Annotated in this window: 52 protein-coding genes (1 of these 52 running past the window's edge); 25 read left to right on the plus strand and 27 right to left on the minus strand. The window is 33.2% G+C overall.

The window, feature by feature from the left end; genetic code table 11:
* Window positions 1–143: 143 nt before the first annotated feature.
* Window positions 144–506 carry a PUR family DNA/RNA-binding protein gene (locus FS85_RS0108600; protein WP_010135793.1) on the minus strand — a complete coding sequence of 121 codons (363 nt, stop codon included), beginning with the start codon at window positions 504–506 and terminating at the stop codon, window positions 144–146.
* A gap of 55 nt (window positions 507–561) precedes the next feature.
* On the minus strand, window positions 562–2,319 hold the full coding sequence (locus FS85_RS0108605; RefSeq protein WP_010135794.1) for an ABC transporter ATP-binding protein: 1,758 nt from the start codon (window positions 2,317–2,319) through the stop codon (window positions 562–564).
* Between the two features lie 164 nt (window positions 2,320–2,483).
* Here FS85_RS0108605 and nusB point away from each other — a divergent pair, with 164 nt between their 5' ends.
* From nusB to cmk, 6 genes are all read left to right on the plus strand, one after another.
* Window positions 2,484–3,422, plus strand: coding sequence for a transcription antitermination factor NusB (nusB, locus tag FS85_RS0108610; RefSeq protein ID WP_010135795.1), 939 nt, complete (start codon window positions 2,484–2,486; stop codon window positions 3,420–3,422).
* A 71-nt stretch (window positions 3,423–3,493) separates the two neighbouring features.
* Window positions 3,494–3,799, plus strand: coding sequence for a preprotein translocase subunit YajC (yajC, locus tag FS85_RS0108615; protein WP_010135796.1), 306 nt, complete (start codon window positions 3,494–3,496; stop codon window positions 3,797–3,799).
* A gap of 108 nt (window positions 3,800–3,907) precedes the next feature.
* Window positions 3,908–4,858, plus strand: coding sequence for a YbbR-like domain-containing protein (locus FS85_RS0108620; protein ID WP_010135797.1), 951 nt, complete (start codon window positions 3,908–3,910; stop codon window positions 4,856–4,858).
* Window positions 4,858–5,442, plus strand: coding sequence for a dephospho-CoA kinase (coaE, locus tag FS85_RS0108625; protein ID WP_010135799.1), 585 nt, complete (start codon window positions 4,858–4,860; stop codon window positions 5,440–5,442). The genes FS85_RS0108620 and coaE overlap by 1 nt, the downstream gene beginning before the upstream one ends.
* Before the next feature lie 79 nt (window positions 5,443–5,521).
* Window positions 5,522–6,529 carry a type IX secretion system protein PorQ gene (porQ, locus tag FS85_RS0108630; protein WP_010135801.1) on the plus strand — a complete coding sequence of 336 codons (1,008 nt, stop codon included), beginning with the start codon at window positions 5,522–5,524 and terminating at the stop codon, window positions 6,527–6,529.
* A 3-nt stretch (window positions 6,530–6,532) separates the two neighbouring features.
* Window positions 6,533–7,225 (plus strand): (d)CMP kinase, encoded by a 693-nt coding sequence (gene cmk / locus FS85_RS0108635; protein ID WP_010135802.1) that lies wholly within the window; start codon window positions 6,533–6,535, stop codon window positions 7,223–7,225.
* On the opposite strand, the gene FS85_RS0108640 is transcribed toward cmk, so the two are convergent.
* Window positions 7,222–7,851, minus strand: a complete 630-nt coding sequence (locus tag FS85_RS0108640; protein WP_010135804.1) for a 7-carboxy-7-deazaguanine synthase QueE — start codon at window positions 7,849–7,851, stop codon at window positions 7,222–7,224. The two genes, cmk and FS85_RS0108640, sit on opposite strands and share 4 nt — an antisense overlap.
* A gap of 121 nt (window positions 7,852–7,972) precedes the next feature.
* On the opposite strand from FS85_RS0108640, the gene FS85_RS15375 reads away from it, so the two are divergent.
* The 8 genes from FS85_RS15375 to FS85_RS0108680 all read left to right on the plus strand — a co-directional run bounded on the left by FS85_RS15375 (window position 7,973) and on the right by FS85_RS0108680 (window position 20,168).
* Window positions 7,973–8,536: a hypothetical protein gene (locus tag FS85_RS15375; protein WP_010135805.1), complete on the plus strand. Its 564-nt coding sequence runs from the start codon at window positions 7,973–7,975 to the stop codon at window positions 8,534–8,536.
* Window positions 8,537–8,701: 165 nt separating this feature from the next.
* Entirely contained in the window at window positions 8,702–9,478 is a 777-nt protein-coding gene (locus FS85_RS0108650; protein WP_237706954.1) for a LytR/AlgR family response regulator transcription factor, read from the plus strand.
* A gap of 1 nt (window position 9,479) precedes the next feature.
* Window positions 9,480–11,057, plus strand: a complete 1,578-nt coding sequence (locus tag FS85_RS0108655) for a sensor histidine kinase (RefSeq protein ID WP_010135807.1) — start codon at window positions 9,480–9,482, stop codon at window positions 11,055–11,057.
* A gap of 91 nt (window positions 11,058–11,148) precedes the next feature.
* Window positions 11,149–13,707, plus strand: coding sequence for a zinc-dependent metalloprotease (locus tag FS85_RS0108660; RefSeq protein WP_010135810.1), 2,559 nt, complete (start codon window positions 11,149–11,151; stop codon window positions 13,705–13,707).
* Window positions 13,708–13,710: 3 nt separating this feature from the next.
* On the plus strand, window positions 13,711–17,004 hold the full coding sequence (locus tag FS85_RS0108665) for a SusC/RagA family TonB-linked outer membrane protein (protein ID WP_010135811.1): 3,294 nt from the start codon (window positions 13,711–13,713) through the stop codon (window positions 17,002–17,004).
* A gap of 12 nt (window positions 17,005–17,016) precedes the next feature.
* Window positions 17,017–18,330 carry a RagB/SusD family nutrient uptake outer membrane protein gene (locus FS85_RS0108670; protein ID WP_010135812.1) on the plus strand — a complete coding sequence of 438 codons (1,314 nt, stop codon included), beginning with the start codon at window positions 17,017–17,019 and terminating at the stop codon, window positions 18,328–18,330.
* An 82-nt stretch (window positions 18,331–18,412) separates the two neighbouring features.
* The gene (locus FS85_RS0108675) at window positions 18,413–19,438 is read left to right on the plus strand and encodes a hypothetical protein (protein ID WP_010135813.1); all 1,026 of its coding nucleotides are present in this window, start codon (window positions 18,413–18,415) and stop codon (window positions 19,436–19,438) included.
* Between the two features lie 76 nt (window positions 19,439–19,514).
* Window positions 19,515–20,168 carry a M48 family metalloprotease gene (locus FS85_RS0108680; protein ID WP_010135815.1) on the plus strand — a complete coding sequence of 218 codons (654 nt, stop codon included), beginning with the start codon at window positions 19,515–19,517 and terminating at the stop codon, window positions 20,166–20,168.
* 123 nt (window positions 20,169–20,291) lie between these two features.
* Here the strand turns inward: FS85_RS0108680 and FS85_RS0108685 are convergent, their stop codons facing one another.
* The 4 genes from FS85_RS0108685 to FS85_RS0108700 form a co-directional block, all read right to left on the minus strand.
* On the minus strand, window positions 20,292–22,088 hold the full coding sequence (locus FS85_RS0108685; RefSeq protein ID WP_010135816.1) for an acyl-CoA dehydrogenase family protein: 1,797 nt from the start codon (window positions 22,086–22,088) through the stop codon (window positions 20,292–20,294).
* Window positions 22,089–22,110: 22 nt separating this feature from the next.
* Complete coding sequence (locus FS85_RS0108690) at window positions 22,111–23,295, minus strand: acetyl-CoA C-acyltransferase (RefSeq protein ID WP_010135817.1); 1,185 nt, start codon at window positions 23,293–23,295, stop codon at window positions 22,111–22,113.
* A 100-nt stretch (window positions 23,296–23,395) separates the two neighbouring features.
* Window positions 23,396–25,798 carry a 3-hydroxyacyl-CoA dehydrogenase/enoyl-CoA hydratase family protein gene (locus tag FS85_RS0108695; protein ID WP_010135819.1) on the minus strand — a complete coding sequence of 801 codons (2,403 nt, stop codon included), beginning with the start codon at window positions 25,796–25,798 and terminating at the stop codon, window positions 23,396–23,398.
* 2 nt (window positions 25,799–25,800) lie between these two features.
* On the minus strand, window positions 25,801–26,244 hold the full coding sequence (locus FS85_RS0108700) for a MarR family winged helix-turn-helix transcriptional regulator (protein ID WP_029489358.1): 444 nt from the start codon (window positions 26,242–26,244) through the stop codon (window positions 25,801–25,803).
* Window positions 26,245–26,458: 214 nt separating this feature from the next.
* On the opposite strand from FS85_RS0108700, the gene FS85_RS0108705 reads away from it, so the two are divergent.
* The 4 genes from FS85_RS0108705 to FS85_RS0108720 are packed head-to-tail and all read left to right on the plus strand — an operon-like array spanning window position 26,459 to window position 30,284.
* Window positions 26,459–27,382 (plus strand): ABC transporter ATP-binding protein, encoded by a 924-nt coding sequence (locus FS85_RS0108705; protein WP_010135821.1) that lies wholly within the window; start codon window positions 26,459–26,461, stop codon window positions 27,380–27,382.
* Window positions 27,375–28,619, plus strand: coding sequence for an ABC transporter permease (locus FS85_RS0108710; RefSeq protein WP_010135824.1), 1,245 nt, complete (start codon window positions 27,375–27,377; stop codon window positions 28,617–28,619). The genes FS85_RS0108705 and FS85_RS0108710 overlap by 8 nt, the downstream gene beginning before the upstream one ends.
* Before the next feature lie 8 nt (window positions 28,620–28,627).
* A complete protein-coding gene (locus FS85_RS0108715; RefSeq protein WP_010135825.1) occupies window positions 28,628–29,791 on the plus strand; it encodes a sigma-54-dependent transcriptional regulator in 1,164 nt (387 codons plus the stop codon).
* Between the two features lie 22 nt (window positions 29,792–29,813).
* Window positions 29,814–30,284 carry a hypothetical protein gene (locus tag FS85_RS0108720; RefSeq protein WP_010135826.1) on the plus strand — a complete coding sequence of 157 codons (471 nt, stop codon included), beginning with the start codon at window positions 29,814–29,816 and terminating at the stop codon, window positions 30,282–30,284.
* A gap of 97 nt (window positions 30,285–30,381) precedes the next feature.
* Here FS85_RS0108720 and FS85_RS0108725 read toward each other — a convergent pair whose 3' ends face one another.
* The 5 genes from FS85_RS0108725 to FS85_RS0108745 form a co-directional block, all read right to left on the minus strand.
* Window positions 30,382–30,834, minus strand: a complete 453-nt coding sequence (locus FS85_RS0108725) for a protease complex subunit PrcB family protein (protein ID WP_010135827.1) — start codon at window positions 30,832–30,834, stop codon at window positions 30,382–30,384.
* A 1,043-nt stretch (window positions 30,835–31,877) separates the two neighbouring features.
* Window positions 31,878–32,336 (minus strand): IS200/IS605 family transposase, encoded by a 459-nt coding sequence (gene tnpA, locus FS85_RS0108730; RefSeq protein ID WP_010135828.1) that lies wholly within the window; start codon window positions 32,334–32,336, stop codon window positions 31,878–31,880.
* A gap of 271 nt (window positions 32,337–32,607) precedes the next feature.
* Window positions 32,608–33,315 (minus strand): 2'-5' RNA ligase family protein, encoded by a 708-nt coding sequence (locus tag FS85_RS0108735; RefSeq protein WP_010135830.1) that lies wholly within the window; start codon window positions 33,313–33,315, stop codon window positions 32,608–32,610.
* Window positions 33,315–33,911 carry a sugar O-acetyltransferase gene (locus tag FS85_RS0108740; protein WP_010135831.1) on the minus strand — a complete coding sequence of 199 codons (597 nt, stop codon included), beginning with the start codon at window positions 33,909–33,911 and terminating at the stop codon, window positions 33,315–33,317. Before FS85_RS0108740 ends, FS85_RS0108735 begins: the two co-directional genes overlap by 1 nt.
* A 62-nt stretch (window positions 33,912–33,973) precedes the next feature.
* Window positions 33,974–34,552 (minus strand): Crp/Fnr family transcriptional regulator, encoded by a 579-nt coding sequence (locus FS85_RS0108745; protein ID WP_010135832.1) that lies wholly within the window; start codon window positions 34,550–34,552, stop codon window positions 33,974–33,976.
* Window positions 34,553–35,072: 520 nt separating this feature from the next.
* Between FS85_RS0108745 and FS85_RS15380 the strand changes: the two genes are divergently transcribed.
* On the plus strand, window positions 35,073–35,330 hold the full coding sequence (locus FS85_RS15380; RefSeq protein WP_010135833.1) for a helix-turn-helix domain-containing protein: 258 nt from the start codon (window positions 35,073–35,075) through the stop codon (window positions 35,328–35,330).
* A gap of 84 nt (window positions 35,331–35,414) precedes the next feature.
* Here FS85_RS15380 and FS85_RS15385 read toward each other — a convergent pair whose 3' ends face one another.
* The 3 genes from FS85_RS15385 to FS85_RS0108765 all read right to left on the minus strand — a co-directional run bounded on the left by FS85_RS15385 (window position 35,415) and on the right by FS85_RS0108765 (window position 38,320).
* Window positions 35,415–36,056: a DUF6266 family protein gene (locus FS85_RS15385; RefSeq protein WP_010135835.1), complete on the minus strand. Its 642-nt coding sequence runs from the start codon at window positions 36,054–36,056 to the stop codon at window positions 35,415–35,417.
* A 405-nt stretch (window positions 36,057–36,461) separates the two neighbouring features.
* Window positions 36,462–37,622, minus strand: coding sequence for an iron-containing alcohol dehydrogenase (locus FS85_RS0108760; RefSeq protein ID WP_010135836.1), 1,161 nt, complete (start codon window positions 37,620–37,622; stop codon window positions 36,462–36,464).
* Window positions 37,623–37,687: 65 nt separating this feature from the next.
* Complete coding sequence (locus FS85_RS0108765; protein ID WP_010135837.1) at window positions 37,688–38,320, minus strand: nitroreductase family protein; 633 nt, start codon at window positions 38,318–38,320, stop codon at window positions 37,688–37,690.
* Between the two features lie 202 nt (window positions 38,321–38,522).
* Here FS85_RS0108765 and FS85_RS0108770 point away from each other — a divergent pair, with 202 nt between their 5' ends.
* The 4 genes from FS85_RS0108770 (at window position 38,523) to FS85_RS15390 (ending at window position 41,396) form a co-directional block, all read left to right on the plus strand.
* Window positions 38,523–39,539: an LLM class flavin-dependent oxidoreductase gene (locus FS85_RS0108770; protein WP_010135838.1), complete on the plus strand. Its 1,017-nt coding sequence runs from the start codon at window positions 38,523–38,525 to the stop codon at window positions 39,537–39,539.
* Window positions 39,540–39,578: 39 nt separating this feature from the next.
* Window positions 39,579–40,460: a carbohydrate kinase family protein gene (locus FS85_RS0108775; protein ID WP_010135839.1), complete on the plus strand. Its 882-nt coding sequence runs from the start codon at window positions 39,579–39,581 to the stop codon at window positions 40,458–40,460.
* Between the two features lie 139 nt (window positions 40,461–40,599).
* Complete coding sequence (locus FS85_RS0108780) at window positions 40,600–40,770, plus strand: adenylosuccinate synthetase (protein ID WP_010135840.1); 171 nt, start codon at window positions 40,600–40,602, stop codon at window positions 40,768–40,770.
* A 308-nt stretch (window positions 40,771–41,078) separates the two neighbouring features.
* A complete protein-coding gene (locus FS85_RS15390) occupies window positions 41,079–41,396 on the plus strand; it encodes an EF-hand domain-containing protein (RefSeq protein WP_010135841.1) in 318 nt (105 codons plus the stop codon).
* A 441-nt stretch (window positions 41,397–41,837) separates the two neighbouring features.
* On the opposite strand, the gene FS85_RS0108790 is transcribed toward FS85_RS15390, so the two are convergent.
* The 6 genes from FS85_RS0108790 to FS85_RS0108815 all read right to left on the minus strand — a co-directional run bounded on the left by FS85_RS0108790 (window position 41,838) and on the right by FS85_RS0108815 (window position 48,407).
* The gene (locus FS85_RS0108790) at window positions 41,838–42,530 is read right to left on the minus strand and encodes an OmpA family protein (protein ID WP_010135842.1); all 693 of its coding nucleotides are present in this window, start codon (window positions 42,528–42,530) and stop codon (window positions 41,838–41,840) included.
* Window positions 42,531–42,714: 184 nt separating this feature from the next.
* On the minus strand, window positions 42,715–44,232 hold the full coding sequence (locus FS85_RS0108795) for a DEAD/DEAH box helicase (protein ID WP_033194659.1): 1,518 nt from the start codon (window positions 44,230–44,232) through the stop codon (window positions 42,715–42,717).
* 130 nt (window positions 44,233–44,362) lie between these two features.
* Window positions 44,363–45,487 carry an MBL fold metallo-hydrolase gene (locus FS85_RS0108800; protein WP_237706955.1) on the minus strand — a complete coding sequence of 375 codons (1,125 nt, stop codon included), beginning with the start codon at window positions 45,485–45,487 and terminating at the stop codon, window positions 44,363–44,365.
* Between the two features lie 2 nt (window positions 45,488–45,489).
* A complete protein-coding gene (locus FS85_RS0108805; RefSeq protein ID WP_010135845.1) occupies window positions 45,490–46,680 on the minus strand; it encodes a hypothetical protein in 1,191 nt (396 codons plus the stop codon).
* 78 nt (window positions 46,681–46,758) lie between these two features.
* Window positions 46,759–47,238, minus strand: coding sequence for an Lrp/AsnC family transcriptional regulator (locus FS85_RS0108810; protein WP_010135847.1), 480 nt, complete (start codon window positions 47,236–47,238; stop codon window positions 46,759–46,761).
* A gap of 110 nt (window positions 47,239–47,348) precedes the next feature.
* Window positions 47,349–48,407, minus strand: coding sequence for a M14 family zinc carboxypeptidase (locus tag FS85_RS0108815; protein ID WP_010135848.1), 1,059 nt, complete (start codon window positions 48,405–48,407; stop codon window positions 47,349–47,351).
* A gap of 295 nt (window positions 48,408–48,702) precedes the next feature.
* Here FS85_RS0108815 and FS85_RS0108820 point away from each other — a divergent pair, with 295 nt between their 5' ends.
* Window positions 48,703–49,164, plus strand: coding sequence for a helix-turn-helix transcriptional regulator (locus FS85_RS0108820; protein WP_010135849.1), 462 nt, complete (start codon window positions 48,703–48,705; stop codon window positions 49,162–49,164).
* Window positions 49,165–49,178: 14 nt separating this feature from the next.
* Here FS85_RS0108820 and FS85_RS0108825 read toward each other — a convergent pair whose 3' ends face one another.
* From FS85_RS0108825 to guaB, 4 genes are all read right to left on the minus strand, one after another.
* Entirely contained in the window at window positions 49,179–51,653 is a 2,475-nt protein-coding gene (locus tag FS85_RS0108825; protein WP_010135850.1) for a M1 family metallopeptidase, read from the minus strand.
* Between the two features lie 3 nt (window positions 51,654–51,656).
* Window positions 51,657–52,190 carry an adenine phosphoribosyltransferase gene (locus FS85_RS0108830; RefSeq protein WP_010135851.1) on the minus strand — a complete coding sequence of 178 codons (534 nt, stop codon included), beginning with the start codon at window positions 52,188–52,190 and terminating at the stop codon, window positions 51,657–51,659.
* On the minus strand, window positions 52,183–53,361 hold the full coding sequence (locus FS85_RS0108835) for a putative sugar nucleotidyl transferase (protein WP_010135852.1): 1,179 nt from the start codon (window positions 53,359–53,361) through the stop codon (window positions 52,183–52,185). The genes FS85_RS0108830 and FS85_RS0108835 overlap by 8 nt, the downstream gene beginning before the upstream one ends.
* A gap of 107 nt (window positions 53,362–53,468) precedes the next feature.
* Entirely contained in the window at window positions 53,469–54,932 is a 1,464-nt protein-coding gene (gene guaB, locus FS85_RS0108840; RefSeq protein ID WP_010135853.1) for an IMP dehydrogenase, read from the minus strand.
* Window positions 54,933–55,084: 152 nt separating this feature from the next.
* Between guaB and FS85_RS0108845 the strand changes: the two genes are divergently transcribed.
* Complete coding sequence (locus FS85_RS0108845) at window positions 55,085–55,915, plus strand: universal stress protein (RefSeq protein WP_010135854.1); 831 nt, start codon at window positions 55,085–55,087, stop codon at window positions 55,913–55,915.
* A 41-nt stretch (window positions 55,916–55,956) separates the two neighbouring features.
* Here the strand turns inward: FS85_RS0108845 and FS85_RS0108850 are convergent, their stop codons facing one another.
* Both FS85_RS0108850 and feoB read right to left on the minus strand, forming a co-directional pair.
* Window positions 55,957–57,237: a dicarboxylate/amino acid:cation symporter gene (locus FS85_RS0108850; protein ID WP_010135855.1), complete on the minus strand. Its 1,281-nt coding sequence runs from the start codon at window positions 57,235–57,237 to the stop codon at window positions 55,957–55,959.
* Between the two features lie 180 nt (window positions 57,238–57,417).
* Window positions 57,418–57,671: the end of a ferrous iron transport protein B gene (gene feoB, locus FS85_RS0108855; RefSeq protein ID WP_010135856.1), read on the minus strand. It continues 1,711 nt past the right edge of the window; 254 of the gene's 1,965 nt are visible here — the last part of the coding sequence; the start codon falls outside the window, past its right edge; it ends in the stop codon at window positions 57,418–57,420.

Raw genomic sequence — 57,671 nt, forward strand, 5'->3', positions numbered from 1 at the left:
TTTTTTGTTGGTTGTAAGATGACTAAAAATGTTGGCTTTATAATAAAAATTCATGCCGATGTGGTTTGCCAACAAATCTGTAACTAAGAAACTAAATAGATAAAAAAAACTCAACTAAAATATATTCAGTTGAGTTTTATGGTTTAAATATCATCAAAACTAATTTCAGTATAATCTGAAGTTTTTTCTTTGTTGTCTGCAGCTACTTCTTCTTTTTTAAAGTCCTTCTGATGTCTTTCACTAATTACTTCTTCACCTTTTTCATTGATTATAAAATCAGTGGCTTCTCTTAAAAGTTCAGTAAATTCAGTAAAGTCTTCTTTGTAAAGATAGATCTTGTGTTTTTGATAATGAAACGTACCATCGTCATGCGTAAATTTTTTACTCTCTGTAATTGTCAAGTAATAATCACCCGCTTTGGTGCCTCTAACGTCAAAAAAATAAGTTCTTCTTCCGGCTCTTAGGATTTGAGAAAAAATTTCTTCTTGCCCTTCTCTTTCTTTCATTTTTAATTGATTGTAGTTGTTAACCAAATATATAAAATTATTCTATTTAGATAAATTATTCTATTTCTTTTTCTTCTAATTGTTGACGGTAAATTTCTTGGTAAATTCCTTGCTGGTTAACTAATTCAGAGTGAGTTCCTTGTTGTGCAATTTCTCCATTATCCAGCACAATAATTTTATCGGCATGTTTGGCTGCACTAATTCTATGACTTACAATTAAAGTGGTGTTTGTTGCACTTAGCGACTTTAAATTGCTTAAAATTTGTTCTTCGGTTTCGGTATCTACGGCAGACAAACAATCATCAAAAATATAGATTTGAGGCTCTTTTATAATTGCTCTTGCAATAGACACTCTTTGTTTTTGTCCTCCAGAAAGTGTTACCCCACGTTCTCCTAAAATAGTTTTGTACTGTTTTTTAAATTCTACAATGTTTTTGTGTACTACGGCTTTTTTAGCTGCTTCTATAATTTCAGCTTCTGTTGCATTTTCTTTTCCAAAACGAATATTATTTTCAATCGTATCAGAAAATAAAAAAGGATCTTGTGGTACAAACCCTATATGATTTCTTAAGTTGTATAAGTCAAGTTCTTGTATGGGTTTTTCGTCTATATAAACTGTTCCGCTAGATGTATCATACAATCGAGCTACTAAATCTAAAACACTAGATTTTCCAGAGCCTGTTTTTCCTAAAATAGCCAAAGTTTCTCCGGGTTTTACTTCAAAACTGATGTTTTTTAAGGCCGTAATATGGGTGTCATCATAAACAAAAGAGACGTTTTCAAAACGAATGCCTCCTTTAACGGGAGATAAATCTGTACTGGTATTCTGGATTTCGGGCTCTTGTTGCAAAAACTCATTGATTCTTTTTTGAGAAGCTGCTGCTTGTTGAATAGTGGATGTTACCCAACCCACCACAGCAACCGGCCATGTTAGCATATTGGTGTACATAAAAAATTCGGCAATTACTCCTATAGATATATAACCGTTTATGTATCGCATACCTCCAACGTACAATACAATGATATTGGAAACTCCAATCAACAAAATCATTAAAGGAAAAAACAAAGCTTGAACTTTAAACAACGAAACGTTCTTTTCTTTGTTTTTATCGGCATAATCTAAAAAATCTTTTTTGGTGATGGCTTCAATCGCATACGATTTAATTACATTAATTCCCGAAAAAACTTCTTGTGTAAAAGTGGTCAATTCCGACAATTGTTGTTGTACAATAGTACTCTTAATATTGATGTTTTTACTAAGTATAAAGATAGAAACAGACAATACAGGAAAAGGAATTAAAGTATATAAAGTTAATTTTACATCTATTTCTAACATTTTATAAATAGCCACCGAAAACAGCACCAACATATTTATAGTGTACATTATAGCAGGTCCTACATACATTCTAACCTTGCTAACATCTTCACTAATTCGGTTCATTAAATCTCCTGTTCTGTTTTTTTTGTAAAAATTAAGAGACAGCCTTTGGTATTGTTGATAAATTTCATTTTTTAGATCAAATTCAACCAATCTAGAAGTCACAATAATGGTTTGTCTCATTAAAAACGTAAAAAAACCAGAAAGAATAGCCAGCCCTACAATAAGGATAATATTCTGCCACAAGTCCTGTTTTACATAGTCTATATCGGTTACAATTCCTTTAGAATAATCGTTGGCTACGTTTAAAGAATTCTTTACTACTTCAGGAATTTTTGCAGCCAAATATCTTGATGCTACAGAAATTAAAATTCCTAATAACAAACGATAACGGTACTTAAAGAAATATTGATTTATGTATTGTAAATCTTTCATAGGAAAGCAAAGTAGATTTTTGAGTTTACGAAGATACTAGAATTTTCGATTCTGTTACGGTCAAATAAGATGCCATATTGCGATAATTTTAGTCAATTATTTTTTAAGTTACTTTAATTATGTACTACCTTTGTGGTCGAAAAAAATATAAGTTCTTTCTAAATATGATTAATAGAAGACATATTCGTGTAAAGGTAATGCAATCCGTTTATGCGATGACTCATGCCCAAAGTGACAACCTTGTCAAAGAAGAAAAATTTTTAAGATCCAGTATAGATAAAATGTACGACTTGTACGTGCTTTCTTTGGATATGATTGTTAGAGTTAATCAACTTGCCGAAAACACCTTAGAAGCTTCTAAAAAAAAGTTTTTAGCTACAAAAGAAGAATTAAATCCCAATCGAAAATTTATTAATAACAAAGCAGTTCAATTACTTAAAGAAAGTACTTCTTTGCAAAATTACTTAGAAGAAACAAAATTAAATAACTGGTACTTAGACAGCTCTTATGTAAATAATATGTATAAAAAATTGCTAGAAAGCGATTTGTACAAAAATTACATGGCCGAAGAAGAAACTTCTTTTAAAAAAGACAAACAATTTCTGATTCACTTTTTTGAGGAATTTATTGCTCCCGACGAAAAAATTGCTGAATACTACGAGGGAGAAAATATTAGTTGGGTAGACGACATTCCTTTTGTAAATACATGGATTGTAAAAACCTTGCAAGAACTAAAAGCGGAAAAACCTTTTGTACTTGGAAAAATGTATAAAAACGCAGACGATGAAGCTTTTGTTTCTGATTTGTTTAAAAAAGTGGTTTTAAACTTATCCAAATTAGAAGAAGAAGTTGCCGACAAAACTCCCAACTGGGAACTAGATCGTATTGCTGATGTAGACATGATTTTGATTAAAATGGCTATTTGTGAATTTTTAAAATTCCCTTCCATCCCTGTAAAAGCAACTATTAATGAGTATTTAGAAATTGCTAAAGACTATTCTACCGAGAAAAGTAGCGTGTTTATCAATGGAGTTTTAGACAAAACATGGAAAGATTTTGATAAAAATGGAAGGTTAAAAAAAATAGGAAGAGGAATGCTTTGATAAGAGAAGCTTAAAATCAAAAAACCTTATATATTTACAAGCTTAAAATATAGACATTAAATAAAATAGAAATGATCGCATTACAAGAAAGTCCAATGAGCCCAATGTTTTTAATCGTGATGGTTATATTCGTAGTATTTTTTATGATTATACCACAGGTTAGAAGAAGTAAAAATGAAAAGAAATTTAAACAATCTTTAAGCAAAGGAGCAAAAGTTGTTACCACAGGAGGAATCCACGGAAAATTAGTAGAAATTAACGAAGGTACTGTAATGATTGAAACCAACGCAGGAAAATTGTTGTTAGAAAAATCTGCTTTGAACATGGAATTGACTCAAAAATACAACGCTCCAGAAAAAACTGCGGATAAAAAATAAAATTTGTGTCCACTTATAAATTAAACGCTTTTGATATCCTCAAAAGCGTTTTCTTTTTACATAGGTTTCTATCTAAGTTTTAGCCATACATTTTGTAAATTAGCTTTTATGAGAATAACCAAAAATCAGCTTACGGAATTTTTAAATAAAAAAAAGAATGTTGTCTTTTTAATCTTCGTAGTAGCCACCTTTGTTTTTTGGTTCCTAAATAGACTGTCTAAAGATTATACACAAGAAATCTATTATAATATCAACTACAAAGAATTACCCAATCGTTTTATTTTTCAAGAAACACCTCCAAAAACACTTTCTGTGGTGATAGAATCTAGTGGTTTTTATCTTTTTACCTCTGCTTTTAAAAACAGAACCTTAGATATTTCTTTAAAAAACATCAAAAAGAAAGCAGCCTATCGTTATTTTTTACTGGAAAGTGAATTGTACAAGCAAGCCAAAGAAAGATTGAATGGAAAGGCTCGTGTTCTAGGAGTTTCTGAAGATAGTTTGTTTGTTCAATTAGGAAAAAAAGGATTCAAAAAAGTTCCTGTAAAAGCTTCTATAGACTTAACTTACAAAGCAGGTTACAAATCATTTTCTGCCGCTACATTAATTCCAGACTCTATTACGGTTTCAGGACCAGAAATGTTGGTAAACAATATAAACCAATTAAAACTACAACCTTTAATAAAAGAAGGAGTGATGGAAACTATTGTACAAAATGTTGCTGTAATCAAGGATCAAAATCCGAAAATTAACTATTCACACTCGCAAGTTAAAGTTAAGGTAGAAGTAGAAAAAATTACAGAAAAAACACTCGAAATTCCAGTAAAAATCATCAATCCACCCAAAGGAGAAGTTGTAATCTATCCCAAAAAAATAAAAGTTAGTTGTCAGATGAAATTGTCACAGTTTCATGAAATTACAACCAATGATTTTCAAATTGTATGCGACTATAAGAAACGTATCAATAACTATATGAATGCCAGCTTAAGCCGAATACCAGACAATGTATCTTCGGTAAAACTAGGTACAGAACGTGTTGAATATTTAATTTTAAAATAATGTTGATAGGTTTAACGGGAGGAATTGGTAGTGGTAAAAGTACGGTAATTTCGTTCTTTCAAGAACTAGGTGTGCCATGTTATATTGCTGATATTGAAGCAAAAAAAATAATGGTTTCTTCGGATATTGTGATCTCTAAAATCAAAAAGTTATTAGGTGAAGAAGCATATATTGATGGAAACTTGAACAGAAACTATATTTCAAAACAGGTTTTTAAGAACAAAGCTCTATTACAGAAACTAAATTCTATTGTTCACCCTGAAGTACATCAAGACTTGAAAAAATTTGCAGCACTACAAACTTGTCCTTATTTCTTGTACGAGAGTGCTATTTTGTTTGAAAATAACAATCAACATTTGTGTGATAAAGTAATTGTAGTTACAGCAGATAAAGAAGAACGTATACAAAGAGTTATGGATAGAGACCAGGTAGATAGAGCAGCTGTTCTAGCTAGAATGCAACACCAATGGGAGGATGAAATAAAAATAAAAAAAGCAGATTTTGTAATTGTTAATCAGGATAAAAAGGCGTGTAAAGAGCAAGTTTTAGCTTTGCATCAACAATTATTGGCAATGTCTGATTAGAATTAATTACAGTAAAAATCAATAATCTTATTTGTATTCAGACGGAAGCGTTTATATTTGTCGTATCGTTTGTAAATATATGAGGTTTAAAATTGTATTTATTTTGGTGCTTGTTTTCCAAAACCTGACTGCTCAGGTAGGTGGAGAAACCCTTTATCCGTTTTTAAACATTGCTACGTCTCCTAAACAAGTAGCTTTAGGGGGTGTTACTTTAACCAGCACCAACGATGTTTCTCAACTATTATGGAACCCTTCGATGGTAGCTAATGAACTTGATGGTGACCTTGCTGTAAATTACACCAATTATATTGCTGATATCAATGTAGGTTCTTTGGTTTATGCAAAATCAATAAACCCAAAATATGGAATGGCTTTTTTGGGTGTGCAATATTTAGATTATGGTGATTTTAACAGAACAGAAGCTAGCGGACCTGAAATTCTTAGTACTTTTACCTCTAGAGATTTGGCTTTTAGTTTGGGATATGGATATCGACTTGATTTAATTTCTATTGGAGCAGCTGTAAAATACGTGTCTTCTAAAATTGAATCTTATACATCATCGGCTTTGGTTTTTGATTTAGGAATTACTTTCTATGATCCAAATTCTTCTTTTATAGCTTCTTTATCGTTTCGTAATTCAGGAAATCAACTAAGTCCTTATCTAGACAAAAAGGAAGACATTCAACACAATATTATTTTTGCAACAGAATATAGTCTAGAACATGTTCCGCTTAGATTTTATGTAGCTTTAGATGAATTAAACAATTGGCAACTTAGTGAAGCCAATCCATCTAGAGAAAAAGTAAACTTAAATGGAGAAAGCACCCCTGAGCAAATTAGCCCTATAGAGAATGCTTTACGCCATTTGTCTATTGGTGCGGAACTTTGGCCAGAAAAAATGTTTAGCTTACGTATAGGATACAACCACAGAAGAGCAGAAGAATATCAGCTACAAGAGGTACGAACAGGAGCAGGATTGTCTTATGGCTTTGGATTAAACACCAAATGGGTGAAAATTGATTACGCTTTTGCTAAATTCCAAGAAGGGGCAAAATACAGTACGTTTGGGCTTACATTACACCTATAAAAAATGAGCAAAAAAAAGATCATTATTGCTATCGATGGATTTTCGTCTACAGGAAAAAGCACTGTAGCCAAAGAACTTGCAAAATATTTAGGATACATTTATGTAGATACGGGAGCAATGTATAGAGCTGTAACTTTGTATGCATTGCAGCATCAAATTGCCAAAGATCAAAAAGTAAATTCCAAAGAATTGAAGGAACAATTAGGTCAAGTTCATATTCAATTTCGTTACAACAACAGTTTGGGCTATTCCGAAGTATATTTAAACGGAAGTATGGTAGAGCATAAGATTAGGGGCATGGAAGTTTCGTCTTATGTAAGCAAAGTAGCTGCTATTTCAGAAGTACGAAAAAAAATGGTAGCACTACAGCAAAATATGGGTAAAGAAAAAGGTGTGGTAATGGATGGACGAGATATTGGTACCGTTGTTTTTCCGGAAGCAGAATTGAAATTGTTTATGACAGCATCCGCAGAAACCAGAGCAAAAAGAAGATACGACGAAATGCTTGCTAAAGGAGTCACCGACTTAACTTATCAAGAAGTTTATGACAACGTTGTACAACGTGATGAAATAGATACTCAAAGAAAAGACTCTCCGCTAGTAAAAGCATCAGACGCTATAGAAATAGACAATTCCCAAATGAGTAGAGAAGAACAGTTTGAATACATTCTGTCTTTAGTACAAAAAAAAATCTAAGGAATATTTAAATATTTATGCGTTTGTAAAGAAATTTTCCATTGAGGATTTTCCATTACATATGCTACAATTAATGGAGTCATTTTCTCTTTTTTACTCCATTCAGGCTGTAAATACAAAGTGCATTTATCAGAAACTTTGGCAGCTTCTGCTTCGGCAAGAGCAAAATCACTTTTATTGTGAATAATCATTTTTAACTCATCTGCTTCTGGATATATTTCATCCAAAGGCATCTTCGTTTTTTTGGGTGATAAACAGATCCAATTCCATTGACCACTTAGCGGATAAGCTCCCGAAGTCTCTATATGCGTTTTTAATCCTTGTGCCTGCAAAGCAGTGGTGATGTATTGCATATCCCACATCAATGGTTCTCCTCCTGTAATTACAATTGTCTTTGCGTATTTTTTTGCATTGTTAACAATTGTATCGGCATGGGTAGGGAGATGCAAATCAGCATTCCAACTTTCTTTAACATCACACCAATGGCAACCAACATCACAACCACCAACACGTATAAAATACGCAGCAGTTCCTGTATGATTTCCTTCTCCTTGTATGGTGTAGAATTCTTCCATTAAAGGCAACATAATCCCTTTGTCTACAAGTTCTTTGGTTTTAATGTCCATAAAGTTTTGATTTGGAGTGCAAAGATACAAGAAAATAAAGAATATAAATTGTTTAGGACACAAAGCTTATCAAGCTTTGGTTTTCGTCAGTTTTACGTACATTTGAGGCAAACTTTGAGATATGAAAAAACACATTTTATCTATTATTATAACAGCAACCTTGTTTGCTTGTACTCCACAAAAAGACACAACCATTGGGCTAAACAAAGTTGGAAGCATCAATCAAAACACTCGCATTTCTGATATTCAAGAATTATTTAAAAAAGATTCTATTGTTTCTAGATATAGTGAAGGTGCTTTAGGAGATGACTCTAATTTTTTAGATCAAAACGATAGCCACCTAATTTATAACAAAACCGACAGAACTTTAATGCTGTCTATTGCACCCGTAAATTCATTGGACTCTATTTCCAAAATTAGAAGTGTAACCATACATAACGATCAGTACAAAACTGAGGCGGGAGTAGGAGTGAGTTCTACTTTTAAAGATTTAAACATTCACCATAATATAGAAAAATTAGAAGCTACTTTTCACTCTATCACCGTTTTTGTAAAAGATATTAATGCGACTTTTACCTTAGACAAAAGCAAAGCGGGAGTAAAAACATTTACTTTAGGGCCTGTAGATAAAGCTCAAATCCCTGAAGATACTCCTTTTACTTCCATGACAATTTGGCTAGAATAAACAACCAATGCACCATATAAGCAAACGTCAATATTTACAACTATTAACAAATATTGACGTTTTTTTATGTTTGTATGACAGCGTTTTATAGTTTTTTTACTTTTAAATAACACTACTAATTTTATAAGTTATTTTAACGAACTTTGTCTTTTCAATTTTTTGTAAATGATGAATGTAGTAATTATTGAAGATGAAGATTTAGCAGCTGAATCTCTTATAAAAATGCTCGAAAAGATTCCCCCTAAAATCAACGTTAAAAAAAGACTAGAAAGTGTTGAAGAAGCGATAGCATGGTTTGAAACTAACACTTGTGACTTAATTTTAAGTGACATCCACTTAGGGGATGGAGAAAGTTTTGAGATTTTTGAAAGCCTACAATTAAACATTCCCATTATTTTTACGACAGCTTTTGATCAGTATGCTATACAATCTTTTCAGTTTTATGCTGTAGATTATTTGTTAAAACCTTACGATAAAGACAAGCTTAGCAATGCTATTAAAAAATACACACATTACAATTCTCAGAACAAATCTGTAGAAAACACTTCTTTGCAACAATTGTTAGAAGCCCTAAAAAAGACTCCCGAAAAAACAGAAAATCAAAATCGTTTTTTGGTAAGCAGAGGTGAAAAATTACTTTCTATTACTAGTGATGAAGTAGCTTATTTTATGGCCGAAAACAAATCTCTGTTTTTATTTACGACTAACGGAGACAGCTTTTTATACGATGATACGCTCTCTAATTTAGAGCCCAAATTGTCTACTAAAAAATTCTTTAAAATCAATAGAAAGTATATTGTAAGCCATCAAGCTATTGAAACGATTGTTAAATACAGTCAAAATCGTCTAAAAATAGAATTGCAACCTTCTTCTAACACTAAAGATTTAATTTTGGTTAGTGCCAATTACATTAATGCTTTTAAAGACTGGCTAAACCATTAATATGTTTTCTAATAATTTTTTTACCCGTTTTAAAGAGCACAAGCAATATTTATATGTTAGTGTATTGATAATTGCCATTTTTTTTATTGGTAGTTCTTTAATTACCTCTAAAATTACTACAGTTACCGAGAATTTAATTGAAGATTTGTTACAAGGAAATCTAAATTCTAAAGAAAATATTGTTGATTTTGAGTTCAATCAACTCAATGGTTACTTAACCCAAGCAAAACAAATTTTAGAAAACAAAGAATATTCTTGGCAAGTTAAAAACGAACGTTTGTCTTTTATTGCAGAGCAAGCCAACCATAACTTAGCCATTCGTAAAAGTTTTTTGTACAACCAAATTTCTTCTTTAGAGGGAACAGAAATTCCACCTTCATTACAGTCAGAATTATCACGTTTTAGTGCTTTAACGCTTGTTATTAAAGATACGGTCTTGCAACAGGAGCAAATTCACAGAAAAATCATTGCTCAAAAAGGAGAGAATAACGACTATTTGATTTTTGCATACGATATAGATTTGATTTCGTTTTGGAGTTATTTTTCAGAAAGATATAGAGGTGATGGAGGGTATACCGTGGTTACCAATGCTAACGGAATTTGTCTTTTGCATCCAGAACCTATGTATTTAGGAAAAAAATTAACACATTACTTTAATGGTACTTCTATTTCAGACATCGTCAATCAAAAAAAAGGTGTAGCTCCAATTAAAAACAAAGCTCAATCTCGTTTTTTAGGCTTAGAGGTTTTGCGATATTACAACAAGGTAACCCTAGGAACAGAAGAGTTGATTGTGGTGGTAAGTTTTCCGGTAGAAATCCATTTAAAGGAAACCACACAAAACATACAAGATTATTTTTCGTGGATTAGTTTTTTGGCTTTCCTGACTTTTATGCTGATTTTAATTGTATCTAGATTGCAACTAAAAAAAGAATACGTAGAAAACCTAAGAGTTGTTGAAGAAAAAGAGCAATTGGTATATGCCAATGAAAAATATCAGAAAGAAAATGCAGTATTGCAACTCAATCAATTAAAGAAAAAAATGCACCCTCATTTTTTATTCAACAGTCTTAACTCTTTACATGTTTTAATTGATGTTAATCCTGATTTATCACAACAATTTGTGCTAAAATTAGCTGAAGTATATCGCTATTTGCTAGAAGAACGTGTAGGGAATTTAATTAGTGTAAAGAAAGAAATTACTTTTTTAGAACAATATGTTTTTTTGCAAGAAATTCGTTTTAAAAACAGTTTAAATGTTTCTATAACAAACAAGTGCAGTGATAAAATTTTACAAAAACAAATCCCTTTTTTATCTTTAGAAACATTGGTGGAAAACGCTATCAAACACAATGAAATTACCAAACAAAATCCTTTATATATAGAGGTAATTATCACCACCAAAGGCATAGAAGTTCTAAACAATTATACCCCAAGAAACAAAAAAGAACAAACCAGTTATCATATAGGACTTACTTATCTAGAAAACACCTACCTATATTATCAAATAGCTTCTTTTGAAACAGAGATTGCTAACGGAAAATTTAAGTGTTTTTTACCTTTTATAAACGTAAAATAGAAGTTCACTCCCTTTTTTTTAGACTTCACTCCAATTGATTTTACTAAAATATTGATTTGATGGAATTTTGAAGCAACAACAGGATGAATGTATGAAAAGAGCTTCTCAAAATTTAATGAAATATTCTCAATACGGTCTATTAACAGTTCTTGTATTTGTTGGATGTATCGGTTTTTCTCAAGACAAAAAACATGAAACAGACAAAGATTCTAGTAAAAAAGACAGTCTTGCAGATACCAGTTCTAAAGATTTAGATTACCAAAAATTTATAAAAGAAGGAACTCTAAAAAAAGGAATGTTTAATGTTTTTAAGCTAAAAAAAGACTATTATTTTGAAATTCCTGACTCGCTGCTTACTAGAGATTTACTAGTGGTAAACAAAATATCTAGTGTTCCGTATGCATTAAATGGACATGGTTTAAACAAAGGAATGACTTTTGAAACCAAGTTAGTTCGTTTTTACAAAGACACTGTTTTAAACAAAGTTTGGGTAAAAACAATCAACCCAAGAGTTTCTTCTCCAGAAAAGGATGCCATCACGTTGTCGGTTAAGGATAATTTTAGAGAATCTATTATTGAAGAGTTTGATATTGAAACTCAAAACACAGACTCTACCTCAGTTTTAATCAAAGTCAATAAGATTTTTAACGGTAAAGAAAAAAGTTTTAGTGATGTGCTGACTAATATAGGACTAGGAGGAAGTATTAAAACCAACTTGTCTATACTAGAAAACATTAAGTCTTTTCCCAAAAACATTGTTGTAAAATCTTTATTTACCACTTCTGTAAAAGAAGGAAAAAGTGCAGCTTTACCATTATCTATTGGGGTTACCACCAATATTGTTTTGCTACCAAAAGAAGTTATGCAGCCTAGGTTTGCAGACAAAAGAGTTGGTTTTTTTAGCATTCCATTTCATTACTATAACGATGCTCAACACGAAGTAGAAACTAGGCAATTGATCACTCGATGGAAATTAGAACCCAAAAATGAAGACATCGAAAAATATAAAAAAGGGATGTTGGTAACTCCTAAACAGCCTATTGTTTATTATTTAGACCCTGCAACTCCAAAAAAATGGAGACCTTATATAGAACAAGGTGTGTACGACTGGAATATTGCTTTTGAAAAAGCAGGTTTTAAAAATGCCATACAAGTTAAATATCCCAACGCTAACGATACAGATTTTGATGCGGACGATGTTCGTTATTCTGTAATTACCTACGCGGCTTCCGAAAAACAAAATGCCATGGGACCATCAATTGTAGATCCTAGAAGTGGTCAAATATTAGAATCGGATATTTTATGGTGGCACAATTTAATGAAAGGACTACACTCTTGGATTCGTGTACAAACAGGGCCAATTGATCCTAGAGCAAGAGCCAATAAATTTTCTGATGAATTGATGGGAGAGGCTATTCAATTTGTTTCTTCTCATGAAGTAGGACACACCTTTGGACTAAAGCACAATATGGCTGCTTCTTACAGCTATCCTGTAGATTCTTTACGTTCCAAAACTTTTACTAGTAAAATGGGAGGAACAGCACCTTCAATTATGGATTATGCTCGTTTTAACTACGTTGCTCAACCTGAAGATAACGTAGTAGACATTACTCCAAAAATAGGAGTTTATGATACCTATGCTATTGATTGGGGATACCATTGGCTAGACGTAAAAAATCCACATGATGAGTTACCAATACTAAACAAGTGGATCCGCAAACACGAAAACGACCCTATGTACTTTTACGGACCACAACAACCAGGTGGTGCTATTGTAGACCCTAGAGCTCAAAGTGAAGATTTGGGAGACAATGCAGTAAAAGCATCTAGCTATGGTTTAAAAAACTTAAAACGAATTATCCCCGAAATACTAAACTGGACAGCCGAAGAAGGGCAAGATTATTACAAAGCATCCAAATTGTATAAAGCTGTAATAGATCAGTGGAGTTTGTACAACGGACATGTTATGGCAAATATTGGTGGGGTATACATCAACAATACTATTTGTGGTGATGGAAAAGATACTTACACCCCTGTATCTACCCAAAGACAAAAAGAAGCCTTAGATTATTTGATAAAAAATGCTGTTTTACCTCAGAAATGGTTGTTTACCCCAGAATTAATTAATGATGTTTTTGCAGTAAGAGATGCACCCGATGGAGAACGTTATTATTCGCCTGTATCTATGCTTAGAGCTTACCAAACCAATATTATATACGCCTTGGTAAAAACGGATCGATTGATGCGTATTACAGAAAACACTGTTTTGATAAAAGGGGACGAGCAACCATTTACTGAACAATATGTTTTTGACGAACTGTACAAAGCTATTTTTAGCAAAACTAAAAAAGGAAAATCTTTGGATTTGTTTGATAGAATCACTCAAAAAAATTACATCGATGTATTGACTGTAGACAGAAACCAACTGCTAGAAAAAACACATACGAAAAGTTTTCACGATCACAACGACCAATTTAAGAACATTCATTTTTCTTATCTCCCAAGAGTTGCCGATATCGGAACTAGTAAAAGGGCTGCTTTGGTAAAAGTGTTAGAATTGTTAGAAAAGAAAAAGAAAAAAGGTGACAATATAACACAAGCACATTATCAGGATTTAATTGCACGAATCCAATACAATTTGAAAAACTAAACCATGAAACATTTACTATACTTACTGGTTTTTATTCCCTCTTTACTTTTTTCACAACAGTCAAAAGTAATTACAGGAACCGTAGTAGATCATGAAACCAAAACTCCTATTATAGGAGCATCAGTATACATTTCATCTGCTATTATAGGAAATCAAACTGCAACAGAAGGTGTGCTTTCTGGAGCAATGCTGGGTACAACCACAAATTTTGATGGAGAATTTTCTTTAAAAATTGAAGACAAAATCACCTCTATTTTAATCTCTTACATAGGGTATGAAACAGAAAAGATTGCCATTAATCAACAAACAAAAAAATTAAACATACAACTAAAACAAAGTTCTGAGGCTTTGGAAGAGATTGTCCTAACAGGATATCAAAAAATAGAAAAAAGAAAAATGACTTCGTCTTATGCTAAAATTGAAGTCGATGACATAGAGCAGGCAGGAGTAGCTTCTGTAGACCAAATGTTGGCTGGACAATTATCGGGGGTTTCAGTTCAACCTACTACAGGAGCACCAGGGGCTCCTGCTAAAATTGTTATTCGTGGTACAGCTACTTTAAACGGTTCTTCGGACCCTTTGTGGGTTTTGGATGGAATTCCGCTAGAAGGAAACGACATACCACAAGATTTTAGAGACAAAGACAATATAGACAACTTACAATCTTATCCTATCGCTGGGTTAAATCCTGAAGATATAGAAAGTATTACGGTATTAAAAGATGCTTCCGCTACTTCTATTTACGGTGCAAGAGCTGCCAACGGAGTTATTGTTATTACAAGTAAAAATGGTAAAAAAGGAAAAATGAATGTTCGTGTAAACGCCAATACATTTATTACACAAAAACCAGATTACGACAAGTTGAATTTAATGAATTCTTCTGAAAAAGTTGATTTCGAATTGCTTTTGGCAAGTAGAAATGATTTAAGATACCAAAGAGATCGTGGTGCAGTAGCTAGAATTCTAAACAATAGCGGAGCTTATAGTGATTTTGTAAACAACGGTTTTGATGCATTGGATACTGAAACACAAAATGCCATTAACCAGTTAAAAAACACCCAAACAGACTGGGGAGACCAACTGTACCAAATGGCTATTAACCAACAGTATGGAGTGAGTATTTCTGGCGGAAACGATCAGAATAATTACTATTTTTCTACAGGGCTTTTTGATGAAAAAGGAACCACTATAGGTACAGGTCAAAAGCGCTATAACATTACTCTAAAAGATCGTTTTAATTTTAATGATAAACTTGAAATTGGTGTGGCTTTGTTTGGAAACCAAAACAAAACACATTCTTACATTACAGGGGCAGATGCATACACTAATCCTTCTAACTACGCTAGAAACACCAACCCATATTTGGCCTTAAGAGATAGCAATGGAAATTATGTATACGATCCAGATTTGGTAGAGCGTTCTGATTTAAACCTAAACTACAACGTACTAGAAGAAAGAGAAAACACTTCTTACGAATTGATTTCTAATTCACTTAAAGCCATTTTAGATGGACAATACCAATTTTCAAAATCATTTTTCATCAACACACAATTAGGTTTACAATTAGATTTTGACCGATCTGAAAAAATAAGTGAAGAAGATAGTTATTTTACTAGAAAATACGAGCAAAGGTCTAGATACAGCTCTTCTGATGGAGAAGCATATTACATGCCCAAAGGTGGAATTATTCAGAACTGGAACACTGATGTTTTTCAATACAACTGGAAAACAACTGCAAACTATCAAACTAAAATCAACAAAAAACACGAGGTAGATTTGTTGTTGGGAACTGAGTTTAGAAGAAACAAAAGAACTCAAATTCACTCTAAAGGTTTTGGCTTTAATCCTAACACACTTACCACCATAGCCATTACAGACTCAAGGGCACTAACCAACTCGTTGTTTGACACCTATCAGAAAACATTTGCAGAAAATGCATATGCTTCTTTTTTTGGAACAGCTTCGTATACCTACAACAAAAAATACACATTATTTAGCAGCCTTAGGTACGATGGTTCCAATCTTTTTGGTGTAAACCCAAAATACAGATATTTACCTATCTGGTCGGTAGCAGGATCGTGGAATGTGTACAATGAAGATTTTATGTTTGATGTAGATGCCGTAAGCGATTTAAAAGTAAGGGCTTCGTACGGAATTCAAGGAAATATAGACAAATCTACCTCTCCGTTTGTTATAGGAGAGTACTACACCGAAACACTTTTACCTGGAGTAACAGAAGAAAGTATTAGAGCTCTTAATGCTCCTAATGGAGATTTAAGATGGGAAAAAACAGTTTCTTCTAACCTTGGTTTTGATGTAGGTTTGTTTAAAAACAGAGTTTATATTACGGGAGACTACTACTATAGAAAAAGTACAGACCTTATTGGTTTAAGGGCTGTTCCATTAGAAAGTGGTTTTAACTTTATCAATACCAATTGGGCAACGGTAACCAATAGAGGGTACGAGTTGTTAATCAACACAACAAACATTCAAAACAAAAACTTTAGGTGGACTTCTAGTTTTAACATTTCTCACAACAAAGGAGTAGTCGATGAAATTGAAATTAGAGAAGAAGACTTTAAACCTTCTTTAAAGGGCTACAGTCCCAATGCCATTTTTGCTATTAAAACAGCAGGTTTAGACAGCAATGGATTGCCTTTGTTTTGGAAAGATGGAAAAAAGGTTTCTGCAGTAGACTTTTTTAATTTAGAAGAAGGAACCAACGGAAGTCAGTTAACTAGAGAAGAACACAGAAACTTATATAGCTATGTAGGTGATGGTGTACCTAAATTTACAGGAGGTTTTCAAAATAACTTTACTTACAAGCAGTTTGGATTACGTATTCTAAGTAACTTTAACATCAAACAAACTGTAAAAGCAGCTCCTAGTTATCATTTAACTCAAGTACAACCTGGAAACAACTACAACACAGATGTTTTAAAAGCTGGAACAGGAAATTTTCCTGCTTTGATTGGTTTCAACTCTCCAGGATTTGATACCGATTTGGTTTACAATTGGTTTCACTCATCAGATGACGGAAACACGTATAACGACCTAGATATTTGGGTAAAAGACATCTCTTACATACGTATTAGCAGCATTAAGTTAAGTTATGCAATTCCAAATCAATTGCTAAAAAAGTGGAATGTCTCAGGGTTAAACTTTTTTGTAGAAGGTAGAAACCTCCTAGTTTTTGGTACCGATTACGACGGTTTTTTTGATCCAGAAACTTATGGAAGCCTGTATGCACAACCCATTCCTAAAATGATTTCAACAGGATTACAATTATCATTCTAATACCAAAGGATTATGAAACATATATTTTATTTGATAAGTATCCTAAGTCTATTTGCTTGCGATTCTTATTTAGACATAGAGCCTGTAGGGCAAGTAATTCCTAAAACGGTAGAGGATTACCGTAGTTTTTTAACTTCTGCATACGCTATCAAACACAATCATAAAGTGCTTACCGCTTACAGAACTGATGAACTTGTTTTGGATGCTGATGCATCTGGAGTAGAGCAGTACCAAGATTTGTTTGTTTGGAATGACATCAACCCAAGCCCTATTACCAGCCCATATCCATATCCTACTTTTTACAAAGTGATTTTTAATGCCAATCACATTATTAATAATAAAGATGAAATAGAAGGAGAGCAACTTTCCATCAACCAATTAGTGGCAGAAGCCTATGCGTTAAGAGCTTTGCAGTATTTTGAATTGATCAATTTGTACGCAAAACCCTATAAACAAAATACAGCCGAGACAGATTTAGCCGTGCCTATTACCTTAAGCTACGATGCAGAAAAAGCTTATACAAAAAAATCGCTTGCTCAGGTGTATGACTTGATTCTTTCGGATTTAGATAAAGCAACGGCTTTGATGCAAATTCAACAACAAGACATAGGAAACAATTATCGCTTTTCTTTATGGGGCGTAAAAGCCTTCCAAACCAAAGTGTATTTGTATCAGCAAAAATGGCAAAAAGCTATAACAAGCGCTACCGAAGCTTTGGCTATAGAAAATAAACTGCAAGATTTAAATAGTAACACAACAGATTTGCCTTCAGTATACAATTCGGTTGAATCTATTTTGGCTTTAGAGAATGTGGGCTCGGTAGATCTTGCCAACAATGCTACTATTTCAGAAGACTTATTAGCAGTATTTCAGGCAGATGAAGATCTTAGATTTAACCTCTATTTTGATGAACAAAGCGATGGTCGTTTTAAAAGCAATAAAAATGCAGATTTAAAATATCGTGTTTCTTTTAGAACTTCAGAATTGTATTTAACTCAGATTGAGTGTTTGGCAAGATTAAATCAAGAAAGTCAAGCCAAACAGTTATTAAAAGACTTTGCTAAAAACAGATATACTACTGCTGGATGGAACGCATATCAAACAAAAATTGATGGACTAGATACGGCAGAACTAATTACCGAAATTTTAGAAGAAAGAAGACGAGAGTTTGCATTAGAAGGACACCGTTGGTACGATTTAAGAAGAACCACACAGCCCGCCATAAGCAAAACTTTTAATGGAGTTACCTACCAACTAGAACAAAATGATGAACGTTATGTAATTCCTTTTCCAAATGAAGCCCTAATTAACAATCCAAATTTATAAAACTAGACCCGTTGCAGCTTGTTGTTATCTTACAAGCTGTAATAAAAAACTAAAAGATAAATCAACCCTTTAATTTTTTATTATGAAGAAATTTTTTTCACTTTTTAGCTTATTGATGGCCTTAGCTATCACAAACGTATCTTGTTCTGATGACAGTAATGAAGTTACGGTATCTTCTTTAGCCAACATCAATCAATTTACTGTAGACATACAGGATTTAACGGATGAAGAAATTAATTACGATTACGGAACGGATATTACAATTAGTGTTCCTTTTGGAACTGATTTAACTACTGTAATTCCTACAATTACTTTGTCAGACAACGCAACTGTAAGTCCTGCTTCTGGAGAAACCATTACTTTTGTAGATGGTGTTGCTCAAAACTTTGTAGTTACAGCAGAAGACGGTACCACCACAAAAACATATACCGTTACAATTAATGTACGTGCAGAAGTAGGAAGCGGAACTCGTTTAAAAACTTATGTCTTAGCAGATTTGTACGGAGAAAACTCAACCACAACTTACACGTACAACGATGCAAATTTTGTTAGTACCATCAGCAAAGAAGTTGATGACTGGGGAACTATTTCTACAACCACTTATACTTTGGTTTACAACGATAAAAATCAAGTGATTGAAAAAACTGCAGAAGGGCAAAGTACTGTGTATACCTACGAAGAAGGGAAGATTGTAAAAGCTACCTATACAGCAGATGATGTATTGACTTACACATACAATTATACCTATGATCTTAATGGAAACTTAGCATCAGAAACAAGAACAGATCATACCAATAGCGATGCAACTAGTCAAGTATTATTTACTATTGTAGAAGGTAATGTTACTGTAGAAAACAGATTTGGTGATGATTATACAGCTGAATACGATGACAAAAAAAATCCATTTAAAGAATTGTACCCTGCTGCTTATGCTGCAATCAACGTAGGAATTTCTGCAGTAAATACAAACAATCCTATTTCAGGAACATTAGCAGATGATAGCATTACTTACGAATACAATACAGAAGGTTACCCTGTTTCTGCTTCTTATACTTATTTTGATGGATTAGCAACTGTAGATAAGACATTTACTTACTTTGAAGACTAAAATAAAACCCGTTTTATTTTCTTTTTTTTCATCCGAAACACTCTTGTTTTAAGAGTGTTTCTTTTTATCCATTGCTATGTATTTTAACTATTTAATAGGAACTTTAACAGTTTTGATGTTGTCATGTCAAAACACCACAACATCCGAAGAAACTGTTGTAGAAGATACTCCCCCAAAAGAAATTCAACTCAGTGCCGAAGCACAACTTAAAGAATTATATCGTACTCAAGTAATTCCACTATTTACAGATTTTACAGAAGTTAGCATTCCCACCATTTTTAAAATAGACAAAAAAGATCCATCTATTAATGCAGGTGCTTCTTTTGGTTATGTAGAGGTAAGCCAAGGATTAATTGACGTTCGTAAAACAGAAATTCAACGGTTTGCTTTGGCTCATGAATTAGCACATATCGTAACCATTTCTCAAGCTAAAAAGTTTGGACTTTCGAATGTGATTCCTAAAGGATTGTTGTACAACGAGTATCAAAAAGCAGAATTTTTAGCAGATTTAATCGCTATCCATTTGATACAATCTAAGCAACCTCAAGAAATAAAAAACATTCAATCAATATTTCCACAATTACAAATATTGTTAGGAGGAAAAACCTTTACACATCCTTCAGGAAGAGGTAGGATTCAGAACATGCAACTGTATTTGCAAGAAGCCAAACACATCAGTCAGGCAGAAGCATTTAAAAAGCAGTTTCAAAATATATGGTCTAAAAACTAAAAAACAGGAGTTAAGCATATCGCTTAATTCCTGTTTTTATTTAAAATATATTCAACCTTATTTTAATAAGGCAAATATACAAAATTAGTTTCTTAAACTGCTTTTTCACAGTTTAAAAATCAATTAGCATGGATAGGCATTTTTGCTAATTACATCATTTGCTATTTCTTTTTTTAGCGCTATAATATTAGGGAAATTATAGTATTTGGTAAATCGTTTCAATCCAATCAACAGCATACGTTGCTCGTCGTTATATGTAAAAGAAATAATTGCTTCTTTTCCTTTGTTGTTAATTTTTTCAACAGCATTAAACAAGTTCAATCGTGTCATGGCAATTTGTAAGCTAGCTTGTTCTACAGAGGTTTTAGAAATTAACTTTTCTGTTTTTAATAAAGTCGATTCTGCCATATAAACCTCTATTAATATTTCCGCAGCACATAAAATTAACTCTTGTTGTTTTTCCAATTCCATTCCATATTTTTCTACGGCTTTTCCTGCAACCATCAAAAAGACTTTTTTAAGGTTTTCTAGAATTATTTTTTCTTCTGCAAATAATTCAGAGAAATCAGGAGTGTCAAAAGATGGAATTCCCATTAAGTCATTGGCAATTGCCATGGCAGGAGTCATTAAATCTAGTTCTCCTTTCAATGCTTTTTTCATCAGCATTCCCACCGTTAACAATCGGTTAATTTCATTGGTTCCTTCATAAATTCTAGAAATACGTGCATCTCTCCAAGCTGCTTCCATAGGCGTGTCTTCTGAAAATCCCATACCACCATAAATTTGCAACCCTTCGTCTGCTACATATTGTCCTACTTCAGAACCATAGACTTTTAAAATAGCACACTCCAAAGCAAAATCTTCTACTCCTTTTAATTCTGCTTCTTGATGTGTTTTTCCTGCAGCTACCAAAGCATCAATTTTTTGTTGGATTGCTCCTCCTGCACGATAAACACCACATTCTGTTACAAATGTTTTAGTTACCATTAAGGCTAGTTTCTCTTGAACGGCTCCAAAACTAGCAATAGTAGTACCAAATTGTTTGCGTTCATTGGCATATGTAACAGCGTTGCTAGTTATTCTACGACAAGCATCCAAACAAGCGGAAGCCAATTTAATTCTTCCTATATTCAAAATATTCAACGCTATCTTAAACCCATTTTGTCTATCAGACAGCATATTTTCTACAGGTACAACAGTTTCATTAAAAAATACTTGTCGAGTAGAGGAGGCTCTAATTCCAAGTTTCTTTTCTTCATCTCCTAAAGTAATTCCATTCGGATTTTCAGCATCATATTCTACAATAAAAGCGGTTAAGTTTTTATCATCTTCAATACGTGCAAATACAATCATCAAACTACAGAACCCCGCGTTGGAAATCCACATTTTTTGTCCTGATATCTTATAATGTGTACCGTCTTCTGATAGTACGGCTTTGGTTTTTCCAGAATTTGCATCCGAACCTGCTTCGGGTTCTGTTAAACAATAAGCTCCAAACCACTCTCCGCTAGCCAATTTAGGAACGTATTTTTGTTTTTGTGCTTCGGTTCCATAGAGTACAATGGGCATTGTACCAATTCCTGTATGTGCTCCAAAAGCAGTTGCAAAAGATCCTGTAGCTCCAGAAATATAATCACAAACTAAAATGGTAGACATAAAAGACATTCCCATTCCTCCGTAAGCTTCGGGGACAGCAATACTTAAAAAACCCATTTCACCTGCTTTTACCATTAATTCTTCGGTAAAAGCATAGTCTTTTTTCTCAAATTTTTCTTTGTGAGGCCATACTTCACGGTCTATAAATTCTTTAACAGACTCTTTCATCATCTGTTGCTCTTCAGAAAAATCTTCTACAATAAATATATCCTTGGCTTTAGTTTCAGAAACAATAAATGCTCCTCCTGTAAGTGTGTGTTCCATGTTGTTGTGTTTTTTTGGTTTCTTATTTTAAAAACTCATAAACTCCTGCTGCTCCTTGTCCAGTTCCTACGCACATAGTTACGAGTCCGTATTTGTGATTTCTTCTTCTCATTTCATTGATCAATTGTACTGATAATTTAGCTCCTGTACAGCCCAATGGATGTCCTAAAGCAATGGCTCCTCCGTTTACATTTACCCGTTCTGGGTCTAGCCCTAATTCATTGATAACTGCCAAAGATTGTGAAGCAAAAGCTTCGTTCAATTCTACCAAGTCAATGTCGTTTTTGGTAAGGCCTACTTGTTTTAGAGCTTTGGGTACTGCCATTACAGGTCCAATTCCCATAATTTTAGGTTCTACACCTGCGGCAGCAAAAGAAACTAGCCTTGCTACAGGTTCTAGGTTTAATTCTTTTACCATTTCCTCGCTCATTACTAAAACAAAAGCTGCTCCATCACTCATTTGAGATGAGTTCCCTGCCGTAACAGATCCTTTGTTGGCAAATACAGGTCTTAATTTAGCCAAAGCTTCTAAGGAAGTGTCTTTTCTGGGGCCTTCATCTTGTTGTACCGTGTATTTTTTTTGCTCTTTTTTACCTTTGCTATTAATAAAAATATGTTCTACATCAATAGGAGCAATGTCTTCTTTAAATAAGTCTTGAGACTGTGCTTTTAATGCTTTTTGATGAGAGTTAAAGGCAAACAAATCTTGCTGATCTCTTGTCACTTTAAATTTTTCGGCAACAGCTTCGGCTGTCAAACCCATTCCCCAATAATAATCTTCGTTCCCTTCTTTGGTTTCATGGTAGTTGGGAGAGGGTTTGTAACCTCCCATAGGTATGTATGACATGCTTTCTACACCTCCTGCAATAATACAATCTGCCATTCCTGATTGAATTTTAGCAGCAGCAATCGCAATGGTCTCTAAACCAGAAGCACAGTATCGGTTGACAGTCATTCCGGCAACATCGGCAATTTTTAAACCCATTAACGAAATCAAACGTCCCATGTTTAATCCTTGTTCTGCTTCGGGCATGGCATTTCCTACTATTACATCGTCTACTCTGTGTTTGTCTAATTCAGGTACTTTGTCTAATAAGTACTGTATGGTTTCTGCGGCCAGTTCGTCTGGTCTCTTAAAACGGAATAATCCTTTGGGAGCTTTTCCTACGGCTGTTCTATATCCTTTTACTATATATGCTGTTTTCATTTTTGTAGCTTTTAATTATTGATTCTTAGCCTTTAGCTTTTGGGTATGCTTAAATTATCTTAGCAAATAACCAAATACTAAAAACGAAGTGCTAAACACATTAGTTTCTTAACGGTTTCCCTGTTTTTAACATGTGCTGAATTCTTTCCAATGTTTTTCTTTCTCCTAATAAGGATAAAAAGGCTTCTCTTTCTAAGTCTAGTAGGTATTGTTCCGATACATCAGTAGGTTCAGACAAGTCTCCTCCGGCCATTACATAGCCTAATTTATTAGCAATCAATCTATCGTGTTCGGATGCATATTTTCCTGCAACCAAACTATCGGCACCAACCTGAAACATTCCCAATACTTGTTGTCCCAATACTTTTACTTTTTGCGGAGCAGGGCATAGGTAACCATCGTCTAACATTTGCAATGCGTGTTTTTTGGCAGTTGCTATTTGTTGTTGTTCGTTGGTTACTACAATGTCTTTATGGGGGATATAATATCCAAAATCAAAGGCTTGGTGTGCAGAAGTAGCTACTTTTGCCATGGCTATATTGATAAAAGCTTCTCGCATTCTGTTCAACTTTACATCATCTTTTAGCACTCCATCTGTTACTCTTTTTGCCATTTCTTTGGTTCCTCCACCTCCAGGAATCACTCCCACACCAAACTCAACCAAACCTGTATACGTTTCTGCAGCTGCAATTACCTTGTCTGCATGTAAGCTTAGTTCACATCCTCCTCCTAAGGTCAAACCTCTTGGGGTAATAAGTGTAGGGCAGGATGAGTAACGCATACGCATTACTGTGTTTTGAAAGTATTGTACTGCATAATTCAACTCATCATATTCCTGTTCTACAGCTAGCATAAATACCATGGCTAAATTGGCTCCAACCGAAAAGTTGGTCGCTTGGTTTCCTAATATTATTGCATCGTATTTGCTCTCAGCCAAATCAATTCCTTTGTTGATGGCTTGCAATACACCACTTCCCAAAGTATTCATTTTAGATTGGAACTCTACATTTAAAATTCCATCTCCTAGATGTTGAATGGAAGCTTCTGCATTAGACCAAATAGTATCTGTTTTTCTGATATTGTCTAACAGTATAAAACCTTCTTTTCCTTTTACCTTTTCTTGTGTTTTGGATGGAATATTGTAGTAATACTGAACTCCATCTTGTACTGTGTAAAAAGAGGACTGTCCTTCGTTTATCATTTTAGGCACCCAACTAGCTACGGTATATCCTTCTTGTGCTATCAACTCCATTCCTTCAACCACACCAATAGCATCCCAAATTTCAAAAGGTCCGTGTTGCCATCCAAAACCAGCTTTCATGGATTCGTCTATTTTATAGAGCTCGTCTGATATTTCTGGAATTCTGTTAGATACATAAGCAAATAAGGCAGCAAATGTTTTTCTATAAAAACCCCCAGCCTTGTCTTGTCCTTTTACAAGTACTTTAAAACGATCTGCTACATTATCAATGGTTTTGGTAGCGTTTAAGGTTTCAAAAGAAGCTTTTTTAGACGGAGCATAAGTTAGCTTTTCTAAATCCAGGGCTAAAATCTCTTTTTCTCCTTTGTGATTGATGTCTTTTTTATAAAACCCTTGTCCTGTTTTACTCCCCAACCATTGATTGTTTAACATAGACTGCATAAAGTCGGGCAGAGCAAACAAAGCGTTGGCCTCGTCTTCTTTGCAGTTTTCTTGCAACCCTTTGGCTACATGAACCAGTGTATCCAATCCTACTACATCTACAGTTCTAAACGTTGCAGATTTGGGTCTTCCTATTACGGGTCCTGTAAGTTTATCTACTTCTGCTACTGTTAAACCTAGATCTTTTACAATGTGTAGCATGCTCATAATTCCAAAAATCCCAATTCTATTTCCTATAAAGGCGGGAGTATCTTTGGCTAAAACAGCTGTTTTTCCTAAAAACTTTGTTCCAAAGTTCATTAAAAAATCAACAACGTCTTGTTGGCAATCGGGACCAGGAACTACTTCAAAAAGTTTTAGGTAACGTGGCGGATTGAAAAAATGTGTAATGGCAAAGTGTTCTCTAAAATCTTGCGAACGACCTTGATTCATATATTTAATAGGAATTCCAGAAGTATTACTTGTAATTAATGTTCCTGGTTTTCTGTGTTTTTCTATGCTTTCAAAGACTTGTTGTTTTATATCCAATCGTTCTACCACCACTTCTACAATCCAATCTACTTCTTTTAGCTTTGGTAAATCATCCGAAAGGTTTCCCGTAGTGATTCTTTCTGCAAAAGCATTGTTGTACAAAGGTGCTGGATTAGATTTTATAGCGGTTTGCAAATTGTTGTTTACCACTCTGTTTTTTACCACAGGATGTTCTAAACTCAATCCTTTTTCCTTTTCTTTGTCTGTTAAAGAAGTAGGGGCTAGGTCTAATAGTAAAACTTGCACTCCTATATTGGCAAAATGACAGGCGATTCCTGATCCCATGATCCCAGAACCTATCACTGCAACTTTTTTAATATGTCTTTTCATACCTAAAAAATTAATTTATCTTGAATCAATTCTTGAATTGTTTCTGTTACTTCTATAAATGTTTCTATTTGTTTGCTTGTTAAATTCTGTGCTACTTCTTGATTGAACTGCAATACAATCTGCTTAGAAATTTCTCGTTGCTCTTTTCCCTTTTCTGTTAACTTTATCAATACACTTCGCCCATCTTCAGGATTCGCCTCTTTGTAAATTAAGTCCAAAGCTTCCATTTTTTTTAACGTTCTAGACAAACTTGTCGCTTCAATCCCCATTTTAGGCCCTAATGCAGTAGAGGGTGTTCCATTTTTGTAGTGTATGTTTACCAGTACAAAACCAATGGTCATAATACTGTCTCGTTTTAAAGCTTCTTCGTTGTACATTTTACTAATCAACTGCCAAGTAGAGCGGTACATATAATCAAACGGCACTGTTTTATTTCTTTCTTTCATGTCTAAATATACTCAAAAAAACTATGCTTGCATAATTTTTAAGCGTTAAAATTAAATATTATCCATTATTAAAACCTTAAACTCTATAAATATCCAATAAAAACTAGTATAGATTGTCAATCCCTAAAGAATGTGCCATCCTTTAAAATTTTATAAAAGGATGCCGAAATGTTTTGACACATAGTACTATATTTATGCTTGCAAAAACAAAAAAATGCAAGATTCATTCTTAGTTATAGAGAATTTAAGCAAATCTTATCGTAATAAAATTGCTTTAAATTCAGTGTCTTTTCAGATTCCCCAAGGAAGTGTGTATGGATTAATTGGACAAAATGGTGCTGGAAAAACCACGCTGATTCGTATTCTAAACAAAATTATTGATGCCGATAGCGGACAAGTCTTATTTAAAGGAGAAAAAATAGATAGCAACACTATAGCACATATTGGTTACTTGCCAGAAGAGCGTGGTTTGTACAAAAACATGACCATAGAAGAACAGGCCTTGTATTTTGGACAACTTAAAGAAATGTCTAAACCTAAAGCCATAGCAGCTATGGATTATTGGCTGCAACGTTTTGATATTTTAGACTGGAAAAAGAAAAAAATAGAAGATTTATCAAAAGGTATGGCTCAAAAAGTGCAGTTTATCATTGCAGTTTTGCATCAGCCAGAATTGCTGATTTTAGACGAACCTTTTAGCGGATTTGATCCTATTAATGCAGATTTGATAGCCCAAGAAATTAAAGAGTTGTCCAAACAAGGAACCACCATTATTTTTTCTTCTCATAGAATGGAGTCTGTTTCCGAAATGTGTGATGATGTGTGTTTAATTCATAAAGGAACTACTTTGCTACAAGGTAGTATAGAGAAAATACAAGAACAATACGCTAATGAAGTTTATGAAATTGGGCTTACTACCGTAAATCCATCGTTGCTAACAGAGTTTTTAAACAATGCAGCTTATCAAACTAAACGCATAGCACAAACTCCCGAAAAAGTAAGTCTAGAAACAAGTATTGTAGCAGGCAATTCTTCTGAATTACTACAAACTATTAGTGGTTTAGGAACCGTGCACCTATTTAAAAAACACGTTCCTACTTTACAAGAAATCTTTATAAAAACAATTCAAAATGCATAAGTTACTCCTTATCATTCGCAGAGAATTTATCACCAAAGTAAGAAGCAAGTCTTATTTGGTGATGATTTTTTTAAGTCCTGTTTTAATCCTCTCTATGTTTGCTGCTGTTTTTTATTTTGTAGCCAAAGAGAAACGAAACAACGATTCTAAAACATCCCTTATTGTGATGACTTCGGATGCCATACAACAAGAAATCACCAAACAGCATCCTAAAATCTCTTTAACTACAATAGACAGCCTTTCGTACGACGCTGCTAAGTTATTGGTAGATGAGGAAACTTACAACGGTATTGTTTATACACGTCCTACTAAAAACGTATACGAAATTTACGGAGACGAAATTCCCAAAGCTTCCTTAAAAAAAATACTAGAAAAGCATTGGAAAACAAACTATTTGGAACAACATCAAATTCCGAAAAACGTAGCAGCCCCTTTGTTAAAAGAAAGCCCTGTAAAAGTGCTACAAGCCCAAAACACACATAAAAAGGTAGAAAAATATGTAAAAGGAACTATAGCTATAGGACTTGGGTATATTATGATGATGTTTGTGATTGTATACGGAAATGCAGTAATGCGTAGTATTATAGAAGAAAAAAATAGCAAGGTTGTAGAGATTATGGTCTGTAGCGTTCAACCTTTTTTGTTGATGCTAGGGAAAATTATAGGGAATGCTTTGGCAGGATTGTTACAATTTATCATATGGGGAGTTTTACTATTGTTAGGTCTCTTTTTTATGGAGCAATATGTTCCGTCTCAAGGAGACAACAGTCAAAAAGTAGCCCTTATATTCAACACCATATGGCAAATAAACTACCTACAAATTGTGTGGGTTTTTATTGCTTTTTTCTTAAGCGGCTATTTGTTATACAGTAGTTTTTATGCCTCTATTGGGGCCGCTGTAGATAGCGAAACCGACACCCAACAATTTGTACACCCTATTTTATTGCCGCTTATGTTTGCTGTATACATAGGAATTGTAGTTGTTATTAACGGAGATCCTCATAGCGAAACCGCAAAACTATTTACGCTAATTCCGTTTACATCTCCCATTATTCTGCCTATGCGTATTCCTTTTGATGTGCCTACTTGGGAAATTTTTACTTCCTTGGCATTATTATTGGTTAGTTTTGTATGCACCGTTTTTATAGCAAGCAAAATCTATAGAATCGGAATATTAACCGATGGAAACAAACCAAGCATTAAGCAATTGTTTCAATGGATATTTCAAAAAATATAAGCTAGTTTATGAGTAAGATATTAATTATTGAAGATGAAGCTGCCATTAGAAGAGTACTAAAACGCATTATTGCCGACGAAAACAAAACCTACCAAGTAGAAGAGGCAGAAGATGGTTTAGAAGGTTTACAGCTACTTAAAGACAACGACTACGATTTGATACTTTGTGACATTAAAATGCCAAAGATGGATGGAGTAGAAGTCTTAGAAAAAATAAAAACAGACAAGCCCGAAATTCCCGTAATTATGATCTCAGGCCACGGAGATTTAGACACAGCCGTACAAACCATGCGTTTAGGAGCTTACGATTACATTTCTAAACCGCCAGACTTAAACCGATTGCTAAATACAGTTCGCAATGCGCTAGACCAAAAAAAGCTTATTGTAGAAAACAAAATTCTTAAAAAGAAAGTCAGCAAAAAATACGAAATGATAGGAGAGTCCAAAGCCATTTCGCACATCAAAGGAATGATAGACAAAGTAGCTCCTACAGATGCTCGTGTTTTAATTACCGGCCCCAATGGTACAGGAAAAGAATTGGTAGCTCACCGCTTACACGATTTAAGTGAACGCTCTAAATTTCCTATGGTAGAAGTAAACTGTGCTGCCATTCCATCAGAATTAATAGAAAGCGAATTGTTTGGTCATGTAAAAGGATCGTTTACAGGAGCCAACAAAGACCGTGCAGGTAAGTTTGAAGCAGCCAATGGAGGAACCATTTTCTTAGACGAGATAGGAGACATGAGCCTTTCTGCACAAGCCAAAGTATTAAGAGCTTTGCAAGAAAACAAAATTAGTCGTGTAGGTTCAGACAAAGACATTAACGTAAATGTTCGTGTTTTGGCAGCCACCAACAAAAACCTACGCAAAGAAATAGAAGAAGGTCGTTTTAGAGAAGATTTATACCATCGTTTGGCAGTAATTGTTATCCAAGTTCCTTCTTTAAACGACAGAAGAGACGATATCCCTTTACTTATTACTCACTTTGCTAATAAAATAGCCAAAGAACAAGGAGCCTCTCCTAAATCTTTTTCTGATGAAGCCATTGCACTATTACAAAGCTACGACTGGACAGGAAACATTAGAGAATTAAGAAACGTAGTAGAACGTTTGCTAATTTTAGGAGAACCTGTTATTAGCGATAATGATGTAACCATGTTTGCTAGTAAATAAATTGCTTAACAAAACAAAACACATGACACAAGCAGAAATAAAAATAGGAGTAGGGGTTGGAGCCATTAAATTTGGAATGGACAGAACACAAGTCTTAGAAATTTTAGGATTGCCTACCGAAAAAGAATTAGAAAAAGAGTTTGACACAGGAGATGCTGTAGAAACTTGGGAGTACCAAAACTACGGACTGTCTTTTTCTTTTGATGAAGAAGAAGATTGGCGATTGGAAACCATCACCATCAACTCTAGTAATTACAGCTTAAACGGAGTAGGGTTGATTGGAAAAAATATAGAAGAGGTTCAAGATTTTATAGAACAAAACCAATTGGGAGAAATGGAGTTTGAAGACTATTCTTCTGAAGAAACTCCCAACCACGAATTGATTGATGTTGACGAAGCCAATTTGTTTTTTTGGTTTACCAACCAAACCCTTACCGAAATACAAATGGGCGTACAATGGGATGCGGATGACAACGCATTATGGCCTGTCTAAAATAAAAACGTTGCTCTAATTAATGTTTCGCTCCTCTGGAGCTTAGTTTTTATAAGTGTTGAAGGGGTCATTGTACACATTGTTGTAGCAATTTTTTTTATTCAAATATTATAGGTAAATCAAAATTTGATATTTTCACAATATGGAAAGGTTGAGTAATAACTGTAGTTGTATTTCCTTCGGGAACTACATCAGTTATTTTAACGATTATATTTTCAGAATTTGACAATATATTTAATTTCAAACTATGACCTCCGTCTCCTTTTATTTCGTCAAATATTGCAATAATTGTATATTCAGAAAAATCTATATCGGTTTCTGTAAAGTTTTCAGAAACATTATTTACTGAATTCATTTGAACTATTAAATCATTCCAAATAGTTTGGTTAGAAATAATTAAATTCTGTTTTGTAATTCCTTCTGCTCCATTTCCATAAAGATTGTCTTTTGCAATTAAAGTAGATTCAATATTCATTATCTCAGAATTGTCATCATCAGAACTACAACTCAAAACTAAAATTGACAATAAGATTATTAATACATTTTTCATAATCAACTATATTTTTTTATTACGTGTAAGAACTCACGAAAGGTTGTGTCAAAATTTGCTACAACGGGTTTAATAAGTTGGATTTTTGGTAGAATAGGAGCGAAACTATCGGCCGTGACCAACTTAGTTTAAAATTATTGAACTGAATGTTAGAAACAAAGCCAAAAATCGAACTTATTTGTTGTTGCCTTTTCGTGATTTTCGACCTGAAATTTAGTAATGAAATAGAAAATTCAACATTGTTATTGTCCCTTGATATTGCTACGATTCTTTCAGTATTTCTATATTTTCAAGCTTTTTACTCACACTTTTTTCAACAAATTTCGAGTTGTAGTTTCATTTTTCAGTCTTCCAAATTTCAAGTTTTCATGGAAAGAAGCTTTTTCAGTCACTAGACTTTTTGAATGTAAAACAGGCTTTCATAATTTTCAGTATTACAACTCTTTTTTAGATTTTTTAAATACTAAAATTAATTGATTTTCTAAGTTATAAGTTTGTTTTCATATGTGTTCTAATATTTTTTTCCAATCTAAAAAATTAAGCTTCAAAAAGAAGATGCCTTTCTCTTATTAAATTTCAGAATCACACTCTTCTATAATTTAATATTTCTAATCCAATTGTAGTTTATTATACTAGAAAATATAAAGAATAAAACTATTGGAGTTATTATTAGTATTTCAATTACCAGATTTTTTGGAACCCTAAAATTAGATAAATAATACATTCCTAAAAAGATACACATTGTATATATACTAAATAATATACTACATCTTAATTCAGCTTCATGTTCTCGTCTAGTAGGATGAGTCTTAGCAGACCAGTAACTTAAATCATATGTTGATTTTATTACACTTAAAAATATAAATTTTACAACTTTTTTCATTTAAATTTACTCATGAAAGGTAACAACGGATAACAACAATACATTACCTTGATTCAACTCTATTTTATTTAACAAGCTCCAGCGGAGCAAAACATTACTAAAACATCTCGCTAACGCAACTTTACAAAGCAAAGCTCCAGCGGAGCGACACACTACTAACTCAATCCTCATCAAACAAATATGCGGTTTTATAATCCACCTCATAGGCTTTTAAAAAATCAACATATTCTTCTCTAAACGTTTTCTTTCGGTGATGTTCTTCTTGATTTTTAATATATCTAATTACATTTTTCACACCAGACTGACTAACCGTAAAAGCACCAAACCCCGTTTGCCACTCAAATTTACAAGGAATAAAATTATTTTCATTTACCCACTTTGAGGAATTTGCTTTTATATCACGCACCAAATCTGACAAGTTGCAATTAGGCTTTGTGCCAATTAATAAATGTATATGATCTGCAACCCCATTAACCATCATCATCTTTTGGTTCTTATTAGTTACCACCCCAGTAATATACTTATACAAATCATCTTTCCACAATTTAGAAATATGATTTCTTCTTCCTTTTACTGCAAAAACAATATGAAAATAAAGTTGTGTATAGGTGTTGGCCATCTACTGATATTTATAGCTAAGCTAGAACAGCCTACAAAAAAAGTAATATATTCTTCATAGCAAAAGCTATATTAACAAAAAACAATAACATATGCAAGCAAATAATCAACGCAGTCATAAAGATATTCCGCTCCTCTGGAACTTTGTGTGTGCATAAACATGTATTGTCATGCAATGTTTCTTAGCTTTTAATGTTTTGCTTCTCTGAACCTTTGTGTTTACATAAATATTAATTTGAAAAAGTTCCAGGGGTGCATTATCATACCAAACTTTATTTATACAAAGTGTTAGGCTCAGTTTTTAACATGAATTCATGCAACTTTTGTACCTTATCAGCTCTTTGATACCAATCATTAAAAACTAATTCTAGCGAATTAACTCTAAATGTACCAAATTCATAATTTTGATATTGCTCGATTAAATCAAGAAATTTTTCCTTATTATTTAGTTTGTTTTTCAGTCGAAATATTGTTGAATGAGCAGTCTGAATAGTGTAGCGTTTGTCTATAGAATGTTGCAAGTCCGAATTTTTAAAATTGGTTCTTAAGTTATTCCTTATTTGTTTTAACGTGTTATCTGTTAAAAAGCCTTGTACCATTATACAAGATGGTGATGCTGTCAATCCTTTAAATTGTATTGAAAAAGATGGTATATTTGATAAACATTGATGAATCGTTTCAATATAAATATTCTTATCAATTTGCGATAACTTAAATCCATGATAACAAGAAATTATAGACATAACAGTAATGTGTATATCTGATTTTGGATAATAATATTGATTGGGTTCTATTTTTTTTAGATTCAATAAAAAATCATTTATTTTATTTTTAATTTTTTGATGAGGCCTTATCAATAATGTTATTCCAAACCTACTATCAGTAGGTGAGTCAATCAATTTATCAAACTCATAATTGTCAGTTTTATATTTTGTTATGGAATCTTGGTATAGATTATTGTAATGTTGCTTTAAATCCATTAGTAATTATCTGTTTTACGAATTACCTTACAAGGATTACCAACTGCTACAGAGTTTGCAGGAATTGATTTTGTAACAATGCTTCCTGCTCCAATAACAGAATTTTCACCTATTGTAACTCCTGGTAATATTATTACACCACCACCAATCCATACATTATTTTCAATTTTTATGGGTTGTGAAAATGTTCTGAAATAAGGAAATTCAGAATTAGAATCCCAGTTATCAACAAGTCTTTCATTTACATTGGTTGAATGCGTTGCTGTATAAATCTGAACATTTGAAGCGATTAAAACATTATTACCTATTTCTATTTTATTACAATCAACAAACGTACAGTTGATATTTATAATGACATTATCTCCAACTGAAATGTGTTGACCATAATCACAATAAAAAGGGGTGTCAATATTTACATTGTTTCCAACATTCCCTAGTAGCTCAGTCAATATTTTGCGACGATTTTTTGAATCAGTGCTTACTGTAGAATTATAGTCTTTAGTTAGTTTTCTTGCGTTATGTATTATTCTTTGGATTTCTTTATCAGATGTATTGAATATTTCACCATCTAAACATTTTTGTAATTCGGTCTTCATGATTAGTTTTTTTGTGCTAAAATAGAATGATTAAACCATATTTTTTTTCATCTATCTTAAAATCAATATTCAGCACGAATTACACTTAGATGTTGCTGAGTCATACCTAAGTACGAAGCAATATAACCAAGATTAATACGATTTATCAATTCAGGATTTTCTCTTACAAACTTTTCATAACGTTGTTTTGATGTTAATGTCAGGCGATCAATTCTTAAGTTTTGCATTTTTAATAATACCTCTTGATGAATTGTACGAGACCAGTTAGCAATATCAATATCTGTTTTATACAATTCATTTAAAGATTCAATAGACAAAGAAAATATTTTTGAATCTTCTAAAAGCTCTACAAAATCTAACCCTGCTGTTCTGTGATATAAAGAACTTGATGAAAATGTAATATCCCCTTCTTTACTAAGCCAATTTGTTACCTCTTTTCCATCAACTAAAAAATAGGTTCTTGCACATCCTTGTTCAATAAAATAAACTGAATTGTCTTTTGTTTCAGCTTTAGTTAATAAATAATGTTTAGGCAAATGGGTTTCTTTTAATAAGTTTGATAATTGTTGAATTGATTTGTCAGATACAGGATAATATTTTCTAATTCCTTGAATGATATTTTTTATTTTATCTAAATGCATACACAAAAATACTGAATGATTCCGGTTCGTTCAAATACAACTTAACAACTAATAACAATGTATCAATCTGGTATAGTTATGCTCCAAAGAATCAACATACTTATAAAAACCTGTCTCCTCTGGAGTGTAAAATATTCCGCTCCTCTGGAGCTTTGTGTGTGTGTGTGTGTGCATAAACATATATTGTCTTGCAATGTTTCGTAGCTTTTAATGTTTCGCTCCTCTGGAGCTCTGTGTGTACAAAAACATTGATTTGAAAAGCTCCAGAGGAGCGTTATCACACTAACACAAGCCTGTAACATAATAACAGCTCCGTAGGAGCGACATACTTTTTATATTTCGATCCTCTGGAGCTCTGTGTGTACAAAAACATTGATTTTGAAAAGCTCCAGAGGAGCGTTACCATACTAACCTTCAGAGCAGCGACATACCAAAAGCATTGATATATGATAAAAAACAATTATATTAGCAGGTACGCTTCTAATGATCAGAAGTGTAAAAGTTTGCAAAAAATACTTGTATGAAAAAATCAAAAAAGAAAAAGTCTCGATTCCTAAAGCAACTTACAGAACATGAAAGCTTTGTAATTAACGACGAAATATGGCTTACTACCGAAGAAGCCATGGCTTATTTAAAAGTAAGCAGAAGCACAATTTATAGATTGCGTAAAAAACACAACATTCCTAATTTTAAATTAGGAAGCATTCCATTATTCCCTAAAAAGATACTAACCAAATACCTTATCAACCAATCTATTAGCAATCTAAAAAAAGACTAGGAGGGAAGTGTAAATAAAAAAAGCGTATCCGCTTTACCTTAATCGGCAACACCAATACGCTTTAGCTAAAAATAGAAGGGTTTCTTACAACACAGCAACAGTGCCCATATAGGTGCTAATGGCTGCATAGTTTGTTTCAGGCTTATGAAAAGAAGCCCATACCTGTACCTGAAACGTTGCCATATAGTTAGGTAAGTTTACCGTAACCGTAGTTGCATCTCTAGTAGCCACAGCAGTATTGCTGTAATACGCTTCAATTTCAGGGGCGTATACTACCACCATTAAAACATCTGTAGCTGTAGCCTTACCTTGTCCGCTGTTATCTTGCCAGCCTAAGGTTAGCGTTTGTGCTGCTCCCGCAGTTACCGTACCTCCATCAATACCTCTTAAATCTCCTTTGCTTATCAATACTTTTTCATAGTCCATTACCATTCCTTGCGGACTGCTAACCACAGCATTTTTTAGATGATAAGAAGTTGCCATATTAGCACGAGACCTATCACCTTGTGGACTTCCAAAATAAGCGTTTAACACCTCTGTAATAGGATTTAAAAAACCAATTACAGTTTTAAATTTTTCGCGTTGTTCCTCTTGTTTTGTGGTAGGAACATAACTACCACGCTGTGGTAAACTTCGCATTACGTTTTTACCTCGCCAACGCGAACCTACTACGTTTCCTACTTTTCCAGAAAAACCTCCTAAAATACCTTTTTCAAATGTTGCCATAGTTTTTTTATTTAAAATTAATAACACTGCAAACTACCCTATAACACCCTAAAAAACAAACACTTGAACTTTACTGACACGAATTGACGTAAAGAAAAACAAACAGACATCTATAGACACTTGGTGACACATGCTGACACACAGTGACACACTGTGACACACGCTGACACATTCTGAAACAACCTGACCGTGATTGACACAAAAGTTCAATTTTTCAGGGGTTTTGTTCGAGTCTCCTTCGGGTTTTCTTCGGAAGAGACTTTGGTGTATTTTTTAAAAATGGACGTTTTTGGGAACAATACCGAAGCAAACTAAAACAAAACCCTATGCTACTACAGCAATGCATAAAAAAAGTCTGGAAAATATACTTTCCAGACTTTTAAAATCATATCAATTTTACCACAATCAATATGCCATTTCAACAATTTTTTCTACATCGTTAGGAGTAAGGCTTTGGTGTTCTCCTAAACCTTTCCATCCTCGTTCTGTAAAACGTTGGGCTATTTTTTGTGCCGTTCCTTGGTAGTCTTGAGTATAGTCAGACAATTTGGTGTCTATTTCTAAACTCTTAAAAAATGCTTCTGTTTTTTCAATTCCCGCTTGGGCTTTTTCTTCTAAAGTTCCTTCGGTTACTTGCCAAACTCTTTCTGCATATTGTGCTAACTTCTCTTTTTTAGATTCAAAGTTATAGGTATAATGGCTAGGAGCAATTACAGCCAAGGTTCTTGCGTGGTCTATACCAAACAAAGCGGTAAGCTCGTGTCCAATAGCGTGTACTGCCCAGTCTGTAGGAACTCCTTTCTGAATCAATCCGTTTAAAGCCATTGTACAGCTCCACATAAAATTGGCTGCTGCTTTGTAGTCTGTAGGATCTTTTAAAATTTTGGGTGCTACTTCTATCAATGTTTGTAAAATGCTTTCGGCTATTCTATCTTGTAGCAAAGCCCCAATAGGGTAGGTCATGTACTGTTCTAGCACATGGTTAAAAGCATCTGTAATTCCGTTGGCCAATTGTCTTTGTGGTATAGAATGAATTACCGTAGGGTCTAAAACCGAAAACTTAGGAAACAATCCTGGTCCGCCCATGGCTAATTTTTCTTGTGTTTCTTCTCTGGTAATTACAGCCCCTGAATTCATTTCTGATCCTGTAGCAGGTAAGGTAAGTACAGTACCAAATGGCATCCCTTTAGTGGTTCTAATATTTTGGGTTAATATATCCCAAGGAGTATCGCCCTCATACAACGCTGCCGAAGATAAAAATTTGGTTCCATCAATTACAGACCCTCCACCAACGGCTAACAAATATGTAATATTTTGCTCTTTAATTACTTGCAATGCTTCCATTAAAATTGCATACTCAGGGTTGGCAGGTATTCCTCCAAATTCTACAAAATCATATGCCTTTAATGCAGAAGTAACTTGTTGATAGATTCCATTTTTTTTGATGCTTCCACCACCGTATAAAACTAAGATTTTAGCATCTTTAGGGATTTCGTTTTTAATGTTTTCTATTTGATCTTTACCAAATAATATTTTGGTTGGATTTTGATATTCAAAATTGTTCATTTGCTTGTTTATTTTGGTTGATGGTTTCTTTTTTTTCTATAGCTACTTTTTTTACCTGTAAAAGATTAGTCTATTACGGTTACCAAATCTTTTGTGCTTTTTCTTACTTTTTCTAAAGAAGACAACCAATCATTAGCTTCGTCTCTATATCCTAATGGCAATAAAATAGCACTACGCAACCCTTTTTCTTTTAACTCTAAAATTTTGTCTACAGCATCAGGATCAAAACCTTCCATAGGGGTTGCATCTACTTTTTCAAAAGCAGCAGCTGCAATAGCCAAACCAAAAGCGATATAAGCTTGCTTGGCCGCATGGTTGTAGTTTACTTCTGCATCTTTTTGTGGATAAGAATTTAACAACATTTGACGATAGTTTTCCCAACCTTCGTTTTTAAAACCACGAATTTCATTGGTTAAATCGAACATTTTGTTAATTCTCTCTTCAGTATAAGTATCCCAAGCAGCAAAAACCAAAAGATGAGAACAATCGGTAATTACGGATTGATTCCAACCCACTGCTTTTATTTTTTCTTTAATTTCTTTATTCTTTACAACTATAATTTCAAAGGGTTGCAAACCACTAGAAGTTGGTGCCAATCTTGCTGCTTCAATAATCTTGTTTACTTTTTCTTCTGGCACACTTTTACCATTCATGGCTTTGGTTGCGTATCTCCAATTTAATGTATCTAATAATTCCATTTGGTTTTTTATTTAAACTTGTTACTGTAGTCGTAACAACAGTCGTACCACTTACAGTATATTTTACATAAGTATGTTTAGGTTTTGCTGGGCTTGCATACATACTTTAAAAAACACAATTTATTCTTTTTTGTTTTGGCTTTTGCCTTATTTTTTGATAGGTTTTGAAGTCTAGATAGACTAAAAATTAAATAATTTTTTTATGAAATTAAAACAAACCTCTTATTCCATATTAGATTTAGCGATTATCTCGCAAGGAAAAGATTTACAACATACCTTTCAGGATACATTAACGTTAGCCCAACATGCAGAAAAATACGGATACACCCGATACTGGTTGGCAGAACATCATAACTCTGACAATATAGGAAGTAGTGCTACCTCTGTATTAATAGGTTATGTAGCCCAAGGAACAGAACGTATTCGTGTAGGATCTGGAGGAATTATGCTGCCCAACCATTCTCCTTTGGTTATAGCAGAACAATTTGGAACTTTAGGGTCTTTGTATCCCAATAGAATAGACTTAGGGTTGGGGAGAGCTCCTGGTACCGACAGAGAAACTGCAGAAGCCATTAGATCAGACTTTATGCAAGCAGCCCATTCATTCCCCCAAGAGCTTAAAAAAATAGAAAACTACTTTTCTCCAGAAAACATCCATGCCAAGGTAAGGGCTACGGTAGCAGAAGGAGTACATGTACCTGTATACATTTTAGGATCTAGTACCGAAAGTGCTCATTTGGCGGCTAAAAAGGGATTGCCTTATGCGTTTGCCAGTCATTTTGCAACCACGCACTTGCACGAAGCTATTAAAATTTATCGTGATGAGTTTCAACCTTCCAAAGTGCTAAAACAGCCTTATGTAATGGCCGGAGTAAATGTGATTGTTGCCAATACTAACGAAGAAGCACAACGCATGTATACCTCTTTAATAGGGTTGATTGTAGGGCTTTTTACAGGAAAAAGAAAAAAAGTACAAGCACCAGAAGCGTTTACAGAAGAACATCAGCAAATACTTGCACACCCACAAGTACAACAAATGCTAAAATATACGTTTGTAGGAAACAAAGCATCGGTAAAAGAACAAGTGGCCGGCTTTTTAGAAAGAACACAGGTAGATGAGTTGATTGCGGTAACGAATATTTATGACAGTAACCATCGTATAGATTCTTATCGTATGTTTGCAGAAATCATGCAAGAGTTGAATACTGAAAACGCCTGACAGATAGGAGTATAGCTACCTTTAAAAAATAATTAAAATATGAAAAATATAGTTTGCTTTGGAGAAGTATTATGGGATGTATTTCCTGATGAAAAAAAAATAGGAGGAGCTCCTCTAAATGTTGCTGTACGACTACAATCTTTAGGCAACAACGTAAGTATAATTAGCAGTGTAGGTAATGATTTAGACGGAAAAAACATCTTAGATTTTGTTGCAAAAGCACAAGTAAACTCTCAAGAAATTCAAACGCATCTCTCAGAACAAACAGGAAGCGTTACCGTAAATTTAGACACAGAGGGTTCGGCAAGTTACGAAATAGACCATCCTAGAGCTTGGGATAAAATTCAGTTAACAGAAGGCAATCAACAAATGGTAAAAAGAGCTGATGCTTTTGTATACGGAAGTTTATCTGCTAGAGATCAAGTATCTAAAAACACATTAACTACCTTGTTACAATTAGCTCCTTATAAAATATTTGATGTAAACCTTAGAAAGCCCTACTACAGTTTTGCTCTTTTAAACAAGCTGATGCAAGAAGCTGATTTTATTAAGTTTAATGATGATGAAATTCTAGAAATAGCAGCGTATTACAAAACAACAAACAACAGCATAGAAGAAGCAATTGACTGCATTGTTAAAGAAACAAACACTGCTACTATATGTGTTACCCAAGGGAGTAAAGGAGCTGTGTTGTATAGCGATGGAAAACTGTACAGCAATTCGGGCTATGCCATAACTGTGGTTGATACGGTAGGAGCTGGAGATTCTTTTTTGGCTACGTTAGTAGATCAGCTACTAAAAGAAACTGATCCTCAAAATGCTATTGATTTGGCCTGTGCCATGGGTGCTTTGGTTGCCAGTCATAAAGGAGCAACTCCCAAAATTAACCAACAAGAAATTGATGCATTGATGCAGTCATAGACAGTATAACAACAAAAAAACCTTCTTTTTAGGATTTTATTAAAAATATTAAAAAGAATGTTTTTTTGAGACACATCAACAAGAAAGTATTTTGAGTTTTATAACTTGTAAAAAGTACAACCATTAAAAACGATTCAACATGATACTTTTTACTTTACTAACCGCACTACAAAAACCTGACGGAATTCCAAGTCCTAACGAAGACAACCCTTTAAACTTTTCGGACCCTTACGAGGTGATGGTTTATATTGTTTTACCCGTCTGTATTGCTGTATTTTATTTTGTATGGAGAAAAAAAAGAAGAAAATAGCAACTACATTGCAAGAAGTTTAAGTATAGTTTTTTTCTTAAATGGTTTTTGTAGCTAATTTTTAATTCTTTTTTAGCCCCTAACACAATCACTTTTAAAGCCAAAAAACACAAAATTCAACATTAAGAAAACAAACAGCTTATAATCAAACACTTAAACACCTAAAAACTCTTTAAAAAAAAATATTTTTTTGATTATTTTTTTTAGAAACTATCATTACTATTGCTGCATAAAATCGCACAAAAAACTCTGTAACCCTAAGGTTAACAAAGATGTAGCGTGTAAATAGATACTAATAAAAAAAGACCATGAAATCACAAAAAATCACCATTATTGCAAGTGCAATTTGTTTAGTAACCTCTGTAACTTGTTTGTCTCAAGAAAAAGAAAAACCATCACCAGAAAAATGGTTTAAAAACTTAGATAAAAATAAAGATGGAGAATTGTCTAAAAAAGAATTAGAAGGAAAAAAAATAGAAAACAAATTTGATTTAATAGACAAAGACAAAAACGGTACTATTACTTTAGAAGAGTTTTTAGCATTTGCCCAAAAAGGTAAAAAAGCTAAACCAGTACAGCCTGTAGAAGAGACCGAAGATTCTGAAGACGAAGGAGGAGAAGAATAATCCCTAAGTTTTTAGTATAAAGTGTAGAACTCTTTGCCATTGTGCAAAGAGTTTTTTTATGGTTAAATTTTATGAATATTTACAGCCTAAAGTTAAAGTTTCTAGATTTAGAACGCTACAGCAGTATTTAAATATTTTTTTACTGACAAGCTTATTAAATTTTCTTTGCTAGACTGACATGAACTTAGAAAATAGTTGTCGCTAAAAGTAACCATACTAATCTTTTGTAAGCTTTCTAAAATGATGTGAAAGCTAATTTGCAGAAGTTAGCCAGTTAGAGCCATATTTTAGTGCACGTATTCCTTAACTTAAAGCTTACAAAAGAAATGAACATTAAGAGATGTGATAATAAAATGTGAACATCAATTTTAAACTATAATTTATATTATGTTAAATAGAATTATAAAATAATAAGGACTGAATTTTCAGTCCCTAGTATTTTTACTGTTGCATTTTAGCTTGAGCCTCTGCTTGCTTTTTCATGGTTTCATTAGCTACAATACCTAACTCAACACGTCTGTTTTTCGCTTTACCTTCGGCAGTAGAATTGTCTGCTACGGGCATAGATTCACCTTCACCTTTTACAGTAAAACGATCTGCAGGAACTCCTAAGTTTTGTAAATAAGTAGCTACTGCGTTGGCACGTCTGTAAGACAGTTTTTGATTGTACTCTTCAGAACCATCTGCATCTGTGTGACCATAAACAAATAAATTGGTCTCAGGATATTTGTTTAACACTTCGGCCAGTTTGTTCAATGTGTTTTTTGTTTGTTCATTAATAGCAACTTTGTTCGAAGCAAAATAAATTCCTGCTCCTTCATCAAAAACTACATCAATACCTTCACCAACTCTGTACACCTGCGCACCAGGAATAGAATTCCTTAACTCTTCGGCTTGCTTGTCCATCTTTCTACCAATAATTACTCCTGTAGTACCTCCTACAGCAGCACCACTAATAGCACCAATAGCAGCTCCTTTTTTACCTCCAATTAAGGCACCAATACCAGCACCAATGGCAGCACCAGCACCTGTTCCTAAAACTCCTCCTTTTGTGGTATTGTTCATACTAGAACAACCTACAAACATGGTTGCACTTAAACATACTAAAATTGTGTTTCTTACTATTTTTTTCATCTTTTTTGTTTTTAGTTAAGTAAAAGTAATGATTCGTAAGAATTTACTTTGAACCATATCCAAAATAAATTAACTCTTTTAAAAATTCTTGTTTTACCAATTTAATAAGATGTACTATAAGAATAAAAAACAAAAGGTTGCCTTATTTGGACAACCTTTGGTAAGTACTGTTAACAATATCAAATTATTCTTTAAATTTCATATTGATAGCTGTATTTAGCTTTCGTTTGTAATCTTCTTCTAACCACATGATGTAGTTCTTGGTACTTTTAATCATGTAGTGAGAGTATTTTTTAATTCGATCTTTGATATCATCATCTAATAAAATAGCCAAGTCTCTAGCATCAAAAACGTCTTCGGCATTTTCATAGCACATTTGTGCGTGTTGTTCTACTGATTTGTCTAATACAATTTTAGACTTGATTCCTCTTTTAATTGCTTTATCGTATTCTTCTTTTACTTTGAATGTGATATCTTCCGTTTTGGCAAATTTCTCACGGATTTCTTTAGGCATATCATACACAAACTGTCTTTCAATTTCCTCATCATTGATCAAATTATCTAGGTAATAATCAGGAGATTTAAAAATACGTTTCCAATTAATAGGTGCACTCCACAAACCAAATCTGGCTGCATTGTTTCCTAAATCAATTACATTAAACTCTTTTTTGTTTTTAAATACACGCGAACCACGTCCAATCATCTGGTAATATAACGTGATGGATTTGGTAGCTCTGTTTAAAATAATAGTTTCTACACTAGGCTCATCAAAACCTGTGGTTAAAATACTAACCGAAGTTAAAATAGCATCTGGGGTTTCTTTAAACCACTTTAGGATTTCTATACGTTCTTGCTTAGAAAATGTATTGTCTAAATGTCTAACATTGTTGTATCCTGCTGCTTTAAAAGTATCGTAAACATGCCAAGAAGTGTTGATACCATTGTTAAATATCAATGTCTTTTTTCCTAATGATTTTTCTACATAGGCACTTAACAACTTGTCTTGCATTATGTTACTAGTATACAAATCATCCGAAGATTTAACTGTATAATCTCCATTAATCCCCACTTTTAAGCCTCCCAAAGCCACATCGTAAGTATATGTAGTTGCTTTTGCCAAGAAACCTCTTTCTATTAAAGTAGAAATAGGCTCTCCTACCAGCAGTTCATCATAAATTTCATTCATGGGTAGCTTGATGTTGGAACTTAACGGAGTAGCTGTAACACCTAAAATAAAACACTCTTGAAAGTACTTAAATAGTTTTCGGAAAGAATTGTAGTGAGCCTCATCGATAATCACCATGCTAATGTCATTCATGTCTAATAAATCATCGTTCAGACGGTTTTTAAGTGTTTCTACCATAGCCACAAAACACATGTACTCATCTTGATCGTCTAAGGATTTTACATCACTAGTAATTACTTTATTGGCTACACCAAACTCATCTAACATTTTAGAAGTCTGACTACTTAACTCAATTCTGTGCGTAAGGATTAGTACCTTTTTTTCTTTTTCACGAATAAATCTTCGAGCAATTTCAGAAAAAATTACAGTCTTTCCCCCTCCTGTTGGCAATTGAAAAACCAGGTTGTAATTAGAAGCCTTGTTTTCAATTTTATCAAAAACTTTGTCTATATTATCTTTTTGGTAGTCGTATAGTTCTTTCGATTTTGGGGCTTTACTTGGTACTTCTAATTTCATGTTTTGATTTTTTCCGTTTTGCAAAACTACGCAGTTTTTAAACTTTTATGAAATTATTAAAGACTTTTTAAACAACAAAAGATAGATTTTACCTGCTTTACTGGTGTAAAAACAGTTTTTGGAAGGCTATTTACAAGTTCTCCCACCAATTTTCTGATGACGGCTTTGCTCCTTTTACCTTGATTATATGCCCTACTTGTGGAGTGATAACGGGTAGTTTTAACTCTTTGGCTTTTGCTGTTACACGAATTATGGGATCTTTCCAGTCGTGGAGTGCTAATTTAAAACTCCCCCAGTGAATGGGCATTATTTTTTTTGCTTGTACATCTACACCTGCTTGTGCTGTTTCTTCGGGCATCATATGAATGTCTGCCCACATTTCGTTGTATTGTCCGCATTCCATCAAAGCCAAATCAAAAGGTCCGTATTTGTTTCCTATTTCTTTAAAATGAGATGCATATCCACTATCTCCACTAAAATAAATATTTTCCTTCTCGGACTTAATTACCCAAGAACTCCATAATGTTGTCTGACTAGTATTTAGTTTCCTTCCTGAGAAATGTTGTGCAGGTGTACATATCAGTTTTAGGTTTTCTTCGGTAGTGTGTTGCCACCAATCTAGCTCTGTAATTTTCTGTGAAGCTACTCCCCAAGCTTGTAAGTGTATGCCTACACCTAAAGGCACTACAAACCTATTTGTTTTGTCTTTTATTTTTAAAATTGTTTCATAATCCAAATGATCGTAGTGATCGTGAGAGAATAGAACGACATCAATTTCTGGTAAGTTTTCAAGAGCTAAAGGCAGTTCTTCCTGAAATCTAGAATCTCCCAACCATGGATGTGGAGCTGGTACCTTACCAAACATTGGATCTAATAATAGCGTTTTGTCTTGTATCTGCAATAAGAAAGAAGAATGTCCAAACCAAACCATTTGAGCTTCGGTTGATTGTAAGTTCCAAAAGGGAGAGGTTATGGATTCTACCTTTAAGCCTTTATCGGGTCTTCCATTGGGTACTTTGGTTGTAAAATAGGTATACATTAGCTGTATATTTTCTTTAAGACTCAACTTTTTAGGCACCGATTTGTTTGTGTTAAAAAATTTTCCTTCAAAAAATTGCTCGGACTTTTGGTAACGGTTTATGGCATCTTTAGAGAGTTCACCTCCAAAACTTGGATAATAATTGGTAAATAGTATATAAGCAATTAGTATGGTTACAACAATAGCAGCAATGGTTAGCATCATTTTTTTTAACATTATTATAATGGTTGATTTATTTTTTGACAAACTGTTTTGGGCTGTTTAAAGGGATTTCTAATTTCATATGCACTCGGTTTTACATAAGACAGCAAGGGGCTTAACAATCTATTTAAACATGCTTGTTGATGTTTGGCATATAGATTCATTCCAACAGGAACAGCACCTAAGCTACTCTTCATCAATTCAGCAGTTCTACCTAACTGTAGCGATAAAGCCTTTAACTCTATTGAGGTAGCTACATAATCGTACAACAATCTTTGATATAAAGGAATTTGTTGATTAGTTTGGTAATCGATTCCAACAAAATTGGCATCAAAAGAAGTGTAGTTGTGGCAACCAGTACTAAAAGCAACTAGGGTATCATCATAAAAATAAGCCTTAAAAACAAAGCGGTTTTCTAGCTCCTTCTTAAGCATATAAAAACCGTAAGCAGAGGGTTCTATCAAATAAAAGCTAGATGTTTGTATAACTGACTGTAGTAGTTCGTCAATGCGTTGCTGATGGTTTATAATATTCTGGGCTGTGAATTCTACAACCGCAACTTGGTTTGTTTTTTTATAGACACTTTTGGCTCTAGTTCTGTATTTGGTTGTCATCTGATTTAAATAATCTTGAAAACAGTTCCAGTTTTGGTTTAGAGTCAAAACCATATTTACATCTATCTGAAATTTAGAAGCCCAATTATTTAAATTATGCTGAGCCCAAAGCTCCTCTTGTTGATGAAACTCTTTAAATACTATAAAATCTATTTTGCGTTTTTGTTTTAGCCGTTCTACCAACACATCCATTATGGAATTCAACGTTTTTTTTACAGAATAATCTTTAAAATAAAAACCGTGAGCACCTGTAGAAAAAAAATTACCGCATAACAGTAAATTTCCATTTAACTTTTTTAATAGGTAGGTTCTAATTTTAGATTTTAATGAATCTGGGAACTTAGGTTGGTTAAAAAAAAGAGGACTAATTTGTATTTGTTGAAGATAAATAACACCAATAGGATTGTTGTTTTTGAATACCACAATGTATCCAAAAAGCATTTTAGCGTATTTACTTTCTTCTAAAGCTTTAAGGTAAGAAAAAGACAAATAAACCGAAGGAGGTTTTACTTTTTCCCACTGTTTTTTAATAAGTAAAATAGTAGAACTATACTGAATGTTTAGTTCTGAATTGATAACTATTTTTTCAATCATACATTAACTAAGCTTGCAAAAAATACACCTTAGTAGTATCCTAATAAGGTGTATCCTTACATTACATGTATGATTGTTTTAATAATCTTTAAATATGGCATGCATCATTCTCTTTTTATCATTGATGCTTTCTTCCATAGAAATCATAGTTTCAGTTCTTGTTACACCGTCAATATCATCAATAGAAAAGATAATGTCTTTTGCTTGATTAGTGTCTCTAGCTCTTATTTTACAGAAAATATTGTATTTACCAGCCGTGATGTAAGCAACCGTTACATTTGGAATTTCTTCTAAGGCAGCCAATACATTTCTAATTTTAGAGCTACTTTCTAAATACAATCCTACATGAGCTATAAAATTGTATTGCATTTTTTCATAATCTAAGGTCAATGTAGAACCTTTTATGATTCCTTCATCTTCCATTTTTTTCACACGTACGTGTATAGTTCCGGCAGATACTAATAACTTTTTTGCAATGTCCGTAAAAGGAGTCCTTGCATTGTCTATTAGCATATCTAAAATTTGATGATCAATTTCATCCAAATGATGTTTTTTCATGTTTTAGGTCTTACTTACTTCTTATTTTAACAAGTTACAAAAATACAATATTTATGAGCTCATTTGCATTTTTCTCATCTAAATATAGTTATTCTTAATGAAAATTTAAACTAAAATTCCTGATATGCGTAAAAACTACTTAAATCTCCTCTATCATACTCCACCAATTTGGAGATTAATTGATTGTTAACCACCTCATATTCATACTGAAAAGCAACATCAACCTTTTGATTTTTATCATCTAAAAAATTTCTTATGATAAGGTCGTAATTTTGCTTTCCATTGTTAGGAATATCAAAATAAGGTTGATAATGTGTGTATTTATCGTTAACAATTAAATACTCTAAGCCACTGACCAATGCATAAAAGTTAAATTTCCTTACCAAATCCCGATCGTAATCGTTAGGATAATGCCCTGCTTCTATTAAAATAGTATTGTGTCCTAGTTTTTGAAAATTGTCTCCTGTAGCTGTTGGATAAAACTCGTCCGTATACCTACCCACATGGTTTGGAATAAGTTGCTGTAAGGTATTGTTCATTGCAACAATAGCAGCCATGGTCTCTTTTCTTCCTGTTGTTAATGTTCTTTCTTCATCTTCTGAGGGAGCAAGAAAAGAAATGGTTGCTGGGTTTTTAAAACCTTCTACATTAAAAATAGTTCTTTGATCGTGTAAATTGAAACAAAAATGAGGTTTAAAGTTGTCTAAGATGCTTCTTAACAATTTACTTTCTACCGCCTGTTGGTCTACGGCATCTCTATTTAAATCTACTTGTTTGCTATTTACCCTTGTAAAAGCTTCGGAACCGTCTGGATTTAGCATAGGAATAAAAACTAAAGTACATTTGTTTATTAAGTCTTTTGCAAAATCGCTGTTAGCTATAAACTGATCTTTTAAATAATTAAATAAATCAAACAAAGCTTTGGTTCCCGTACTTTCATTTCCGTGCATCTGAGTCCATAACAATATTCTTTTAGGTCCATGGCCAAGAGTTACATTATAAATGTCTTTTCCCATTTCTGAACTTCCTGCTTTAGAAACTTTAAATGGAGATGGTAGATTAAGAAGCAATGGCTCTATGTCTTGTAAAAGTATTCTTCTTCCTACCAAGCTTTTTTCGGAGCTGTGTTGATACCAAGTATCTATGTGTTCTATTCTGTCTTTTTTCATTTTACAAAAGTAAACAACGTTTTGTTTACAATTGTGATTTACATTTGTACACAGTAAAGATTACATTTCTACACTTATCAATTCTCTCAAGTTCAGTTCCGTAATCTTAACTTCGTAAGCTATAAGTTACGCACTCCTTACTTAAACAACTTTACCTAAAATACTCTAATAACTTATTTATCAGTTATTTAAATCTACTTGTTTAAATCTATTTATATACTTAGATTAGATATGGCTGAGAAAATATTCAGCAATTCGTTTTTTTAGATTACATTTGTAAAAACAGGAGCTGCTTTTGGCAGCTTTAATTGAATTCACAATGTTAAACCAAGAAGCTTTTATTAATCGACTGAATGAAGTCTTTGAATATTACAATTTAACCGCAGCAAGTTTTGCTGATGAAATCAAAGTACAACGTTCTAGTATTTCTCATTTGCTATCAGGAAGGAACAAGCCAAGCCTCGATTTTGTTTTAAAAATGATTGATACTTATAAAGAATTAACTTTAGATTGGCTTTTGTATGGTAAAGGGAGCTTTCCTAAAGAAAAAGAGTTTGCTACACAACCAAACATAGCAACTAATAAAACAAAGTCCTCTCAGCCTGATTTGTTTTCTGAAAAAGATACAACAACAAGTGAAAAAACAAATGAGGATGAAATGATTGTAACACAAAAAAAAATAACAACTCCTTCAGACATTGAAAGAATTGTTATTTTTTATACAAATGGTACGTTTAAAGAGTACAAAAACGTTTGATAGATCTATTTAAATTAATCGACCGCTAGTTTTCTAACCCCTTCTTCTAATATACTTAAAATCTCTTTTTTATTGCTGTTTGACGATGATTTTTGCTTTGAAATGACCTCTCTTAAAAGACGAATACATTCAAAGTTAAAGTTGTATGCTTTGTATTTTAATCCGTTTTTTACAAAGTCATCCACCATAACTCTAATGGCTTCTTTATTGTTAGTTTTTGCAACCCAGTCAAATGCATCTTCAAAATCTTTTTTAAACTTTTCGTCTTGAATAAAGTACATTCCTGTAAGCAAATACTTAGCTACAAAACTTACATGTTCTTCTTTACGGTCTTCTAAATACATTTTTAACAACGGAACGTAAATTACATCTTTTACATCGTTAGGTAATTTTTCTGAAACTTTCTTTGCCAGTTCCTTATCTATGTAGTACATAGCAAGTAAACTATTGCCTTTCATTTTTGGAGACTTACTATCAATTCCTTTTTTAAAGATGGGTAAGTAGTCTCTGTTTACCAATTTTCCTAATATTGAAATTGCAGAAGCAGCTACATTTACATTTTCGCTATTCGCTAAACGTTCAATTTTTTGAATGATTTTTTTCTTTTTATGTTTGTCTGATAAGTTGATGTTCTCTAAGGCATATGATTGAATAACGTGATAAGGATCTTCTAAAGCGTTTACAAAAGTTTCAAAAACCTCTTTTTCTTCTTGTTTGTCTTTTAACTGTTCTAAAGCCTCTATCCTATCTTCAAAGTGTTTTACGTTGTTGTATTGATAAACCCATTGTTCTGTAGTTAACTCTGGTGTTGTTATTTCTGCCAATAACACATGGTTGCTATTTACTTTAATTAATTTGATATCCTTCTCATTTTCAAAAGGAAACTCAAATGTTTTTTCTTTTCCATTCATAAAAACATCAAACACATCCTTTTGTTTACTTTTGTAAACTGTTATTTGAATAGGAAAATCAAACTCTTTTTCTAATTGTGTAACTTTTACTTTTATTTTATTTCCCAATAAGTCATTTTGATAAGTAACTTTTAATCTGGGATGTCCGTAGTTGTAGTACCATTGGCTAAAGAACCACAGCAAATCTTCTCCAGAAACTTCTTCTAAAGCCAATCTTAATTGATGAGCTTCGGCTGCTTTGAACTTATTTTCTTGCAAGTACTTTTTAAGTCCCGCAAAAAACTTATCATCGCCTAGATAGTTTCTTAGCATGTGTAGCACCATTCCCCCTTTGTTATAGCTTACTACATCCAAAACATCGTCTACTTTGTTGTAGTTGTATCTTACCAAATGCTTATCGTAATTTTCTTTTAAACGGTTTTTGTTTAAGTAAGCATCTCTTGTTGTTTTTAAATGATCATTAGCTGCATCTTTTCCGTACTTAAATTCTTCCCAAAGAAACTCCGAGTAATTGGCAAAAGATTCGTTTAATGTTAGATTGGCCCAACTCTCTGTAGTAACCAAGTCTCCAAACCAATGGTGAAACAATTCGTGTGCAATTACTCGCTCCCAAGTATTTTCTTCCAACAATTCTCCTTCTGTTAACATGGCTGTTTCACTATGAATGACAGCTCCTGTATTTTCCATGGCACCACTCACAAAATCGCGCATAATTACCTGACTGTATTTATCCCAAGGATATTCCACTCCTGTTAACTCCGAAAAGAACGTTAACATTTCAGGTGTATTTTTAAACAATTCCTTAGCTGCTTCTAGGCTGTAATCAGGTTCTACATAATAGTCTACTAACTTTCCTTTCCAAGAGTCTTTAACTACCTTAAATTCTCCTACTCCCACAAAAAATAAATACGGAGCATGTGGCAATGTTTGTTTCCATACATCGGTTCTAGTTCCATCATTATTTTCTTTCTGAGAAATTAAATTTCCGTTAGACAAAGTCTTGTACTTAGAAGGAACCGTTAACGTAATTTGTTGTGTGGTTTTTTGATTGGGTTTGTCTATTGTAGGAAACCAAGTACTGTTTTGTTCTGGTTCACCCTGTGTCCAGATTTGTGTGGGTTTGTCTTTGTCAGTCCCTAAAGGATTGATAAAATACATTCCTTTATTGTCTGTAATGGCAACTCCGTCTACTTTTTCAATTTTATTTGGGTTTCCTCGGTACTTAATATATAGTTGAATTGTGTCTGATTTGGTATACTTTTTTGTAAGACTAATGTTCAGCTTTTCTTTGGTGTTGTAATATTTTACCGGAGTTCCTGCTTCTTTAACCTCATAAATATTCATTCCTTTAGCATCTAACTGAATTTGATCAGTGCTATCAAAATGAGGTTTTAGAGCAATCCAAGCTTTACCATTTACTGTTTGATCTTTAAAATTAAAGCTTAAATCTAGCTTTGTATCTATCAAATCTAACTCTTTAGTACTTGTCTTTCCATTGTCATCATAACGATACAACCTTTGTGCTTGTAGGTTTGTGTAAGTGATAACAATAAAAAATAATAGTGCAATTTGTTTCATATATTAATAAGTGATTAATGACGTTATGTTTGGTGTAATTTTTTGCAAAGATTCTACTCCATTTAAAAATGAAAGTGAAATTACAAAACTAAAACCGGCCACGTTGGCTTTTTGTTGCACTAAAAATGCTGCAGCTTCTGCCGTACCTCCTGTAGCCAGCAAGTCATCGTGTATTAAAACATTACTATTTTCTTTTACAGCATCTTCGTGTACTTCTATAGTTGCCGAACCATATTCTAATTTGTAGGATTGTTGCAATGTTTTGGCAGGTAATTTTCCTGCCTTACGAATTAAAATAAAAGGAACTTCTAATTTTTGAGCCAACAAAACACCAAACAAATATCCTCTAGATTCAATACCTGCTACGGCATCTATTTTTTTATGTTTGTGTGCATCTGCTAAGGCTTGAGCTATATTATTGGTCAGTTGGCTGTCTAATAGTATAGGAGTTATGTCTTTAAACAAAATTCCTTTTTTTGGAAAATCGGGGACATCTCTTATACTATTTTTTATATTGATTTCTAACTCCTTACTCATTTTTGTGTCTGTATTTTTCTGTTTGATGAAAAATTTCTTTTAAAATAGCAACATCTTCTAAACTTAGTTCTTGATTGGGTTTGTTTATAACCTTGGTAGCGGTTTCAATAGCTTTGTTAAAATCGTATGTTTTTTTATTTTTTGTACCTCCCCAGCTATATGATGGAACAAATTTATCAGGCATGTGCGATCCAAAAATATTTACAAATACTCCCAAAACAGTTCCTGTGTTAAACATGGTATTGATTCCTGTTTTAGAATGATCTCCCATCATCAAGCCACAGTTTTTTTGCTGTGTATCTTCAAAACTTTCCAGTTCGTAATTCCATAAACGAACATTGCTATAATTGTTTTTTAAGTTAGAAACATTTGTGTCGGCTCCAAAGTTACACCACTCTCCAACAACAGAATCTCCTAAATATCCTTCGTGGCCTTTATTAGAATTTGCAAACAAAATACTATTTTTTATTTCACCCCCTACTTTACAACCAGGGCCAATAGTGGTAGCACCATATATTTTTGCTCCCATTTTTACCACTGCTTTTTCCCCTAAAGCAATAGGACCTCTTAACATAGCTCCATCCAAAATTACAGCATCTTTACCTATATATATAGGACCAGAACTAGCATTTAAAAAACAAGGATTTATAAGAGCCCCTTCTTCTATAAAAATCTGTTCTTTTTCTACAGCCTGAACATAATTTGGGAGCTCTTCAGAAATACGATCATGCGTAATTTGTTTAAAATCTTCTCGTATAGCAACGTCATTTTTTAAAAACAAATCCCACTTATTTTCTAAGCTTTCCACATTCTTTAGGTAAATTGTATCGTAATCATCTAAATGAATTTCTTCTTGGTCTTCGGTAGAGTAAAAAGCAATTACCTCTTTATTACATACAATTTTCTGATGTGGTTTTAATTTTTTAACCTCTTCTATAAAATCTGTATTTGGTAAGTAACCAGAATTGATAAATACATTGAATTCCATCTCAACCAATGGATATTTATTCTCTAAATATTCTTCTGTTAAGGTTGTGGTGGTTGTTCTTAGTGCAGTTTCCCATTTTTCTCTTATGGTTAAAATTCCTATTCGCAAATCGGCAACAGGACGGGTAAAAGTAAAGGGTAATAATGAGTCTCTAAAAGAACCATCGTATAAAATATAATTCATAGAAGTTATGTGCTATTTTTTCTAATTTTTACATGTAGTAATATATTAAAAAACCGTTTAACAAAAATGATGCTAAACGGTTTATTATACCTGTTTTTTAATTGTTTTTAGCGAGAATAGTTTGGTGCTTCTTTGGTAATCGTTACATCATGCGGATGACTTTCTGCAATTCCCGAAGCAGTAATTCTTACAAACTCAGCCTTTTTTTGATCTTGAATTGTTGCAGCTCCACAATATCCCATACCGGCACGCAAACCACCAATAAATTGGTGCATGGTTTCGTACAACTCACCTTTATAAGGAACTCTTCCTTCAATTCCTTCTGGAACTAATTTTTTACTATTATCTTCTTCACCTTGGAAATACCTGTCTTTAGAACCTTTTTTCATGGCTTCTACAGACCCCATACCCCTGTAAGATTTAAACCTTCTTCCGTTAAACAAGATTACTTCTCCTGGTGCTTCTTTTGTTCCCGCTAATAAAGAACCTAACATTACAGAATCTGCTCCTGCAGCTATAGCTTTAGGAATGTCTCCAGTATAACGTACTCCACCATCCGCAATTACTGGTACACCTGTACCAGCCAGAGCTTCGGAAACCTGCATTACTGCAGATAGCTGAGGAAAACCAACTCCTGCAACCACACGTGTTGTACAAATAGAACCAGGACCAATCCCTACTTTTACAGCATCTGCACCTGCAGCTACTAAATCTTTAGCTGCCTTTACAGTAACAATATTACCTGCTACAACGTCTAAATTAGGATATGCATCTTTGATTTCTTTTAGTTTTTTTAAGATGTTGATAGAGTGTCCGTGAGCAGAATCTAAGACAACTGCATCTACCCCTTCTTTTACCAAAGCAGCAACTCTTTCCAAACAATCGTCTGTTACACCAATTGCAGCCGCTACTCTTAATCTTCCATATTCATCTTTATTGGCTTCAGGATTTTCTCTAACTTTTACTATATCTCTAAAAGTTATCAAACCTACCAGCTTAAAGTTATCATCTACAATAGGTAGTTTTTCTACCTTATTGTCTTGTAAAATTTCTTCAGCTTGTTTTAAAGAAGTTCCTGCAGATACAGTTACCAAACCTTCAGAGGTCATTACTTCTTGAATTTTTCTTTCAAAATTCTTTTCAAATCTTAAATCTCTGTTAGTTACAATTCCTTTTAATATATCGTTTTCATCAACAACAGGAATTCCTCCAATTTTGTGTTCTCTCATCAACAAATTGGCATCGTTAACTGTTTGATCTGCAGTAATAGTAACTGGTTCTAAAATCATTCCTGCTTCAGAACGTTTTACTTTTTTTACCTGTTTAGCTTGTGCCTTTATCGACATATTTTTATGAATCACTCCAATTCCTCCTTCTCTGGCAATGGCAATGGCCATGCTAGATTCTGTTACTGTATCCATAGCAGCAGATACAATTGGAGTGTTTAAAGGAATATTTCTAGAAAATTTAGATTTTATAGAGACCGTATTGGGTAACACTTCTGAATAGGCTGGGACTAGTAATACATCATCGTAAGTAAGTCCTTCAGAAATAACTTTTGTGGTAGACATTTGCAATAGATATGAATTAATTGCATGCAAATATACGAAATAATTCAACAAAGAAATAGTTTCTGAAAAAAGAAAAAAGAGGGGTTTAAAAATTGTTCCTAAAGTTGATTTTAATTAACTTTAATTATGTATTTAACTTGTAAAATTTAACCATGAAAAATATTATTATTCCTGTAGATTTTTCAAAATATTCAGAATATGCGTTAAAAGTAGGTGCTCAGTTTGCTAAAAAACACAACACCAAGCTAACTTTAGTGCACATGTTGGAAATGCCTACTGGATATTCGGATCATAGTGTAGACCAAAAAACCACTGTGTTTATGCTAAAATTGGCCGAAAAAAAATTTGATGAATTTATTGACAAAGATTACTTAGAAGATGTTTCTGTAGACCTTGTGATTAAACACTATGCATTATTTCCCGAAATTGGAGTTTTGGCCAAAGAATTAAATGCGGATTTAATTATAATGGGGTCGCATGGTGTAAGCGAACACGACGATTTTTTTCTAGGTTCTAATACCGAAAAAGTTGTAAAAACATCTAAAATTCCTGTGTTAGTCATTAAAAAAGAAATTGATTCTATCGATTTTGATAAAGTTGTTTATGTTAGTGATTTTAAAACAGAATCTGTAGAAGCTTATCAAAAAGCAAAAACATTCTTTAATTTAATAAAGGTAAAACCCAAACTTTTGTTTATTAACAAAGCCGACGGTGGTTTTGTTTCAACCAAAGAAATGGAGACTAGATTTCAGAACTTTTTACAAAAAGCAGATGGAAATCTAGACAATCTATCTTACTTTGATAATTATGATGATTATACGGTTTTAGATGGGGTTAAGTACTATGTGGAAAAAAACAATATTTCATTGGTTTCTATTGCTACCCACGGAAAATCTAGTATTTCTAAATTTTTTAATCACAGTGTGTCTTTAGAAATAGCCAATCATTTAGAGACTCCTGTGCTTACCTTACTTATTTCATAATAAAGTTAATTTTAATATCGAAAAAGTCGTAGCAGCTTATGTTACGACTTTTTTTGATGCTTGTTTACAAGCAATGCTACAGTTGCATCACCTGTAACATTTACAGTAGTTCTTAACATATCTAAAGGTCTATCTACAGCAAAAATTAAGGCCAATCCTATTGATAGTAAATCTTTAGGAAAACCAATACTATCTAATACTATAATAAGCATTACCATTCCTGCACCAGGTACAGCTGCTGATCCTATTGAAGCCAATAAAGCAGTAATAATAATAGTGATTTGATTTTCGAAAATTAAACCTTCTGGCCACAATACTTGCATAATAAAAACTGCTGCTACTGCTTGATACAAACTTGTTCCATCCATATTAATGGTTGCTCCTACCGGTAGCACAAAACTAGCTACCTCATTTTTTACCCCTAAGTGCTCTTCAACTCTTTCCATGGTTATTGGCAAGGTAGCTGCACTAGAACTTGTAGAGAAAGCAAGCAATTGTGCTGGTGCAATATTTTTTAAAAACCATAAAGGTGATTTTTTTAAGAAAATAGCAATACACAAACTATAAAAAACAATCATTAGTGCCAACCCTCCTATTACTACCAATGCGTATTTTAATAAAGCCATTAAAACACTGGTATCATTAGAGGTTACAATTACCGATGCCAATAATGCAAAAACTGCATAAGGAGCAAATAACATAATGATGTCTATCATTTTTAAGACGACTTCATTTAGCGAATCAAAGAATTTTCTTAACGGTTTTGCCTTTTTCTTATCAATTAACAACAAACAAAAACCAAGAAACAAAGTAAATACAATTACCTGTAACATATTTTTATTGTTGCTCATGGCATGAATAATGTTACTAGGAACAATATCTTCTACAAACTGTAAAGGGCCATTACTTTTTTGGGCAGCAGCAGTATTTAATTTGTCTTGTAAAGAAGCATCCGCTGCATAAGTGTCTTTTAAAACTTGTACTGTTTCTGACGAAATTCCTTCTCCGGGTTTTATTACATTTACAATTGTTAGCCCAATAACGATGGCAACTATTGTTGTAAAAATATACGTCACCACAGTTCTAATTCCCATAGACTTAAACTTAGAAATATCTTTTAAATCTGCCACACCTTTGATAAGAGACCCCATGATTAGAGGCATGGCAATTAACTTTAACAGATTTACAAAAATAGTCCCGAATGGTTTTATCCAATGGATTGTGAACTCTTTTCCTCCTGGAATTCCAGAACAAATCAATCCAAAAATAATTCCTAAAATTAGTCCTATAATTATTTTCCAATGGAGAGCTAGTTTTTTCATAATTCTGTCTAAGGGTTTGGATTCCAAAAATAGAAATTATAATACAATCTAAAGGTGTGTATTAGCAGTTACATTTCCCATCTTTACAGGAACTTTTGTCTTTTTTAAAAAACTTTGAATATAAAATCCATCCTGCAATAACAAAAGTTAAAACAACTAATATAGGTTGAATAAATCTCATCAGCTTAGTGTTTGATATGCAATAAATGCAGTTAAATAAGCAAATCCAGACATAGCAAACATTTGAATTAATGGCCATTTCCATCCATTGGTTTCTCTTTTTACAATGGCAATAGTACTCATACACTGCATGGCAAAAGCGTAAAATAATAAGATAGATATTCCTGTTGCAAAAGAATATACGGGTTTTTCTGTGCCGTCGTATACTTCTTTTTTCATACGTTCTTTTATGGTTGATTCGTCTTCACTTCCAA

The sequence above is a fragment of the Ochrovirga pacifica genome (assembly GCF_000220525.1).
Taxonomy (GTDB): Bacteria; Bacteroidota; Bacteroidia; order Flavobacteriales; family Flavobacteriaceae; genus Ochrovirga; species Ochrovirga pacifica.

Excerpts from the sequence above, each read along its gene's own strand:
- FS85_RS0108600 (WP_010135793.1), bottom strand. The coding sequence starts at position 506 with ATGAAAGAAAGAGAAGGGCAAGAAGAAATTTTTTCTCAAATCCTAAGA.
- FS85_RS0108605 (WP_010135794.1), bottom strand. The coding sequence starts at position 2,319 with ATGAAAGATTTACAATACATAAATCAATATTTCTTTAAGTACCGTTAT.
- nusB (WP_010135795.1), top strand. The coding sequence starts at position 2,484 with ATGATTAATAGAAGACATATTCGTGTAAAGGTAATGCAATCCGTTTAT.
- yajC (WP_010135796.1), top strand. The coding sequence starts at position 3,494 with ATGATCGCATTACAAGAAAGTCCAATGAGCCCAATGTTTTTAATCGTG.
- FS85_RS0108620 (WP_010135797.1), top strand. The coding sequence starts at position 3,908 with ATGAGAATAACCAAAAATCAGCTTACGGAATTTTTAAATAAAAAAAAG.
- coaE (WP_010135799.1), top strand. The coding sequence starts at position 4,858 with ATGTTGATAGGTTTAACGGGAGGAATTGGTAGTGGTAAAAGTACGGTA.
- porQ (WP_010135801.1), top strand. The coding sequence starts at position 5,522 with ATGAGGTTTAAAATTGTATTTATTTTGGTGCTTGTTTTCCAAAACCTG.
- cmk (WP_010135802.1), top strand. The coding sequence starts at position 6,533 with ATGAGCAAAAAAAAGATCATTATTGCTATCGATGGATTTTCGTCTACA.
- FS85_RS0108640 (WP_010135804.1), bottom strand. The coding sequence starts at position 7,851 with ATGGACATTAAAACCAAAGAACTTGTAGACAAAGGGATTATGTTGCCT.
- FS85_RS15375 (WP_010135805.1), top strand. The coding sequence starts at position 7,973 with ATGAAAAAACACATTTTATCTATTATTATAACAGCAACCTTGTTTGCT.
- FS85_RS0108650 (WP_237706954.1), top strand. The coding sequence starts at position 8,702 with ATGATGAATGTAGTAATTATTGAAGATGAAGATTTAGCAGCTGAATCT.
- FS85_RS0108655 (WP_010135807.1), top strand. The coding sequence starts at position 9,480 with ATGTTTTCTAATAATTTTTTTACCCGTTTTAAAGAGCACAAGCAATAT.
- FS85_RS0108660 (WP_010135810.1), top strand. The coding sequence starts at position 11,149 with ATGAAAAGAGCTTCTCAAAATTTAATGAAATATTCTCAATACGGTCTA.
- FS85_RS0108665 (WP_010135811.1), top strand. The coding sequence starts at position 13,711 with ATGAAACATTTACTATACTTACTGGTTTTTATTCCCTCTTTACTTTTT.
- FS85_RS0108670 (WP_010135812.1), top strand. The coding sequence starts at position 17,017 with ATGAAACATATATTTTATTTGATAAGTATCCTAAGTCTATTTGCTTGC.
- FS85_RS0108675 (WP_010135813.1), top strand. The coding sequence starts at position 18,413 with ATGAAGAAATTTTTTTCACTTTTTAGCTTATTGATGGCCTTAGCTATC.
- FS85_RS0108680 (WP_010135815.1), top strand. The coding sequence starts at position 19,515 with ATGTATTTTAACTATTTAATAGGAACTTTAACAGTTTTGATGTTGTCA.
- FS85_RS0108685 (WP_010135816.1), bottom strand. The coding sequence starts at position 22,088 with ATGGAACACACACTTACAGGAGGAGCATTTATTGTTTCTGAAACTAAA.
- FS85_RS0108690 (WP_010135817.1), bottom strand. The coding sequence starts at position 23,295 with ATGAAAACAGCATATATAGTAAAAGGATATAGAACAGCCGTAGGAAAA.
- FS85_RS0108695 (WP_010135819.1), bottom strand. The coding sequence starts at position 25,798 with ATGAAAAGACATATTAAAAAAGTTGCAGTGATAGGTTCTGGGATCATG.
- FS85_RS0108700 (WP_029489358.1), bottom strand. The coding sequence starts at position 26,244 with ATGAAAGAAAGAAATAAAACAGTGCCGTTTGATTATATGTACCGCTCT.
- FS85_RS0108705 (WP_010135821.1), top strand. The coding sequence starts at position 26,459 with ATGCAAGATTCATTCTTAGTTATAGAGAATTTAAGCAAATCTTATCGT.
- FS85_RS0108710 (WP_010135824.1), top strand. The coding sequence starts at position 27,375 with ATGCATAAGTTACTCCTTATCATTCGCAGAGAATTTATCACCAAAGTA.
- FS85_RS0108715 (WP_010135825.1), top strand. The coding sequence starts at position 28,628 with ATGAGTAAGATATTAATTATTGAAGATGAAGCTGCCATTAGAAGAGTA.
- FS85_RS0108720 (WP_010135826.1), top strand. The coding sequence starts at position 29,814 with ATGACACAAGCAGAAATAAAAATAGGAGTAGGGGTTGGAGCCATTAAA.
- FS85_RS0108725 (WP_010135827.1), bottom strand. The coding sequence starts at position 30,834 with ATGAAAAATGTATTAATAATCTTATTGTCAATTTTAGTTTTGAGTTGT.
- tnpA (WP_010135828.1), bottom strand. The coding sequence starts at position 32,336 with ATGGCCAACACCTATACACAACTTTATTTTCATATTGTTTTTGCAGTA.
- FS85_RS0108735 (WP_010135830.1), bottom strand. The coding sequence starts at position 33,315 with ATGGATTTAAAGCAACATTACAATAATCTATACCAAGATTCCATAACA.
- FS85_RS0108740 (WP_010135831.1), bottom strand. The coding sequence starts at position 33,911 with ATGAAGACCGAATTACAAAAATGTTTAGATGGTGAAATATTCAATACA.
- FS85_RS0108745 (WP_010135832.1), bottom strand. The coding sequence starts at position 34,552 with ATGCATTTAGATAAAATAAAAAATATCATTCAAGGAATTAGAAAATAT.
- FS85_RS15380 (WP_010135833.1), top strand. The coding sequence starts at position 35,073 with ATGAAAAAATCAAAAAAGAAAAAGTCTCGATTCCTAAAGCAACTTACA.
- FS85_RS15385 (WP_010135835.1), bottom strand. The coding sequence starts at position 36,056 with ATGGCAACATTTGAAAAAGGTATTTTAGGAGGTTTTTCTGGAAAAGTA.
- FS85_RS0108760 (WP_010135836.1), bottom strand. The coding sequence starts at position 37,622 with ATGAACAATTTTGAATATCAAAATCCAACCAAAATATTATTTGGTAAA.
- FS85_RS0108765 (WP_010135837.1), bottom strand. The coding sequence starts at position 38,320 with ATGGAATTATTAGATACATTAAATTGGAGATACGCAACCAAAGCCATG.
- FS85_RS0108770 (WP_010135838.1), top strand. The coding sequence starts at position 38,523 with ATGAAATTAAAACAAACCTCTTATTCCATATTAGATTTAGCGATTATC.
- FS85_RS0108775 (WP_010135839.1), top strand. The coding sequence starts at position 39,579 with ATGAAAAATATAGTTTGCTTTGGAGAAGTATTATGGGATGTATTTCCT.
- FS85_RS0108780 (WP_010135840.1), top strand. The coding sequence starts at position 40,600 with ATGATACTTTTTACTTTACTAACCGCACTACAAAAACCTGACGGAATT.
- FS85_RS15390 (WP_010135841.1), top strand. The coding sequence starts at position 41,079 with ATGAAATCACAAAAAATCACCATTATTGCAAGTGCAATTTGTTTAGTA.
- FS85_RS0108790 (WP_010135842.1), bottom strand. The coding sequence starts at position 42,530 with ATGAAAAAAATAGTAAGAAACACAATTTTAGTATGTTTAAGTGCAACC.
- FS85_RS0108795 (WP_033194659.1), bottom strand. The coding sequence starts at position 44,232 with ATGAAATTAGAAGTACCAAGTAAAGCCCCAAAATCGAAAGAACTATAC.
- FS85_RS0108800 (WP_237706955.1), bottom strand. The coding sequence starts at position 45,487 with ATGTTAAAAAAAATGATGCTAACCATTGCTGCTATTGTTGTAACCATA.
- FS85_RS0108805 (WP_010135845.1), bottom strand. The coding sequence starts at position 46,680 with ATGATTGAAAAAATAGTTATCAATTCAGAACTAAACATTCAGTATAGT.
- FS85_RS0108810 (WP_010135847.1), bottom strand. The coding sequence starts at position 47,238 with ATGAAAAAACATCATTTGGATGAAATTGATCATCAAATTTTAGATATG.
- FS85_RS0108815 (WP_010135848.1), bottom strand. The coding sequence starts at position 48,407 with ATGAAAAAAGACAGAATAGAACACATAGATACTTGGTATCAACACAGC.
- FS85_RS0108825 (WP_010135850.1), bottom strand. The coding sequence starts at position 51,653 with ATGAAACAAATTGCACTATTATTTTTTATTGTTATCACTTACACAAAC.
- FS85_RS0108830 (WP_010135851.1), bottom strand. The coding sequence starts at position 52,190 with ATGAGTAAGGAGTTAGAAATCAATATAAAAAATAGTATAAGAGATGTC.
- FS85_RS0108835 (WP_010135852.1), bottom strand. The coding sequence starts at position 53,361 with ATGAATTATATTTTATACGATGGTTCTTTTAGAGACTCATTATTACCC.
- guaB (WP_010135853.1), bottom strand. The coding sequence starts at position 54,932 with ATGTCTACCACAAAAGTTATTTCTGAAGGACTTACTTACGATGATGTA.
- FS85_RS0108845 (WP_010135854.1), top strand. The coding sequence starts at position 55,085 with ATGAAAAATATTATTATTCCTGTAGATTTTTCAAAATATTCAGAATAT.
- FS85_RS0108850 (WP_010135855.1), bottom strand. The coding sequence starts at position 57,237 with ATGAAAAAACTAGCTCTCCATTGGAAAATAATTATAGGACTAATTTTA.